Genomic DNA, 55,352 nt, shown 5'->3' with positions numbered 1-55,352 from the left:
GGCCGCCCAGCAGGCCAGCACGCCGAGGCTCGGGATCAGCGGCTCGTGGATGTGCAGCACGTCGAAGTCGCCCGTACGGACCCAGCGCCGCACCCGCGCGGCCGACAGGAACCCGAACGACATCCGGGCCACCGACCCGTTGTAGGGCACCGGCACCGCCCGGCCGGCGCCCGTCACGTACGGGGGCAGCTCGTCGTCGTCGGCGGCGGGCGCGATGACCGAGACCTCGTGCCCCTGCGCCATCAGCGCCTGGGCCAGGTCGTCGATGTGCTGCTTGACCCCGCCGGGCATGTCCCAGGAGTAGGGACAGACGATGCCGACCTTCATTTCGGCAGGTCCTCCAGCCAGAGCCGCTGCAACATGTGCCAGTCCTCCGGGTGCTCGGCGATGCCCTTCTCGAAGACGTCCGTCATGGCCTGGGCGACGGCCGCCACCTTCTCCTGCCGGGTGCCCTCGGCGGGCACCGGGATCTCCTCGTGGATGTGGATGCCCCAGTCGTCGCCCACGAAGTAGACGGTGGCCGGCAGCAGCGCGGCGCCGGTCTGGACGGCCAGCAGCGGCGGGCCGGCCGGCACCTTGGTGGTGGCGCCGAAGAAGCGCACCTCGATGCCGCTCTTGGTCAGGTCGCGCTCGGCGGGCAGGCACACCACGCCGCCCCTGCGCACGCGGCCGGCCAGGGTGCCGAAGTTGTGGCCGTCGCCGCCGGTGAGCGGCAGCACCTCCATGCCGAGCCCCTCGCGGAAGGCGACGTAGCGGCGGAACAGCGACTCGGGCCGCAGCCGCTCGGCGACCGTGGTGAACGGGTGGCCGACGCCGACCAGCCAGGCGCCCGCCGCGTCCCAGTTGCCCATGTGCGGCAGCGCCAGCACCACGCCCCGGCCCGTGGCCAGGGTGTCGTGGATGTGCTCGGCCCCGATGACGTGGGTGCGCCGGACGATCTCCGGCCGCGGGATCGAGGGCAGGCGGAAGACCTCGTGGAAGTAGCGGAAGTAGGAGCGCATGCCGGCCCTGCTCAGCTCGCGCAGCTCCGCGCTGCCGGCGTCCATGCCGGTGACCCTGGCCAGGTTGGACTCCAGGCGGCGCACGGACTTGCCGCGCTTGCGCCACACCCGGTCGGCCAGGAGGCGGAAGACCGCCGCCGTGGGCCGCTGGGGCAGCAGCGGGACCAGTTTCCAGCCCGCCGCGAAGCCTGCCGCCACGATGCGGTCGCCGATCGAGGTCTTCTCGCTCATCGCTCCCTCGTCTGCCGGTGGACGTGCACGACCCGCTGCACGACGGTGATGGTGGAGGCCGCCGCCAGCAGCCACATGCCGAGCGGCAGCACGTAGGGCACCCCGACCCCCGAGAAGAAGGTCGCGACCAGGGCCACGACCAGCCGCTCGGGACGCTCGGCCAGCCCCACGTCCGCCGTCAGCCCGAGGCCCTCGGCCCTGGCCTTGGCGTAGGAGACCAGGGACCCGGCGACGAGGCAGGCCAGCGTCACGCCGGCCATCAGCGTGTCGCCCGCGGCCACGAAGTACAGGATCAGGCCGGCGAAGATGGCGGCGTCGGCCACCCGGTCGAGCGTGGAGTCGAGGAAGGCGCCCCAGACGGTGCCCCCCTTGCCGCCCAGCCGGGCCACGACGCCGTCGAGCAGGTCGAACAGCACGAAGACGGTGATGAGCAGCGCCCCCCAGGCCAGCCGGCCCAGCGGGAACAGGGTCAGGGCGGAGATCACCGTGCCGAGGGTGCCGATCGCCGTGACGGCGTTCGGGCCGATCCCGCGGCCGACGAGAGCCCTGCCCAGCGGGGTGAGTATCCGGGTCATGGCCGGTCGCAGGAGTTTGAGCATCGCGGTCCGATCGTAGGCCATCACGTGAGCGGCCACTTTCTTTGCCCCGCACCCCTTGTGATATTCGCCACAGGGGTATTTGGTGAACACACCGCGTCCATGCGGTTCCTGACACCCTCCGCGCGGGCGCGGCGTTGGATGCACCGACGACGTGGGAGGCGAAGTGGCGGATAGGAACTCCGGCGGGGCCATGGGAGCCGCGGGCAGGGCACCCACGGCCGACAGGGCGGATGCGATACGCAATGTCGTGCTGGTCGGCCACTCGGGAGCGGGCAAGACCACCCTGGTCGAGCAGCTGCTCGCGGCGACGGGCACCGTCCAGCGGCCGGGCCGGGTGGAGGACGGCAACACGGTCAGCGACTTCGACGAGGTCGAGGTGCGCCAGCAGCGGTCGGTCAACCTGGCGCTGGCGCCGCTCGTGCACAACGGCATCAAGATCAACCTGCTCGACACCCCGGGTTACGCCGACTTCGTCGGCGACCTGCGCGCCGGGTTGCGCGCCGCCGACGCCGCCCTGTTCGTCGTGTCGGCCTCGGAGGGGATCGACGGGCTCACGCAGATGCTCTGGGAGGAGTGCGCCCAGGTCGCCATGCCCAGGGCGGTGGTGATCACCAAGATCGACCACCAGCGCGCCGACTTCGACGAGGTGCTGGCCACCTGCCAGGACGTCTTCGGCGACGGCGTCGCGCCGCTCTACCTGCCGGTGATCACCAACGGGCACGTCAACGGCCTGATCGGGCTGCTGTCGCAGAAGTTCTACAACTACGCGACCGGCGCCCGCACCGAGAAGGAGCCGGGCGCCGAGTACGAGGCGCAGATCGAGGAGCGGCGCGGCGAGCTGATCGAGGGCATCATCCAGGAGAGCGAGGACGAGTCGCTCATGGACCGCTACCTGGAGGGCGAGCCCATCGACACCAAGGTCCTGGTGGACGACCTGGAGAAGGCGGTCGCGCGCGGCAGCTTCTTCCCGGTGTTGTGCAGCGGGCTCGGCGACGGCCACGCCGTGGGCATGACGGAGCTGCTGGAGCTGGTGACCCAGGGCTTCCCCTCGCCGCTGGAACACCCGATGCCCGAGATCACCGACCTGTCCGGCAAGCCGGTCGGCGGCATCGCGTGCGACCCCGACGGCCCGCTCGTGGCCGAGGTCGTCAAGACCACCAGCGACCCGTACGTGGGCCGCATCAGCCTCGTCCGCGTCTTCTCCGGCACGCTGCGCCCCGACATGACCGTGCACGTCTCCGGCCACGGCCTGGCCGACCGCGGGCACGAGGACCACGACGTCGACGAGCGCATCGGCACGCTGACCAGCCCGCTCGGCAAGACCCAGCGCCCGGCGGCCAAGGGCTCGGCCGGGGACATCGTGGCCGTGGCCAAGCTGTCACGGGCCGAGACCGGGGACACGTTGTCGGAGGTCGACCGTCCGCTGCTGATGACGTCCTGGCAGATGCCCGAACCGCTGCTGCCGGTGGCGATCAGGGCGAAGTCGAAGGCCGACGAGGACAAACTGGCCCAGGCGCTCGGCCGGCTGGTGGCCGAGGACCCGACGCTGCGCCTGGAGAACAACGCCGAGACCAGGCAGCTCGTGTTGTGGTGCATGGGCGAGGCGCACACCGACGTGCTGCTCGACCGGCTGGCCAACCGGCACGGCGTCGAGGTCGAGCGGATCGAGCTGCGGGTGCCGCTGCGCGAGACGTTCGGCGGCCGGTGCCAGGCGATGGGCCGCAACGTCAAGCAGACCGGCGGCCACGGCCAGTACGCGATCTGCCACCTGGAGGTCGAGCCCCTGCCCTCGGGCGGCGGGTTCGAGTTCGTGGACAAGATCGTCGGCGGGGTCGTGCCCCGGCAGTTCATCCCGTCGGTGGAGAAGGGCGTGCGGGCCCAGATGGAGCGCGGCGTGGTGGCCGGCTACCCCATGGTGGACGTGCGCGTCACGCTCTACGACGGCAAGGCCCACTCGGTCGACTCCTCCGACATGGCCTTCCAGATCGCGGGCCAGCTCGCGCTGAAGGAGGCGGCCTCGAAGGTCCCGACCCTGCTGCTGGAGCCGGTGGACGAGCTGTCGGTGCTGGTGGCCGACGACTACGTGGGCTCGGTGATGTCCGACCTGTCCTCGCGGCGCGGGCGCGTGCTCGGCACCGAGCCGGTGGGCACCGGGCGCACGCTGGTCAAGGCAGAGGTGCCCGAGCTGGAGATCACCCGCTACGCCATCGACCTGCGCTCGATGTCCCACGGCACCGGGACGTTCACGCGCACGTTCCTGCGCTACGAGCCGCTGCCGCCGAACCTGGCGAGCAAGGTGGCGGCCACCGAGTAGGGGTACGGAGCGGTCGGCGCTGAGCCGGGAGGGCGGCACGTCCCTCCCGGCCCGCACGTTTGATCACCACATCTACCATTTCGTAACAGAAGCATCACGACTGCATTTCTTTTTTCGGGTCCGATCACACGGGAGCAACTGCCAGACTGGGTTGCACTATGCGAACTGGACGCCCACTCCTAGCCGCTGCAGCCCTCGCGGTCGTGACCACCAGCGCCGCCTACGTGTTCGGCCCCGGCGCGACCGAGAGCCCCGCAGCGACCAAGAAGACGACGACCACCGCCCCCGCCACCGCCGAGGCGACGGCGGCCTGCAAGCCCGACCCCCGCTACCCCAAGCGCCAGCTGCGCGGGGTGTGGATCGCGACGGTCAAGAACATCGACTGGCCCTCGCGCGCCGGCCTCGGCCAGGCCCGCCAGAAGGCCGAGTACGTCAAGATCCTCGACAGCGCGGTCAAGCGCAATCTCAACGCCGTCTTCGTCCAGGTCCGTCCCGCCTCCGACGCGCTCTACCGCTCCTCGCTGGAGCCCTGGTCGCAGTACCTGACGGGCACCGCGGGCAAGGACCCGGGCTGGGACCCGCTCCCGTTCCTCATCGACGAGGCGCACAAGCGCAACCTGGAGTTCCACGCCTGGTTCAACCCCTACCGCGCGGCCGAGACCGCCGACCTGTCCAAGCTCCCGGCGAACCACCCGGCCAGGCAGCACCGCGACTGGACGGTCACCTACGGCGGCGGCCTCTACTACAACCCCGGTCTGCCGCAGGTGCGCGAGCACGTCACCAAGGTCATCACCGACGTCGTCAGCCGCTACGACGTCGACGGCGTGCACTTCGACGACTACTTCTACCCCTATCCGGGCGGCGGCGGCACGTTCGACGACAAGGCGGCCTTCGCCAAGTACGGCAAGGGCCGCAAGCTGGCCGACTGGCGCCGCCACAACGTGAACAAGCTGGTGGCCAAGGTCGACGCGGCCGTCCACGACACGAAGAACCACGTGAAGTTCGGCATCAGCCCGTTCGGCATCTGGCGCAACAAGTCCAACGACCCCGAGGGTTCGGCCACGGCCGGCATGTCCGCCTACGACTCCATCTACGCCGACGCCCGTTCCTGGATCGAGGACGGCACGGTCGACTACGTCGCCCCGCAGCTCTACTGGCCGCGCGGCTTCAAGGCGGCCGACTACAAGACGCTGACGGCCTGGTGGGCGGGCGCGGTCAAGGGCACCGACGTCCAGCTCTACATCGGCCAGGCGCTCTACCAGGTGGGCACCAGGACCAACGCCGCCTGGGCCAACCCGGGCGAGCTGTCGGCGCACCTGACGGTGAACCGGCGCTACGAGCAGGTCGACGGCGACATCTACTTCAGCGCCAAGCAGCTCCTGACCAACCCGCTCGGCGCGATCGACCGGGTGGCCAAGGAGCACTACAGCCGTCCGGCGCTGCTGCCGATCATGGAGGACCGCGGCGGCGAGGCCCCCGGCAAGCCGGCCGGCGTCAAGGCGAGCGGCTCCACCGTGTCCTGGACGCCGTCCGAGGGGGCGCGGGCCTACGCGGTGTACCGGGTGCCGGAGTCGGGCAAGGACTGCCACACCACCGACGCCCGCAACCTGGCGGCCGTGGTGACGGCGGCGTCGTACTCGGCCAAGCCGGGCACGTACCTGATCACCTCGCTCGACCGGCAGCACCACGAGAGCAAGCCGGTGAAGGTCAAGGTGGGCTGAGCCTAGGCCCGTCCCGTCACCGCTCGTCCGGGTGGGAGCTCAGTGGCCGGTCTGCTCCCAGGCGCGGGCCAGGGCGGCGACCGCCTGGTCGAGCAGGGCGGGCGGCAGGGCGAAGCTGAGGCGCAGGCGGTCGCGGTGGCGGCCGTCCGGGGAGAACAGCGAGCCGGGCGCGACGGCCACGCCCTGCTCGCGGGCGACGGCGGCGAACCTGTCGGTGTCGGCGCCCGGCAGGCGCGCCCACACCGACAGTCCGCCCTGCGGGCGTGACCAGGTCCACGACGGCAGGCGCGCGGACAGCGCGGCGGTGAAGTGGTCGCGGCGGCGGGCCAGCTCGGCCAGCCAGGCCGGCACGGGGTCGCCGTCGAGCAGGTCGGAGGCCAGCCGCTGGGAGACGGCGCTGGTGGCCAGGTCGGCGTCGAGCTTGGCCTCCAGCAGCCGGGCCAGCAGCGGCTCGGGGGCGGTGAGCCAGCCCACCCGCAGGCCGCCCCACAACACCTTCGACAACGAGCCCACCGTCACCGTGCCGTGCGGATGGGCCAGGGCCAGCGGCGCGGGAGGCGTCCGGCCGTCGAACACCACGGGCGCGAGCGTCCGGTCCTCCACCAGCGGGACGTCCGCCGCCGCGGCCAGCTCGGCCACGTGCCGCAGGTCGGCCACGCGGCCGGTCGGGTTGTCCACCGGCAGCGCGTACACGGCGGCCGGGCGGTGGCGGGCCAGCGCGTCGCGCACGGCGTCCGGGTCGGCGAGGTCCACGGGCACGGCGTGGGCCCCGGCGCGCCGGAACACGCTGAGCGCCCCTCCGTAGGCCGGGTCGCCGGCCAGCACGCGGTCGCCGGGCCGCAGCAGCACCCGGGCCGCCAGGTCGATGCCCTGCTGGGCGCCCGAGGTCACCATGATCTCGCGGTGCGGCCCGGCGTCCAGGGCGGCCAGCACCGCGCGCAACCGCGAGTCGCCCATGGCGTCGTAGCCGTGGCCGCTCGGCGCGCGCATCAGGGCGGCGGCGTCCAGCGGGGGCACCGCCAGGTGGGAGGGGTCGGGGACGACCGAGGTCGACAGGTCGGCCAGCACCGCGCCGCCCTGGAGCAGGCCGCCGAACGTCGGGACGCCCAGCACGTACGTGCCGCTGCCGTGCCGGCGTTCGCACAGGCCCTCCTCGCACAGGGCGTTGAAGGCGGCGGCGACCGTCCCGCGGCTGAGGCCGACCGCCTGGGCCAGGTCGCGCTCGGAGGGCAGACGGGTGCCCGGGGCGATGGCGCCGGTCTGGGCCAGGTCGGTCAGCGCGCCCGCGAGCCGCCGGCTGGCCGTGCCCTGGTGGAGCCGGAGCCGGTCGCGGACCAGGGTGACAAGGTCTTCTTCTCTTCCCACGCCACTATTATCCGGTTACTGTGCCACTTATCAATGAATTGGCCTACATCTCGTGATTGTTGACGGCCATTTACGGAGAGGAGCGGCACGATGCGCGAAGCCGAGCACATCTGGATGGACGGCGAGCTGGTGCCCTGGGCCGAGGCCCGGGTGCACGTCCTGACGCACGCCCTGCACTACGGCACCGCCGTGCTGGAGGGCACCAGGGCCTTCGACACGCCCGACGGCCCGGCGGTGTTCCGGCTCGACGAGCATCTGCGGCGGCTGGCGCGCAGCGCGCGGATCATCGGGATGCCGCTGCCGTACACCTTGGAGGAGCTGCGCGCGGCCACGCTGGCCACGGTCGCGGCCAACGGCCAGTCCTCGTGCTACATCCGCCACCTGGCCCACCGCGGCTACGGCGAGATGGGCGTGGCGGCGCGCGGCTGCCCGACGGTGGTCTCGATCGCGTCCTGGGAGTGGGGCGCGCTGCTGGAGGCGGGCGTGCGGCTGATGACCAGCTCGTGGCAGCGCAACGACCACCGGGTGACGCCGACCGCGGCCAAGGCCACCGGCCCCTACTTGAACTCGGTGATGGCCAAGTCCGAGGCCATGCAGGCGGGCTTCGACGAGGCGGTGCTGCTGAACGCGGCCGGCAACGTCAGCGAGTGCACCGGCGCGAACGTCTTCGTCGTGCGCGACGGCGTGCTGACCACGCCTCCGCCGCACGCCGGCGCGCTGGAGGGCATCACGCAGGACACCGTCGCCCGGCTGGCGGCCGACCTGGGGCTGACGGTCACCAGGGAGGACCTGCTGCGCACCGACCTGTACACGGCCGACGAGATCTTCGTCTGCGGCACGGCGGCCGGGATCGTGCCCGTCAGCGCGGTCGACCACTGCGAGTTCGGCGGCCCCGGGCCGGTCACCGGCAAGCTGTCCGACGCCTACGAGGCCGCCGTGCACGGGCGCGACGACCGCTACCGCCACTGGCTCACCCCCGTGCACGGCTGACGGACCGGGCCCGCCGCCGCCCGTGAGAAGGTAGGGGAATCGGTGGCGCCGGATCGCGACGTGCTCTAGCGTGCCACGGACGTCATCGATCGCGGGAGGTCGTCGGGGTGAGGCGCGCGCTCGTGGTGCTGGCCGTTCTGGCCGGTTCCGTACTGCTCGGCCTGCAGGGCACGGCCACGGCCGGCGGCTCGGCTCCCGGCGCGGGCAGGGTGGCGCTCATCGGCGTCTCCGGTCTCAGCTGGGACGACGTCAACCAGGCCGACGCCCCCAACCTGTGGGAGCTGACGCGCGGCAGCGCGATCGGCTCGCTGTCGGTGCGCACGGTCAGCAACATCACCTGCCCCTACGACGGCTGGCTCACGGTGTCGGCCGGCACCAGGTCGGCCGCCGGATACGCCTGCGGCGCGCCTCCCGCCCCCGAGACCCGGGGCGCGGGCGCGGTCATCCCCGACTACCGCTACCTCATCGACGTGGCCGGGCAGCGCAACGCCGGCACGCTGGGCGAGGCGCTGAAGGCCGCGGGCCGGTGCTCGATCGCGATCGGCCCCGGCGCCGCGCTCGCGCTGGCCGACCGGCAGGGCGCGGTGCAGCGCTACCACGCCTCCCCGCTCCAGGTCCGCACCGCCGACCTGGAGCAGTGCCCGCTGACCGCCATGGACGTCGACGACCTCGTCCACCCCTACCTGGCAAGCGGCAAACTGCCCAAGGTGCCCGAGCAGCTCGGCCCGAAGGAGCGCCGCGACGCGCTGCGTCTGGCCGACGCCAAGGCCGGCGCGCTGCTGTCGATCCTGCCGCCCGGCACCACCGTGCTGCTGGCCGGCCTGTCCGACCACGGCTCCGTGCCGCACCTTCGGGTGGCCGCGCTGCGTGAGCCCGGGGCGCAGGGGCGGTTGCTGGGCGCGGCCTCCACCCGCCGCGCCGACATCTCGATCCTGCCCGACCTGACCGCGACCGTGCTGGCCCGGCTCGGCGTGCCGGCGCCGGCCACGGTCGTCGGGGTGCCGATGCAGCTCGGCGACGCCGGCGCGACGATCGACCGGCTGCGCCGGGCCGACGCGACCGCGCAGGCCATCCGGTCGGTCAAGGGCGTCTACTTCACCGTCGTGGCGGTGTTGCAGGTGCTGTTCTACGTGGTCGCGTTCCTGCTGCTGCGGCGGCGCAAGGGCCTGTCGCCGGTGCGTCTGGCCGCCGTCGCGCTGGCCGCCCTGCCGGTCTCCAGCTATCTGGTCAACCTGCTGCCCTGGTCGTCCCTGACGCAACTGGTCGCCGGGGTGCTGGGCTGGGTCGTCGTGGTCACCGCGCTGGCCTTCGGCGGGCCCTGGCGGCGGCGTCCGCTCGGCCCGCTCGCCGTGGTGGCCGGCGTCACCGCGCTCACACTCGCCGGCGACCTGCTGACGGGCACGACGTTGCAGCTCAACAGCGTCATGGGCTACAGCGCCGAGGTCGGGGCCCGCTACTACGGCCTGGGCAACATCCCGTTCGCGCTGCTGGCCACCGGCACGCTGCTGGCCACCACCGTGATCGCCCACCGCTGGCCGGGGCGGCCCGGGGTGGCCGCGATCGTGGTGCTCGGGGCGTTCGCGATGGTGCTGGGCGGCTCGGGCATGGGCAGCGACTTCGGCGGCGTGATCGCGTTCGTGCCGGGCATCGCGGTGACCGCGCTGCTGGTGGCCGGCAAGCGGGTCTCGATCGTGAAGCTGGGGGCGTTCTGCGTGGCCGGGGCGGTGATCGTGATGACGTTCGCCGTGCTCAACTACCTGCGTCCGCCCGACGAGCAGACGCACCTGGGCAGGTTCGTGGGCCAGGTGCTCAGCGGCGAGGCGTTCGAGGTGATCTTCCGCAAGCTCCAGGCCATGCTGGCCACGCTGCTCAGCCCCAACCTCATGCCCATCGTGATCGCGGCCGTGGCCTTCCTCGTCTACGCGATCCTGCGGCCCGAGCAGGCCAGCGCGGGCGTGGTGCCCGCGGCGTTCCGCCACTCCCCCGCCCTGCGCGCCGGCCTGATCGGCACGCTGGTCAGCGGAGTGATCGGGATGCTGGTCAACGACTCGGGCGCCGCGGTGTTGTCGATGGCCCTGGCGCTGGCCGTGCCGCTGCTGCTCGCGGCGGGCATCGGCGCGCTGGGCCGCGAACAGCCGGCCGAAGCCCCCGCCACCGCCCGCCTGGCCCACGCCGGCGACTAGTCCGCCCAGGCGTCGGCCAGCAGTTGCCGGGTGTCGTGCAGGAGCTGGGGCAGCACCTTCGTCTGCGCCACGACCGGCATGAAGTTCGTGTCGCCGCCCCACCTCGGCACGACGTGCTGGTGCAGGTGGGCGGCGATGCCGGCGCCCGCGACCTGGCCCAGGTTCATGCCCACGTTGAAGCCCTGCGCGCCGCTGGCCTTGCGCAGCGCGCGCAGCGACCGCTGGGTGAACTCGCCCAGCTCGGCGACCTCGGCCGGGGTCAGCTCGTCGTAGCCGGACACGTGCCGGAAGGGCACGACCATCAGGTGGCCGGAGTTGTACGGGTAGAGGTTGAGGACGGCGTAGACGACCTCTCCCCTGGCCACGATCAGGCCGTCCTCGTCGCTCATCCGGGGGATCTCGTCGAAGGGGCAGCCGTCGCCCGGCCCGGTGCCCGTCGGCTTGTTCTCGCCCTTGATGTAGGCCATGCGATGCGGGGTCCACAGCCGCTGGAAGTTGTCGGGCGCCCCGGCTCCTGCCTGATCGTGCATACCAAGCAGCATAGGACCCCGCGGCGAGGGCCGTTCTTCCGGCGTGATCCCCGCCCTTCGCGACGGGCCTAGGGTGAGGGCATGGCACAGCGACTCGAACCCATGCCCGCCGACTGGCAGCGCGCCCTGGCCGTCGTGGCCCACCCCGACGACCTGGAGTACGGCTGCGCGTCCGCCGTCGCCACCTGGACCGACGCCGGGCGCGAGGTCTCCTACCTGATCGCCACCCGCGGCGAGGCGGGCATCGACACGCTCGACCCCGCCGCCTGCGGGCCGGTGCGCGAGCGCGAGGAGCGGGCCAGCGCCGCCGTGGTCGGGGTGAGCACCGTGGAGTTCCTCGACCACGCCGACGGAGTCGTCGAGTACGGGACGGCGCTCAGGAGGGACATCGCCGCCGCCATCCGCAGGCACCGCCCGGAGCTGGTGATCACTCTCAATCCCGACGACACGTGGGGCGGCACGTACTGGAACACGCCCGACCACCGGGCCGTGGGCCGGGCCGTGCTGGATGCCGCCGGCGACGCCGGAAATCGCTGGATATTTCCTGACACCGACGCCGCGCCCTGGAACGGCGTGCGCTGGGTCGCCGTCGCCGGCTCCAACTCCCCCACCCACGCCGTGGACGTCACCGACGGGCTGGAGCGCGGCGTGCGGTCGCTGCTGGAGCACCGCGCCTACATCGAGGCCCTCACCGACCAGGCCCCGGAGGTCTACGCCCGCGAGCTGATCGAGGGCTCCGCGCGGCAGGCCGCCGAACGCTTCGACGGCCGCCCGGCGGTCGCCTTCCGCCTGTTCCCCCGCTGATTTCCGCGCTGAGTCCCCTCGCTGATTCCAGCGCTGACATCCGGCCCGGGCCTGAGCTGCTCGGAGAACGGCTCAGGCCCGGGCGGCCGCGAGCGGCGGGTCAGACCTGGACGCGGCGTTCCACAGCGTTGACGATCTCGGCGATGGCCTCTTCGACGGGCACGCCGTTCTTCTGCTCGCCGTTGCGGTAACGGAAGGACACCGCGCCGTTGGCGATGTCGTCGTCACCGGCCAGCAGCATGTACGGGACCTTCGCCTTCTGCGCGTTGCGGATCTTCTTCTGCATGCGGTCGTCGGCCGCGTCGACCTCGACCCTGATGCCCCGCTCGCGCAGCCGCTTGGCGACGTCCTGGAGGTAGGGCACGTGGGCGTCGGCGATCGGGATGCCGACCACCTGCACCGGCGCCAGCCAGGCGGGGAACGCCCCGGCGTAGTGCTCGACCAGGACGCCGAAGAACCGCTCGACCGAGCCGAACAGCGCCCGGTGGATCATGACCGGCTGCTGCCGGGAGCCGTCGGCCGCCTGGTACTGCAGGTCGAACAGCTCGGGCAGGTTGAAGTCGAGCTGGATGGTGGACATCTGCCAGGTGCGGCCGATCGCGTCGCGCACCTGGACGGAGATCTTCGGCCCGTAGAAGGCCGCGCCGCCCGGGTCCATCACCAGGTGGAGGTTCTCGGCCTCGGCCACCTCGCGCAGCGTGGTGGTGGCCTCCTCCCACACCTCGTCGGAGCCGACGAACTTCTCCGGGTCCTTGGTGGACAGCTCGAGGTAGAAGTCCTCCAGGCCGTAGTCGCGCAGCAGGTCGAGGACGAAGCGCAGCAGCGAGGTCAGCTCGTCGCGCATCTGCTCGCGGCTGCAGTAGATGTGGGCGTCGTCCTGGGTCAGGCCGCGCACCCGGGTCAGGCCGTGGACCACGCCGGACTTCTCGTAGCGGTAGACCGTGCCGAACTCGAACAGCCGCAGCGGCAGCTCGCGGTAGGACCGCCCGCGCGCCCTGAAGATCAGGTTGTGCATCGGGCAGTTCATCGGCTTGAGGTAGTAGCGGGCGCCCTCCAGCTCCATGGGCGGGAACATCCCGTCCTTGTACCAGTCGAGGTGGCCCGAGACCTGGTAGAGGTTCTCCTTGGTGATGTGCGGGGTGTTGACGAACTCGTAGCCGGCCTCCTCGTGCCTGCGCCGCGAGTAGTCCTCCATCACCTTGCGGATCACGCCGCCCTTGGGGTGGAAGACCGCCAGGCCCGAGCCCAGCTCGTCGGGGAAGGAGAACAGGTCGAGCTCGGCGCCGAGCCTGCGGTGGTCGCGCCGCTCGGCCTCCTCCAGCATCTTCAGGTATTCGTCCTGCTTGTCGCGGGACTCCCAGGCGGTGCCGTAGATGCGCTGGAGCTGCGGGTTCTTCTCGCTGCCGCGCCAGTAGGCGCCGCCGGAGCGCATGAGCTTGAACGCCGGGATCGACCGGGTGGAGGGCACGTGCGGCCCCCGGCACAGGTCCTTCCAGCACAGCTCGCCGCTCTTGGCGTCGAGGTTGTCGTAGATCGTCAGCTGGCCGGCCCCGACCTCGACGCTCTCCTCGTCGGCCGCGCCGCCCTTGAGCCCGATGAGCTCCAGCTTGTACGGCTCGCCGGCCAGCTCCTCGCGCGCCTCCTCGTCGGTGACGGCCCGGCGGGAGAACAGCTGCCCCTGCTTGACGATCTCCCGCATGCGCTTCTCGACGCGCTTGAGGTCGTCGGGGTTGAACGCCTGCTTGACGTCGAAGTCGTAGTAGAAGCCGTTCTCCACGGGCGGGCCGATGCCCAGCTTGGCCTCGGGGAACAGCTCCTGCACCGCCTGCGCCATGACGTGCGCGGTGGAGTGGCGGACGATGGCCCGGCCGTCTTCGCTGGAGACCTCGATCGGCTCGACCACGTCGTCCTGGGCCAGCGGGTGGGCAAGGTCGCGCGGCTCGCCGTTGACCCGGGCCGCGATGACCGTGCGGCCGTCGGCCTCCAGCGCCTCACCCGCCGTCGTGCCGGCCGCGACCACACGCTCGGCTCCGGCGAGGGTGATGCGTAGCTCGGCTGACACGGTGTCTCCCTTGGATCGCGCTCGATGCCCGGCACCGAGGCTGGTTCGATGGTGAACACCGATGCTATCGCGGGTGAAACCCCAGCCTTGTCAGGTCCTGGCGGGTGCCGTGGAAGACGTTCCGGTCGAGCGGGCTGCTGGCATATTGGTGGATTGTCCAGTCGCGCCACGGCGGCGGCACGAGGGGTTCGCCGCGCGGCCGCTCCGGGGAGGCGATCCACAGCGGGTAGTCGGCCAGGCCGGCGCAGTTCCCCGAACGGGCGAACCAGTGGAAGGTGTAGATGAAGGGCCGCAGACCGGCGTGCCGCTCGACGTGGTGACACCAGCGGCGCGCGTACCTGGCGACCTGCTCCGGGCGCTGCCCGTCGCCGGTCTCCAGGTCGAGCGCCACCAGGTCGCCCCTGCGCAGGCCGCCCGCCGACCTGAGCACCGCCAGGAAGTGCCGGGCGTGCTCGATCGGGTCGCCCTTGGGCCGGGCGAAGTGGTACGCGCCGCACACCAGCCAGCTCTCGCGCATTCCTGACCAGTTGCGGGCGAACCACCGGTCGGTCCAGTCGCCGCCCTCGGTGGCCTTGGCGAAGGCGAAGGAGACCCCGGCCTCGGCGTGACCGGCCCAGTCGACGGAGCCCTGCCAGTTCGACACGTCTATGCCATGCAGCAAGCGCTTCACCTTGCCGGAGTTTATTGAGATGTCCCCCTATGAACCCTTCGACGCGCCGATGAGCAGCTCACGGGTGCGTTCCCGCTCGGCGAACGTCGCGCCGACGAAGTCGGTCACCCCGGCCTGGCGCAGCCGTTCGAGCTGGGCGAGCACGGACTCCTCGTCGCCGACCACCGCGACGTTCCCCGGCCCGGCGGCGCCCTCGCGGTCGAGCATGGCCCGGTAGGAGGGCAGCGTGCCGTAGACGGCGAAGATCTCGTTGGCCCGCTCGACGGCGGCGGCGGGGTCGTCGGTGACGCAGACGGGCAGCGCGCAGACGATCCGCGGCGCCGGGCGGCCCGCCTCCGCGGCGGCGGCCGTGATGGTCGGGGCGACGTGCTCGGCCACCGTCTTCGGGCCGGTCATCCACAACACCGTGCCGTCGGCGACCGTGCCGGCCAGCTTCAGCATGCGCGGGCCGAGGGCGGCGATGAGCACCGGGAAGCCCGCGCCCGGCGTGGTGAGCCGCACGTCGGCCCTGATCGTCTCGCCCGCCGCCTTGACCTGCTCGCCCCGGCTGGCCGGGAGCAGCACGTCGAGGTACTCCTTCATGTGGCGGTAGGGGCGCTCGAAGCTGAGGCCGAACATGTGCTCGATGACGACCTGGTGCGACAGGCCGATGCCGAGCGCCAGCCGGCCGCCGAGCGCGGCGTTGGCCGTCATCGCCTGCTGGGCCAGGGCCGCCGGGTGGCGCGGGTAGGTGGGCACGACGGAGGTGCCGAGCTCGATGCCGGGCACCTGGGAGCCGGCCACGGCCAGCGCGGTGAGGGCGTCGAGGCCGAAGATGTGGGACAGCCAGGCGGAGGCGAAGCCGTCCTCGGCCGCCTGGGCGATCTCGTCGCGGAGCGCGCCGAGCGGGTCGGGCCCTTGCCGTTCATTCAGGAAATATCCGAAACGCATGGAAACAGAACTCCGTTCTGGAGGCAGACGCGCCTGTATCTTCCCACGCCGCGGGGCGCGCTCACCCGTCCGAAGGGGGCGGATTTGTAAAGTGGCCTCATGACGCACGATCGCGCAGGACAGCCCGCCCAGCCCGCCGACCTGGTCGACGTCGCCCGGCTGGTGACCTCCTACTACGCCCTGCACCCCGACCCCGCCGAGGTGGCGCAGCGGGTGGCGTTCGGCACGTCGGGCCATCGCGGGTCCTCGCTGCGGACGGCCTTCAACGAGGACCACATCCTGGCCACCAGCCAGGCCATCTGCGAATACCGCGCCTCCCAGGGCACCGACGGGCCGCTGTTCCTGGGCATCGACACGCACGCGCTGTCCGAGCCCGCCCGCGTGTCGGCGCTGGAGGTGTTCGCGGCCAACGGGGTCGAGGTGCTGATCGACTCCCGCGACGGCTACACGCCGACCCCCGCCGTCTCGCACGCCGTCCTGCGGCACAACCGGGGCCGCACGTCCGGGCTGGCCGACGGCGTGGTGGTGACGCCGTCGCACAACCCGCCCTCCGACGGCGGCTTCAAGTACAACCCGCCGCACGGCGGCCCCGCCGACACCGACGCCACCTCCTGGATCCAGGACCGCGCCAACCAGCTGCTGGCCGACGGCATGAAGGGCGTGTCCAGGGTCTCCTACGCCAAGGCCCTCGACGCGGCCGGCCGCTACGACTTCCTCGGCGCGTACGTCGACGACCTGCCGTCCGTGGTCGACCTCGACGCGATCAGGTCGGCCGGGGTGCGCATCGGGGCCGACCCGCTGGGCGGGGCGAGCGTGGCCTACTGGGGTGAGATCGCCGAGCGCCACCGCCTCGACCTGACCGTGGTCAACCCGCTGGTCGACCCCACCTGGCGGTTCATGACGCTCGACTGGGACGGCAAGATCCGCATGGACTGCTCGTCGCCGTACGCGATGGCGTCGCTGATCGCCCAGCGCGACAGGTACGACATCGCCACCGGCAACGACGCCGACGCCGACCGCCACGGCATCGTCACCCCCGACGGCCTGATGAACCCCAACCACTACCTGGCCGTCGCCATCTCCTACCTGTACGCCCACCGCGAAGGCTGGCCCGCCGCGGCCGGGGTCGGCAAGACGATGGTGAGCAGCGGCGTCATCGACCGGGTCGCCGCCTCGCTCGGGCGTCGCCTCTACGAGGTGCCGGTCGGTTTCAAGTGGTTCGTCCCCGGGCTGCTCGACGGCTCGCTCGGGTTCGGCGGCGAGGAGAGCGCCGGGGCCTCGTTCCTGCGGCGCGACGGCTCGCCCTGGTCCACCGACAAGGACGGTCTCATCCTCGCCCTGCTGGCCTCGGAGATCCTGGCGGTGACCGGCGAGTCGCCGAGCGCGCACTACCGCCGCCTGACCGAGCGGTTCGGCGAGCCCGCCTACGCCCGGGTCGACGCGCCCGCCACCCGCGAGGAGAAGGCGGTGCTGGCCAAGCTGTCGGCCGACCAGGTGACGGCGTCGTCGCTGGCCGGCGAGCCGATCACGGCGGTGCAGACCGCGGCCCCCGGCAACGGCGCGGCGCTCGGCGGCGTGAAGGTCTCGACGGAGAACGCCTGGTTCGCCGCCCGCCCGTCGGGCACCGAGGACGTCTACAAGATCTACGCCGAGTCCTTCAAGGGCCCCGACCACCTGGCCAAGGTGCAGGAGGAGGCCCGTTCGCTGGTCTCGGCCGCGCTGGGCTGAGCGACCGGCCGCCAGAGCCGGGCGCCACAGCGGGCCGCCTCAGTGAGGCGCCTCAGTGGGGCGGCTCAGCGGGCCGCCTCAGTGGGGCGGCTCAGCGGGGCGGCTCAGCGGGGCAGCTCGCGGGCGGTGGCGGCGGGCATGCCGGTGCGTCCGAGGTCGGCGTGCCGGCCCGCCAGCACGCCCGCGCGGTAGCCCGTGCCGCTGGTCGTCGGGACCGACATGCGGATGCGCGGATAGTGGGCGGCCACCGCCAGGTCGACCTCGGCCCGGCGGTCGGCCAGCACCAGCGCGGTGCCGGCCCCGGCGGCCTCGGCCTCCGTCGCGGCGCGCGTCTCGGCCTCGCGCAGCAGCCGGTACACCTCGTCGGTGAACCCCAGCAGCCACGAGCGCCGGTAGGCCCGCGCCGCGGCGAGCTCGCCCGGCGGCCGTACGCGGGCCAGGCCCGAGGCCATCTGCAGCAGCAGCGACGTGGCCAGCACGTCGGCGCGTTCGAGGTCGGCGGCGAAGCCGAACACGTGCACCCGCTGGCCGCCGTCGCCGCGGCCGATCAGCAGCGGACGGCAGCGGACGGCCTGGGCCACCAGGCTGACCAGACGGGCCTTCTCCCTGGCCCACGGGGCGGGCAGGGTGACGATGCGGTCGCCGGGGGTCTGGCGGGTGCCGGGCGGCGGGAGGGTGTCGATGCCGTACTTGGCCATCAGGACGGAGGCGGCCGCCAGGAAGGTGGCCCGCTCGTGCTCGTTGTCCGTGCGTTCGGCCTTGGCCAGGAGTTTCCTGACGCGTTCGAGCGTGCGCTCCCGCAACCGAGCTCCCCCTACTTGGCCAGCACCCGCCCGTCGTCGGCGATGGCCGGGAAGGCGCCGGTGTCGACGATGCCGTGCTGCTGGTACAGAGCCTCGATCAGGGCGTGCGCCTGCGGCTCCAGCTTCCACAGGGCACGATACTCGCGCGCGGTGGCCAGCGGGACGCCGATCTCCTGGGCGATGTCCACCGACCTCGGCACGATGCGCTTGGCGATCTGCCGGTCCCAGAACTCGCGGGCGGCCCTGATCTGGGCGGCGCGCTGGGCGGTGTCGACGACCTGGGGGGTGGCGTCGAACACCTCGGCGTCCTCGTCCTCGTCCTCGACGAGCTCGGCCAGCGCGGGCGGCAGCGCCGGGCGGGCGGGCACGGGACGGTGGTCGGCCTCGGGCTCCCACGGCACGCGCGGGTCGGCGTCTATGAGCGCGGTGGTGTTGTACAGGGCGGCGATCTGGGCCAGCAGCGCCTCCTGACGCTGCTGGTCGACGGCCAGCCCGGTGTGCTCGACGGCCTGGTCCATGGCCTTGTCGAGCCTGGCCAGCGCGCCGCGCATCTTGCGCTCGGAGGCGCCGCTGTCGCGCAGCGCCTTGGCGCGCTTGGCGGCCAGGGCGACGCGGGTGAGCCGGCGGTGGGCGTCGACCTCGGAGGCGGTGCGGTCGCTGACCTCGGCCAGGCCCATGCGGACGAGCAGGCGTTCGGGGGTCAGGCGCCAGTTGATGCGGCCGGTGCCGCGGATGCGGTGGCGTTCGATGGCCATGCCGCGTTCCCAGAGCCAGGCGGCGACCAGCGGGGCGGCCAGGCGGAAGACGGCCTCGGGGAGGCTGCGGGCGTCCATGCTGGACAGGACGGCGGTCAGGCAGGTCAGCGCCCAGACCGCGATGCCGTCGATGCCGGCGGAGAAGTTCTCCCGCATGTTGCGGCGGGCGCGGACGGCCGAGGTGATGATGGCGACCTCGATGAAGGCGAACAGCAGCAGGCGGAGCGGTCCGTCCAGGCCGAGCACGTCTCCGGAGAAGCGCCACATGCCCTGGGCGGACACGCCGGTGGCGATGGAGGCGGCGACGACGGTGAGCACGTCCTCGACGGGACGGGGGGCGACGTAGCGGGCGAACAACCAGCTTCCCGCGCGCCAGGCCATCCGGAGCACCAGGAACGCCAGCACGAGCCCGGCCAGGCCCAGCAGGGCGATGACGGCGGTGGCGAACGGCTTCTCGGCGACGAAGGCTGCTATTTCCTCAAATGTCGGCATCAGTCACTATCCGCGAGGCTCAACTCCAGCTTGTCTTGCGACGAGATCATCGCAGACTGTCGCCCCCTTGTACGCCAAACGCCACCGATTTCCCCTGTCTCCCACCGGTTCCTGTGACACACGCCGTACCAGAAGGGGGTTGTGGCTAGTCGGCGGCCCGCGACCCGGCGCACAATGAGGCGCACCCCGGCCTCCCGCGCGGGATCACGCGAGGGGCGGCGCGGGCGGCGCGAGACGGGCGGCCAGATGGACGATCGGGCGGGTGGCCAGGTGGGACGTGAGGGTGAGCGGCAATTTCGTCCTTTCGGAGGGCAACAGCCGCCTGTCCGGATGGGACCATCTACCGAGGGATTTATCCCAACATAGTGCGATGTATCCCAGCAGGACGGATATCCATGTCTGACTCAGAGTTCCCCTTCGTCCAGTTCATGCGCGAGGACTTCGACCCGGTCGCCGAGCTCGGCCGCATCCGGGCCGAGCACGCCGTCTTCCCCATGAAGATCCCCGGCGACCAGACCGTGCACCTGGTCACGCGCTGGGAGGACGTACGCGGTGTCCTCGGCGACCACGAACGGTTCAGCAACGACTTCGCCGGCATCTCCGGCCTGGGCTCCAACCAGGAGGACCCCGGCGGCCTCGGCTTCCGCGACCCGCCCGAGCACACGCGGCTGCGCAAGTACCTGACCCCCGAGTTCACCATGCGCCGCCTGCGCCGCCTGGAGCCGCGCATCGAGGCGATGGTCGAGGAGCACCTGGACCGCATCGAGGCCAAGGGCCCGCCCGCGGACCTGGTCGAGGACTTCGCCCTGCCGATCCCGTCGCTGGTGGTGTGCGAGCTGCTCGGCGTCCCGTACGAGGAGCGCGCCGACTTCGTCAGGATCAGCAAGGACCGGTTCGACCTGTCGGCCGGCCCCGAGGCGTCCCTGCAGGCGATCAACGACGCGATGGCGTACCTGGTGGACCTGGTGGCCCGCGAGCGGCGCGACCCCGGCGAGGGCCTGCTCGGCCAGCTCCTGCGCGAGCACGGCGACGACCTCGACGACCGCACGCTGGCCAGCATGTCCGACGGCCTGCTCACCGGCGGGCACGACACCAGCACCAGCATGCTCGCGCTCGGCGCGCTCTGGCTCATGCGCCACCCCGAGCAGGCCGCCAAGGTGCGCGAGGTGGACGGCTACGTCAACGACGTCGTCGAGGAGCTGCTGCGCTACATGACGGTCGTGCAGGTGGCCTTCCCGCGCTTCGCCCGCGAGGACCTGGAGCTGCACGGCGTGCCGATCAAGAAGGGTGAGATGGTGCTGTGCTCGCTGACCGGCGCCAACCGCGACCCCTCGCTGGGCCCGGACATGGACGAGGTGCGCCCCGGCCGCGAGACCGCCCGCTCGCACCTGGCCTTCGGCCACGGCATCCACCGCTGCATCGGCGCGCCGCTCGCCCAGATGGAGATGCGCATCGCCTTCCCCGCCCTGCTGCGCCGCTTTCCGGACCTGCACGTCTCGGGCGAGGTGCCGTTCAGGGAGCTGGCCATCGTGTACGGGGTCAAGGAGCTACCCGTCGCCTGGTAGAGCGGTTACGTTCACAGTGTGGACGAGCCCGTCATCGATCTGGCCTCGATCAGCGCCGTGGTGTTCGACATCGACGGCGTGGTCACCGACACCGCCCGGGTGCACGCGGCCGCCTGGAAACACGTCTTCGACGCCTTCCTGCGCGGCCGCTGCGATCCGTTCGACATCCGTGACGACTACCTCCGGCACGTCGACGGCCGGCCGCGGCTCGACGGCGTGCGCACCTTCCTCGCCGCGCGCGGCCTCACCGTGCCCGACGGCGGTCCCGACGACGAGCCGGGCGCGCCCACCGTGCACGGGCTCGGCCTGGCCAAGGACCAGATCTTCGTCGCGCAGGTGGACAAGTACGGCGTGGCCGCCTTCCCCGCCACCGTGGCCCTGCTGCACGAGCTGCGCCACCGGGGCGCCCGCACGGCGGCCGTCTCGGCCAGCCTGCACGGCCGCCGGCTGGTCACCGCCGCGGGCGTGGCGCACCTGTTCGACGTGGTCGTGGACGGCGGCGACGCGGCCCTGATGAACCTGCCGGGCAAGCCGGACCCCGCCCTGTTCCTGGAGGCCGTGCGCCGCCTGGCGCTGCCCGCCGGACGGGCCGCCGTGGTGGACGCGGCGCTGCCGGGCGTCCAGGCGGGCGGCAGGGGCGGCTTCGGGCTGGTCGTGGCGGTCACCCGGGACGGTCCGGGCGACGCCGCCGCGCCGGCCGGGCACGGCGCGCACGTCGTGGCGCCCGACCTGGCCGGGCACGGCGCGCACGTCGTGGTGTCCGATCTGGGCGAGCTCGGCGTGCGCGGCAGGGTCCTACCCTTGAGGGCGTGACGGTGCTGATCGATCCCCCCGACTGGCCGGGGCCGCGCGGCCTGATGTGGTCGCACCTGGTGAGCGACAGCTCGCTGGAGGAGCTCCACGCGTTCGCGGCCCGGCTCGGGGTGCCGGGCCGGGCCTTCGACCGGGACCACTACGACGTCCCCGAGACCGTGCACGCGCGGGCGGTGTCGCTGGGCGCCGAGCCGGTCAGCTCGCGCGAGCTGCTGCGCCGCCTGATCGCCGCCGGTCTGCGCCGCCGCAAACGCCACGACCCCGGCGCGACCTAGCCTCCCGCCAGGCGGGCCAGCTCGGCGGTCATGTTGGCGCGCGCGGGTTCCTCCCACAACTCGCGGGCCCGGTCCGTACGGTAGAGCCGCGGCGCGGCCAGCAGCCTGCGCAGCACCTGCGCGCGGCCCTGCCGGAACAGGTCGTCGGGCACGTGCGCGTACTCGCGGCGGATGTCGGCGGCGTAGGCGTCGTAGCCGGGGCGGCCCAGCACGGCCAGGTCAGCGTCGCACAGCACGGCCCCGTCGCGGTCGCCGGCGGCCACCGTGTCGTGGGCGGCGGTCAGGCGGACCAGCCGGGCGGTCGCGGCGACCCGGCCGGGCGGCACCCCGCAGCGCGGCAGGCGCGCCTGGGCGAGCTGGGCGCTGCGCTCCTCGTCCCAGCCGGGCCTGCCGTCGTAGACGGCGTCGTGGAACCAGGCGGCCAGGCGCACGGCGGCGGGGTCGGCGGCCTCCCCGGCCAGGTCGTCGACGGCGGCCAGCACGGCGGCGAGGTGGGCGAGGGTGTGGTAGCGGCGGTGGGGCTCGGCCCAGCGGGCGATCAGCTCGGCGCCTGTGGCCAGCGCGGCCGGGGAGCCGCCCGCCAGAGCCAGCCACCCGGCGGCGAGCCGGGCCCTCGGCGCGGGGTCCGGGCGGTCGTCGATCACGCCTCCACCGTAGTGGCCGGGCGGTACGTCCCGGCGTTGTGTCCTTGAATACACCCGGTATTTACCCGGCTGTCCCTCCGCTCTGCCTGTCCGTACGGGGACCTGGTTCCCCCCGGAAAGGAGACAGCGACATGGCGACCGGTGAGTTCCAGGTGATGAAGGTTCCGGCCGAGCAGCTGACCGGCGTGCTGCACGGTCAGGTTGTCGACCCGGGCGCCCAGCCCACGAACGTCGTGAGATGCGGCGAGGGCTGGACCGTCGACGTGAGCTGGGAGGTCGCCGGCGAGCTGGTCGACTGGCTGGCGGGACGGTGGCATGTGGAGATCATCGCCGACCTGCTGGGAGGTGGTGAGACCCGTCATCCCTCGCCGCCTGTGGAGTTGACGTTCACCCCTGGCTCGGGACGGTACACCGCGTCGGTCCCGATGCGCGGTCAGCTCGGCCCCGGCACCTATGACCTGGTGGTCAACCTCACCACGACGACGGCCGCCGGCTCCGCGGGGGCGCTCGGCGGCTTCGTCGTGATCAGCAAGATATCGGTGAAGGAGTAGCCGCCCGCCGCCCCGGGCCCCTCCCGGGGCGGCGGGCGCCCCGGGCCGGGCTCGGATCGCCCTGCAACCGCACCGCAAGTCACCCGCCCTACGCTCCGGGCGGCGGTCACGGGGAAAGCGGGACCGCCGCCCTGTATCTGCCGCCCTGTATCTCACGTCACCGGACGCGCTCTGACCCGGTGAGGATCGACGGTCCCAGGGGGGACCACTGACGGGAGACCTCATGTCCGAAGTGGAACAAGCGCTTGCGCCAGGCGCTGCGATGACGGCGGACGACGTGCTGCGCATCGCCGCCTGCAAGGACAGGAACCCTGCGCTCGAGGCCATGGTCATCGCCCATGGCTACCACCGCGTCGCCGGGGACCTCGCCCAGCACCTGGGCCAGGACGCGACCAACTGGTACTGCTACGCCAAATGGACCTCCAAGGCGGTCGCCGAGAGCCTGGACCTGACGGCCGGCTCGCCCTTCCTGACCGGTTTCGGCGACCGGCTGCACGTGCCCGCGCGCCTGCGCCGCCTGTTCCGCGCCCTGTTGCTGACCCTGCTCGGCCCCAGCTACCAGCTCGGGCTGGCGCTGGCCAACCGGGCGATCTTCCTGGAGACCGCGAGCCTGGCGGCCAACCTGTGGAACGGCACGCCCGACTGCTACGTCAAGGTGAGCCCGGAGTCGGAGAACACGCCGATGCCGCCGGAGTTCCTGTCCGGGCTGCTGGAGGAGGCCGACGAGCGCTACCTGCGGGACGCCGCCCTGCTGCTACGACAGGCGCGCGCGGCCACCGACCCCGACGAGCGGGCCGAGCTGATGTTCGGGGCGAGCGTGGCGCTGTCGGCCTACGAGCAGAAGCGCGCGCAGAAGGCTCTGGAGCTGGTGCTGTACCGGCCGGTGCGGTGGCTGACCCGGATGTCGTGGCGGTCGCTGCGCTCGCTGGTGACCCGGCGGCCCTACCCCCGCTTCCCGCTGTTCAGCGCCCGGCACGAGGACCAGCCTTGGCTGACGCGCGTGCTGGAGGCCAAATGGTCCTCGCTCTACACCCGTCACCTGTTCGCCGTGCGCACGCCGCTCAGCGACGTCAGGGTCGGCCGGCCGCTCGTCCCGCCGCCGGGCGTGGACATGGCGCTCGCCTGGCGGCCGATCAGGAACGAGAAGGTGCGCAAGCTCGTCGAGGAGTTCATCCCGGACGACGTCGAGCAGGCCACGGCCGGGGTGGCCGACTGGGTGTCCTACCCCGACCGCATGCGCTTCATCGTCGGCTACTTCCGCACCTACCAGCGGGTGGGCGCGCTCTACGACCCGCCGTTCGGGCCGGAGCTGACCGCGGCCCTGGAGGCGGAGACGGCCCGCGGCACGCTGCCGGAGCCGGTCCCCGAGGCTCCGCGGGCCGACCGGCTGCTCCCCGGGATGCGGCGCAAGGTCTACGCCTTCCCCGAGGAGACCGATCCCGACGCCTACGAGATGGCGCGCTTCGACTTCGAGCCCTTCCTGGAGGCGATCCCTCTTGACCGGTCAGGAAACTAGGACTCAGTCCAGGAAGTCCCTGGTGATCTCGCGGTCCTGCAGGAGCCCGCGCAGCCTGGCGAAGCAGCGGGCGCGGGTGGGGCCGATGCTGCCGACCGGCCGGCCCAGCCGGCGGGCGACGTCCACGTAGTGCGGCTCGGAGGTTTCCGTGAGTGCTCGAAACAGCACGCGCTGGGCCGCGGGCAGCTCCTCGACCAGCTCCTCCAGCGTGCCGGCCAGCCAGATCCTGGCCAGTTCCCTGTCCACGTCGTCCGTGCTGCCGAGCGTGTCGAGGTCGGGCGTGCAGATCTCCCGGGTGCGCCTGGTCAGCTTCAGGCACTCGCGGAAGGCGATCGTGGCCAGCCAGCCGGGCATGCGCTGGGGGTCCTCGACGCTCTTGAGGTTCTGCCAGGCCAGCAACCAGGTGGTCTGGAGCACGTCCTGGGCGTCCTCGTGGCCGAGCCGGAAGCGCCGGATCCTCGACCGCAGCATCGGCGTGAACTCCTCGACCAGCCGCTCCCACGCCTGGGCGTCGCCCTCCTGGGCGTCCGACACGAGGGTGGCGGTGTCGCGGCGCTCCAACGTATCCAACTGCATCATCGTCTCCCCGCCGGCCGGGGTCCTCGGGGGTCAACCTCCTGCGACCGGCCCCCCAACGGTGCTCCCGGCGGCCTTCGCGCACTGTCGCGGACGACACAGTGCGAGTGTGGCGCTCGTCACATTCGGGAGATCGCTTACCACTTACTGCCCGATCGGCGTTCGCGTCCTAAAGTTCTTCCATGAGCGCCAGCAGCGGGGCGGTTCCACACGACGTCCAGGCGGTCGCCGCCGTGCTGGCGGAGGTTCCGCTGTTCCGTGTGCTCGGACCGGCCGGGATCACGGGCACCGTGCGCGCCGGGGTGGCGCGCAGATACCGCAACGGGCAGATCATCCTGCACCAGGGCGATCCGGGCGAGTCCCTGTACGTGCTGCTCGACGGCCTGGTGAAGGTCGTCTTCACCACCGAGCACGGCGACGAGATCGTGCTCAACATGCTGGGCCGGGCGGAGACCTTCGGCGAGATGGCGCTGCTGGACGACTCGCCGCGGTCGGCGTCGATCATCGCCGTGCGCCCCTGCTGGGTGTTCGCGCTGCCCAGGGCGCGGCTGCTGGAGCTGATGCGGGAGCATCCCGGCCTCGCCGACGAGTTCCTGCGCATGCTCGGGCAGATGGTCCGCAGGCTCACCGGGCAGGCCGCCGACCTGGCCTTCCTCGATCTGGGCGGACGCCTGGCCAAGCTGCTGCTGCAACTGTCGGTCAAGCGCGGCCAGACCCAGGGCCCGGTCGTGGACATGCCGGGGCTGACCCAGTCGGACCTCGCCGCGCTGATCGGCGCGTCCCGTCCGGCGGTCAACCGGGCCCTGCAGTCGCTCGCCGCCCGCGGCCTCATCGCCATGAAGGGGCGGACCATCACGTTGCTGGACGTCGAGGCGCTGCGCAAACGCGGAGGCCTCTGACCGGACCTGGAGTACGCGGAACATGAACGAGCACGACAACGCCCCCGCCGAGCGCTGGCCGGCGGAACGGTTCCGGCAGTTACGGCAGCAGGCCGACCCGGACATCGACAAGATCGTGGCCGGCTACCTGGAGACCAGGCCCGAGGGGGAGAACGCGCTGTCCCTGCTGCGCGCGGTCGTGGTGGAGCTCGGCCGCGCCAAGCAGGAGGCGCGGGCGCCCTCGGGCGAGACCGGCCCCTCGGCCATCTTCGACGCCATCGACTTCGCCAGGGACCTGCCCGAGTGGGGCGAGGACGCCGAGCTGCTGGCCCGCGGCCAGGCCGTCTTCTCCGACTACGGGCTGTACCAGTCGGTCGCGCTGTTCTGCAAGTGCCTGCCCATGGCCTACGTCGAGATCTCCAGCGCCAAGGTGCTGGCCGGCGTGTCCGACCTGGCCACCCACAGCCTCACCCGCCGGGTCGCCGAGACCGGCCAGATGCTGGTGGACGTCATGGGCCTGAAGGCCACCGACAGCCTGGCTCCGGGCCGTCCGGGGCACACGACGGCGATCGGGCTGCGCATCCTGCACTCGTTCGTGCGCGCGCTGGCCACCGAGCACTTCGGCGACGACTGGGACACCGCCAGGTTCGGCCCGCCGGTCAACCAGGAACTGCTGCTGGCCACCATCTTCGACTTCTCGGTCGTCACGTGGGAGGCTCTGGAGAGCATGGGGGTGCGCCTCAGCGACGCCGACAAGGCCGCCCATCTGTACACGTGGAGCGTCTTCGGCCACCTCATGGGCGTCGAGGCGTGCCGCGACCGGCCGCTCACCCTCGACGACGTGCCGCCGGTCAGCGAACGGCTCGGCCGCCTGTACGAGTCGAGCGAGGAGGGCCGCAGGCTGATGGCCGTGCTGCTGGCGGAGATGGAGGAGTTCATGCACCTGGGCTGGCGCAAGCTGCCGCGCAGCCTGGTGCACTGGGTCTTCCGCGACGCCCGCTACAACGCCGCCCAGGTTCCGGCGCTGCTCGACGTGCCGCCGCCGGCGTGGTGGTTCAACGCGCTGTTCGCCGCGGCCAGGGCCGGCAACCGGTACGGCCGCCTGATGGGCCCGGTCGACGCGGTGGTGCGCTGGCTGGTGCGCCGGGCGGGCAGGCACATCGTCATCGCCATGATCGACCGCTACTCGGGCGGCCACGCCGCCTTCCAGATCCCCGAGGAGCTGGCCGCCCAGTGGCGCGTCCGGCAGTCGAAGGCCGCGCGCCGCACGCGCCGGCTGCGGCACAGCGTGCGCAAGGGCGTACGGAAGGGCGTGGGCAAGGCCGCCAGGGCGCCCGTGCGGAAGGAGGGACCACCCGCGTGAGCATCCCGCACGAGCCGGGCACGCTGACCACGGCCACCATCCTGTTCACCGACGTGGTCAGCTCCACAGCCCTGCGGATCAGGCTGGGCGAGGAACGCGCCAACGTCGTCTTCCGCCGGCTCTACCAGCTCCTGCACTCGGTGGTGACGGCCAGCGGCTCGACGTTCACCAAGAGCCTGGGCGACGGGCTGATGGCGGTGTTCGGCTCGGCCACGGCCGGGCTCGACGCGGTCATCGCCGTCGAGCAGGCCGTCGCGGCCGAGAACGAGCGGGCGCTGGAGAAGATCTCGATCAGGGCCGCGCTGGCGGCGGGCGACGTGTGCTGGGGCGCCGACGACGTCAGCGGGCTGCCCACGGTGGAGGCGGCCCGCCTGGTCGCGGTGGCCGAGGGCGGCCAGGTGCTCTGCACCGACCTGGTGCGCCGCCTGGCCCAGGGCCGCAGCCGGCACGAGTTCAAGGACCTGGGCCGGCTGCCGGGCAAGGGCCTGCGGGAGCCGATGCACACCTACGAGCTCCACTGGCAGAGCGCCGACAACCAGCATGCCGGCGGGCTGGCGCCCTGGCTGGACAGCGGGCACGTGCTGCCGTTCGTCGGCCGGGACGAGGAGCTGCGGGCGCTGGAGGAGGAGCTGGCGGCGGCCGAGGTCGGCAGCGGGCTGGTGATCCTGCAGGGCGATCCGGGGGTCGGCAAGACCCGGCTGGCCTCGGTCGTGGCGCGGCGGGCGCTCAAGCGGCAGTTCACCGTGCTGGCGGGGCGGTGCACCGATCCGGCGCGGCAGGCCTACGAGCCGATCGCCGGGGCCGTCGAGCGGCTGGCCCGCACCTCGCCGGCGCTGCTGTTGCGGGCCGGGGTCGACCAGCAGTGCGGGCAGCTCGTCCGGCTGGCGCCCTCGCTGGCCGCTCCCCCGCTGTCGCTGGCCGTGCCGCCCGCCACCGAGCCGGTCTCCGAGCGTTACCACCTGATGGCCGCGGCCCGTACGCTCATCGAGCGCCTGGCCACCGTGCGGCCGGTGCTGCTGGTGATCGACGACCTGCAGTGGGCGACGCTGGAGTCGCTGCAGATGTTGCACTCCCTGATGTGGGACGCCGACTCGCTGCCGCTGCTGATCCTGGCCACCTCGCGCCCGGTGCCCGTCGAGTCGGCGATGCCCGAGCTGCACAAACTGACCGCCGACGGCCGCCTGGTGCAGGTCTCCTCCTTCGGCATGGACGAGGTCAGCCGGGCCCTGTCGGAGGTGCGCAGCGACGGCGACCCCGAGCTGCTGTACCGGATCACCGGCGGGAACGCGTTCCTGGTCACCGAGGTGGCCAGGGAGCTGGCCGCGGGCGCCGACCTCGACGCGCTGACCGTCCCCGACTCGGTCACCCGCATGGTCCGGGCGCGTCTGGCGCAGCTCCACCCCGACGCCCGCGACCTGGTCAGCCTGCTGGCCGTGGGCGAGCGCATGGAGTCGGCCGCGCTGCGCCTGGGCCTCGGCCTGGACGAGGCGCGCTTCGTGGCGGCCGTCGAGGAGGCCATGGGCGCGGGCCTGGTGACCATGGCCGACGGCGGCCAGTGCCAGTTCTCCCACGAGCTGACCCGTACCGCCCTGTACGCCACGCTGTCGGCCCCCCGCGCCGGGCTGCTGCACGGCCGGGTCGCCGACGCCCTGTGCCAGGCCGACCCGCAGGCCATGGAGTCGCGCCCGTACGTCGTGGCCACCCACCTGCTGGCCGCCGCCGAGCACGGCCGCGACCCGCGCCGGACGGCCGAGGCCGCCGAGGCGGGCGTGCAGGCGGCCCGCCACGCGCTGGCCGGGCTGGCCCACCGGGAGGCGGTCACCTGGTACCAGCGGGTGCTCGGCCTGCTGGCGGACTTCCCGGGCGCCTCCCCCGAACGGCGCGCCGAGCTGCTGATGGACTGCGGCCGGGCGATGTGGCTGGCCGGGCACCCGGAGGCGCGGGAGACCCTGCACCAGGCCGCCGAGCTGGCCAGGGAGTGCGGGCGCGACGACCTGATCGTGGTGGCCGCGCTCGGCGGCGACCGCGGCTTCTCCAGCATCTCCGCCGCGCCCGACCAGCGCCGCATCGCGCTGCTGACCGAGGCGCGCAAGCTGGTCGACTCGACCGACCTCAGCACCCGGGCGCTGCTGGCCGCCCTGCTGGCCTCCGAGCTGATCTGGGCGCCCGACGGCGAGCGGCGCTTCGCGCTGAGCGACGAGGCGGTCGCGCTGGCCCGCAAGTCGGGCGACCCGCGCACGCTGGCCAGCGTGCTCGGCATGCGCAGCCTGACGATCATCCCGGCCGACCCGCTGCACCAGCGCCACCGCGACGGCGACGAGATGCTGGAGGCGGCCCGCCGCACGGGCGACGACCTGGCGCTGTTCCACGCCTACGTGCAGCGCACCCCGCCGGTGCTGGACAGCGGCGACACCGCGCGTGCCGCGACGCTGCTCGACCAGGCCGACGAGCTGGCCCGCCGGCTGGCCCAGCCGCAGCTCAACTGGCTGATCGGCTACTCCAGGGCGGGCCTGACGCTCATGCAGGGCGACCTGGCCCAGGCCGAGACCGAGGCGCTGTCGGCCATGCGGCTCGGCACCGAGATCGGCCGCCGCCTGGAGGCCGTGGCCATCTACTCCGAGCAGATCTCCGAGATCCGCCGGCTGCAGGGGCGGCTGTGGGAGCTGGGCGACCGGCTGCGCCGCGCCGCCCAGGCGCCCCGGGTCGACCCGGTGCACGCCGTGCTGCGCTACCTGTGCGAGATGGGCGCCGAGGAGGCCGGGCCGCTGCTCGACCGCATCCTGGCCGACCGCGGCGGCGTGCCGCCGCGCAACATGGCCCACCGGCCGGCCCTGGACAACCTGGCCGTGGCCGCGGCGCATCTGCGCCGTCCCGAGCTGGCCGAACGGCTGTACGCGTCGCTGGCCGCCGACGGCGAGACGTTCGGCCACGGCACGGTCGCCCACCACTGCGGCCACCACTACCTGGCCCACCTGTGCGTGACGATGGGCGACCCGGCGCGGGCGAGCGAGCACTTCGAGGCCGCCGCCGAGGTGCACGAACGCAGCGGGGTGCCGCTCATGCTGGCCGAGTCGCTGCTCGACTGGGCCGACCTGCTCGACACCGCCGACGTCGGCGGCCCGCGGCCGGCCGCGCTGCGCGAGTGGTGCGCCTCCCTGCTGCCGGGCCGCGGCGCGCTCCTGCTCGACCGCCGGCTGTCCGCGCACCCCGTTTAACCTGCGGCGACATCGGGCAACCCGGCACGGGGGGCGCGACGAAGGGGTACGGGGTGCACGGATGGCCGGGGGATTTCCACCGATCGGGGCGTACGCGTTCCTGTCGGACTGTCACACGGCGGCGCTGGTCGCGCCCGGCGGGGCCGTGGAGTGGATGTGCGCGCCGCGCTTCGACGGCCCGAGCGTGTTCGCGCGCATCCTCGACCGGGGGCTCGGCGGGGCATGGGAGTTCGACGTGGCCGGCGCGCGGGTCGAGGAGCGCGGCTACGTCGAGGAGACGCTGGTGCTGCGCACCCGCTGGGTCGGCCGCGACTGCGAGGTCGTGGTGCACGACTTCTTCGCCACGTCGCCGCCGGGGACGGGCGGCAGCGGCGTGGTGCCCGTCCGGCTGCTGGTGCGGTGGGCCAGGTGCGAGCGGGGGCGGGCGGTGGTGCGCTCGCGGGTGCTGGCCAGGCCCGACTACGCCACCCGCGAGGCCCGCTGGACGCCGCGCGACGGCGTGCTGGCCGAGGAGTCGGGCCTGCTGCTGACCGGCATGGCAGGGGTGACGGAAGAGGTGACCGAGGGGCCGACGGCACGGCCCATGGCCGAGGCCACGCTCGGCGAGGGCGAGTCGTGGGCGGTCGCGCTCGACTACGCGGGGCAGGGGCACGCGCCCGTCCGCGATCCGGAGCGGCTGCTGGCGGAGACCGTGCGGTCGTGGCGGTCCTGGTCGTCGCGGTCGGCCTACGACGGGGTGGGGGCGCGGCAGGTGCGGCACAGCGCGGTCGTGCTGCGCGGGCTGCTGTTCGACGAGAGCGGCGGGCTGCTCGCGGCGCCCACGACGTCGCTGCCGGAGTGGCTGGGCGGGCAGCGCAACTGGGACTACCGCTACGTGTGGCACCGCGACGCCGCGCTCATGGTGCTGGCGCTGCTGCGGCTCGGCCATCGCGAGGAGGCGGGCCGCTACCTGACGTTCCTGCTCGGGCAGTGCGCGATCCACGAGGGCGACCTGCCGCCGGTGTTCGGCATCGGCGGCGGGCCGGTCGCCGGCGAGACCGTCCTCGGCCATCTGGAGGGGTACGCGGGCTCGCGTCCGGTGCGGATCGGCAACGGCGCCGCCGGTCAGCACCAGCTCGACGGCTACGGCCACGTCCTGGACGCGGCCATGGCCTACCACGGCGTGACCGGCGAGCTGCACGGCGGCCCGGTGTTGTGGCGGCTGGTGGAGCGGGCCCGCGAGCGGTGGCGGGAGCCGGACGCCGGCATCTGGGAGGTGCGCGGCGGCGAACGCCACTGGACCTACTCCAAGCTGTACGCCTGGGTCTGCTTCGACCGTGCGGTCCGGCTGGCGGAGGCGACCGGCGAGCCCGGCCTGCCGCTGGCGCAGTGGCGGGCCGAGCGCGAGGCCGTCCGCGCCGAGCTGCTCGAACGCGGCTACAACGCCTCCGTCGGCGCCTTCACCCAGTCCTACGGGTCCGACCAGGCCGACGGCTCGCTGCTGCGGCTGCCGCTGCTCGGCTTCCTGGACGGCGACGACCCCCGCGTGCTCGGCACCCTCGACCACATCCAGGCCCGCCTGGGCGAGGGCGGCGCGCTCGTGCACCGCTACGACCCCGAGACCACCCGCGACGGCGTGGACGGGCCGGAGGGCGCGTTCCTGATGTGCTCGTTCGAGATGGTCTCGGCGCTGGTGCTGGCCGGGCGGACGGCCGAGGCCCGCGACCGGTTCGAGACGCTGTGCGCGCGGGCCGAGCCGCTCGGGCTGTTCGCCGAGGAGATGACCGGCGACGGGCACATGACGGGCAACTATCCGCAGGCGTTCACGCATCTGGCGCTGATCGAGGCGGCGCTCAACCTCGACGCCTCCGGCACCGTCGAGGCCCTGCACGACTGGGCCGAACGCGGCGGCTGACCCGGGGCCTGCCGGGGCTCCCGGGAGCCTTCGTGAGGGCGGCTGCTAGGGTGCGGCGGGTGAGCGGTCGCGCGGTACTCGTCACGGGAGCGTCCAGAGGCATCGGCAGGGCGGTGGCGATGGCGTTCGCCGCCCAGGGTGACCGGGTCGCGGTCCACCATCGCGACTCGGCGCGGGCGGCCGGTGACGTGCTCGGCGAGCTGCCGGGCACGGGGCACGTCGTCGTCCAGGCCGATCTGGCCGACCCCGAGGGCGTGCGGCGCATGGCCGACGAGGCGGCGGGGGCGCTAAGCGGGCTCGACGTCCTGGTCAACAACGCGGGCGTCTACCAGCTCCACCCCATCACCACGACGTCGTACGAGGAGTGGCAGGCCGCCTGGCGCCAGGCGTTCGAGGTGAACCTGATGGGCCCGGCCAACCTGGCCTGGTGCGCCCTGCGCCACATGCGCGCCGGCGGCCGCATCGTGAACGTCAGCTCCCGGGGCGCCTTCCGCGGCGAGCCCGACGCCCCCGGCTACGGGGCCAGCAAGGCCGGCCTGAACGCGATGAGCCAGTCGCTGGCCGTGGCCCTCGCCCCGCACGGCATCGCGGTCGCCGCCGTGGCCCCCGGTTTCGTGGCGACGGACATGACCACCGAGCACCTCAAGCCGCCCGCGGGGGACGCGATCCGCGCGCAGAGCCCGTTCGGCCGGGTCGGGGAGGCCGACGAGATCGCCGCCGCCGTGCTCTACCTGGCCTCGCCGGCGGCCGAATGGGCCAGCGGCACCGTCCTCGACCTCAACGGCGCCTCCTACCTTCGTTAACGCCCGGAAATATCGGAAACCCCCCATTTTTCGGCCTGGCCGGGTAGCTTGCCGCACGGAGATTCCCGAGGACCGAGAGGACGACCGGTTTCGATGAAAACGCGCAAGCACATCGCACGGCTCATCGTCGGCGCGGGCACGCTGGCGGCGGTGCTCACCGTGAACAGCGGGGTGGCCCAGGCCGCCGGACCGTACCCGTACGCGGGGGCGGACGACGTCGGCCGCCGGCTGACGGTGTGCGCGGACGATCTGATGGTCCGCGACTTCGTCGGCACCCTGCACCGGGGCCAGACCTTCACCGTCAAGGGCTTCGACGGCGCTTACAAGGAATGGGTGTACGGCTTCGCCTACGGCAACGTCAACGCCAACGGCGTGGTCGAGAACGGCTGGTTCTGCGACGCCTGACGGCACCCCGTACACCCCGGCCCGTGACCAGGAACGCCCTGGTCACGGGCCTTTTCGCGGCGCCGGTCCGTACGGCGCGGTAGCGCGGCACTACATCCGTCGTCGTAGAGGCGGCCGGCATTTGATCCCTCTGGGGTAGCGGCAGATGAGTCCGCCGGTGGGACGCCACGGAGCCCCGGCCGGACGACGATTACCAGACATGAGAACCCGAGTCAGGTACCTCCAGGGCGCCGCGCTGCCGGCGACCGGGCTGCTCGCGGGCGCGTTCGGACACGGCGCGGCCGACGTGGTGCCCACGTTCGCAGCCGTGCCGCCGGACGTGCGCCTGACCTTCCACACCACGATGACGAAGGTCGACGAGCCGGTCATGCGGAGCGCGATGGCCCTGGCCGTCCTGACCACGGCCGCCTTCGTGCTGGTCGTCGTCGCCGCGGTCGCCGCCCGTCCCTCGACCTCGTCCCGTTAGGAGAACCGTCATGTTCCTGCGTATCGCGCTCGCCGCGCAGACCGTCGCCCTGCTGCTGCAGGCCGTCACCGCCGGGCTGCTGCTGAGCACGCCGGGCGGCCGGGCCGCCCACAGCGCCACGGCGCTGGCCGTCGCGGCCGCCGTGCTGCTGTACCTGGTCGCCGCGGTGATGACCAAGCAGCGGGCGGCCATCCTGCCCGCCGTCGGCATGCTGGTGGCGACGCTCGTGCAGATGGCGCTGGGCATGGCGCACGTGAAGGGCGTGCACGTGCCGCTCGGCGTGCTGATGTTCGGCGGCAGCATGGTGCAGACCACGCGGGTCTGGTCCGCCGGCCGTCTCCGGACGACGTCGGCATGAACCGCATGACCGGCGGGACGGGCATGACGGGCATGACCAGGCGGCAGGCGCTGCGGCTGCTCGGCGTGGGCGCGGCGCTGGGCGTCTCGGGCTGCTCGCTGCTGACCCGCACCCCGCTGCCCCAGCTGATGACCAGCGACGCGCCGCTGCCCGCGCCGTACGCCGTGCCGCTTCCGCGGCCCACGGTGGCCAGACCGGCCAGGACGGACGCGGGCGCCGACTACTACGAACTCCTCCAGCGCCCGGCCGAGGTGGAGATCCTGCCCGGCCTGCGCACCCCGGTCTGGGGGTACGACGGGCAGTTCCCCGGCCCCACCATCCGGGCGCGCTCGGGCCGCCGGACCGTCGTGCGCGTCGGCAACCGCCTGCCCGCTCCGACGGTCACCCACCTGCACGGCGGGCACACCCCGCCCGAGTCCGACGGCTTCCCCACCGACCTGGTGCAGCCGGGCGCGCACCGCGACTACGTCTTCCCGCTGGAGCAGCGCGCGGCCACGCTGTGGTACCACGACCACCGCATGGACTACACCGGCCCGCAGGTCTGGCGCGGCCTGGCCGGCTTCTTCATCGTCGACGACGACGAGCAGGACAGGCTGCCGCTCCCGTCGGGCGAGCGGGACGTGCCGCTGCTGATCTGCGACCGCGCCTTCCAGGCCGACGGGACGATGCCCTACCCCGGCAGGCAGGACGGCCCCGGCGCCCGCGAGGCGTTCATGGGCGGCGTGCTGGGGGACGTCATCCTGGTCAACGGCGCGCCCTGGCCCCGGCTCGGCGTGGACCGCGCCCGTCACCGGCTGCGGCTGCTCAACGCCTCCAACGCCCGCACGTACGAGCTGGCCCTGTCGCCCGGCGGCGCCCTGACCCAGATCGGCAGCGACGGCGGCCTGCTGGCGGCGCCGCGCCCGCTCCAGCGCGTACGGCTGGCGCCCGGGGAACGCGCGGACGTGATCGTGGACTTCGCCGCCTACCGGGTCGGCGACCACGTCGAGCTGCGCAACCTGCTCGGGGAAGGGCCGCAGGCCCGGGTGATGCGGTTCACCGTCGAGCGCGACGCCCGCGACGACTCGGCGATCCCCAAGGTCCTGTCCACCGTCGAACGCCTCGACCCAGCCGCGGCCGCGGTGACCCGCGACTTCGACTTCAGCAGCGGCGACCTGCGCGGCCACACCGGCTGGCTGATCAACGGCAAGCCCTTCGACGTGCGCCGCGTCGATGCCCGGCCCAAGCTCGGCCAGGTCGAGATCTGGCGGGTGACCAGCGACGTCGCCCACCCCGTGCACCTGCATCTGGCGCCCTTCCAGGTGCTCTCGGTCGGCGGTGAACGGCCGGACGGCCCGCCGGAGTGGAAGGACACCGTCGAGCTGCGGGAGGCGCAGACCGTGGAGATCATCACCCGGTTCACCGGCTACCGGGGCCGGTACGTCCTGCACTGCCACAACCTCGAACACGAGGACATGGCCATGATGAGCACCTTCGAGGTGGTCTGACCCCGGGCCGCGATGGAACGCCGTCACTCCCCCGCCAGCACCTCCGCGCCGAACTTCACGAAATAGGCGGCGGTCTCGGCGTCGGCCGGGTAGTACGACTCGATCGAGATCTCGTCCAGCGTGATGTCCATCGGGGTGCCGAACGTGGTGGTGGTCGAGAACAGCCGCAGTTCGGCCGTACCGAACCGGAAGATCATCGGGACGGTGACCTCCGGCTCGACCGGCCGGCCCGCCTCCTCCAGGCCCGGCGTGGAACCCGGGGCGAGCAGTTCCTCGTAGATCGCGTGCAGCTCGGCGTCGGGGGCGACGGCGAGCTGGCGCGAGATCCGGGCCCGCAGGACCGCCCGCACCTCGGCCAGGTTGACGATCCGGGGAGCGAGCCCGCGGCGCTCCAGCCCCAGCCGGACGATGTTGACCGGCGGCCGCAGCAGGTCGGGCGCGACGTCCACGAGGAACGCGTCGACGGCCCGGTTGCTCATCACGATGTTCCACCGGCGGTCGAGGACCACCGCCGGGTACGGCTCGTGGGCGCGCAGCACCCGCGCGACCGCCTCCCCGGCCGTCCCCAGCGCGTCCCCGGTGAGCGGGTGCTCGGCGTACCGGGGGGCGAATCCGGCGGCGAGCAGCAGCCGGTTGCGCTCCCGCAGCGGCACGTCGAGCTGGTCGGCCAGCCGCAGGATCATCTCGGCGCTCGGGTTGGACTTACCGGTCTCCACCAGGCTCACGTGCCGGGCGGAGACGTCGGCGGCGATCGCCAGATCGAGCTGGCTGAGCCGCCGGCGATGCCGCCATTGCCGCAACATGTCCCCGACAGTCCGCATGGCCGCCGAGACTACTGGACGTCCGCCATGAAATCCCTTTTCATCGACATCCTCGGCGGAGCCGACCAGGGTGTTCCCATGACGAACGACAACAAGGCCATCGTGCGGCGCGCGCTGACGGAACTGATCGGGACGGGCGACGTCGACGCGCTCGCGCCCCTGCTGAGCGACGACTTCCGCCATCACCGGCCCGGTTCGGCGGCCTCGACCAAGACCGAATGGCTCGGCGCCGTGCGCGCCGCGCTCGTCCCGCTGGCCGGCATGCGCGTGGAGATCGACCACGTGCTGGCCGACGGCGACCACGTCGTGATGCACTCGCGCCGTCAGGCGCCGGACGGCGGCCCGGAGATCGTGGTCGTGGACATCTGGCGCCTGGACGGCGGCCGCATCGCCGAGGCCTGGGAGATCATCGAACCGCTGTCCCAGGCCGCCGCCAACCTGACCTGGTGGGATCCGCCCGTCCGCTGACGTGCGCCGCGCACCGGCCGGTACGGCGAACAACGCCCGCCGTGAGGCACCCAGCCGGAACGTGTCCATGGGGGCATTGCACGTGCTCAGAGCGGTCGACATCGACCCCGCCCAGGTCCAGCGCGACCTGGACCGGCAGCCGTCCGGCGCGGAAGGCGGGGCCGGCGGGGAACGGGGGGAAGGCGGGGCCGGCGGGGACTCGGTGGTGCACTTCAGCGACGGCGCCGCCGGCCAGGTCCTGCGGGCGCTGGGCGCCGAGTCCCGCCTGGTCCGCCGGGCCGTGACGGCGGCCCTGGCCGGCTACGTGCACCTGCGCGCCCAGACGTCGGCCGCCGGCGATCCGGCGCAGGCGCTGGCCGAGGCGGTGCGGCCGCAGTTGCAGCCGCTCATCGAGCGCATCGAACGGCTGGAGCAGAACCTGGGCTCCACGTCCGGGCCCCGGTGACCAGGGCCGTGGACACGCCGATCCGCCGCCGCCGACCCCCGGCACGCCTGGCCCGCGTCCTGATCAGCTCCGTGGCCGTCGCCGTCATCTGGCTGCTGATCCTGCTGCCGCTGCTAGCCGACGGCCGGTGAGGCGGGCGCGCTAGCCCTGGAGCCGCATGAGCTGCCACTGCGCGAACGAACTGACCTCCTCGTCCTTCACCCTGGCGGCGAGGCGCAGCAGCGCCGCGTCGTCCTCGGCCATGCGCGTCGCGGTCGCCGCGGCGAACAGCCGGGCCACCGGGTCGGCCCCCTCCAGCGCGGCGACGACCTCGCCCGGGTCGGGGTCCTCGGTGTCGGCGGCGACCAGCCCGGCCGCGAGCCGTCCGACCTCGGGATCGGCCAGCCGGGACAGCCCCGCCATGAGCTGTTCGGTCGAGGCCATCGCCAGGAAGTGCAGGACCTTCCACCGGATGGCGGTGTCGGAGGTCCGGCTCAGGGCGAGGGTCTGGGCGATGACGCCGGCGTGCCGCTCGTCGGCGGCGAGCAGCACGAACTCGACGGCGAAGAACCGCACCTGGGTCCGCGGATGGGCCAGCAGGGCGGGGACCTCGTCCAGCAGCGGCTCGGCCGGCTCGCCCAGCTCCGACAGCAGCCAGGCGCCGGTCTGCACGGCGTCGTCGTCGCCGCTGCGCAGCAGGATGCGCAGGTTCTCGACGGGATAGCCGTCGAACAGCTCGTTGAGCAGGTCGTTGGCGACCTGGCCGCGGACCTCGTCGTCGGCGGGGCGGGCGAGGATGCGCGCCATCAGGTCGTCGCCCGTCTGTGTCTGCATGTGGTGCTATTTCCCCTCGTTGGCCTTGCGCTCAAGGTCGCGCAGGAGCTGCTGCTCCTGTTCCAGCCGGGCGGCGTGCCCGGAGTCCCTGCCGAGCCGGGCCTCGTTCATCTTCCGCGTCAGGATGCTGTTCTTGACGTCGGCCGCCGCCTGCTTCGCCTGCTCCGGTGTCATCTTGCTGACGTCGTTGCTGCTGGGCAACCTGCCGTGCATGCGCTGCGCGGCGTTGTCGAAGCTCGCCGAGGCGTTCGGGTCGTAGCCGCCGCCCTTCCCGCCCTTGCCGCCCTTCCCGCCGCCCCTGCGCCGCATCTGGAGCATGCCGTCGCGGGCGTGCGGCCGCTTCTCCATCTCCTTCATGATGCGGCGCATGGTCTCGGTCACCCGGCCGCTCAGCACCGGGGCCAGGCCCCTGGCGGTGCCCTCGGCGCCTTCGAGCGCCACCTTGCCCACGGCGTGGCGGGTCATCTGCATGCGCGCGAGAGCGATCATGCCGCCCGCGGCGCCGCCGAACAGCAGCGCCTGGGTGGCGGCGGTCAGTCCGTACGCGGCCTGCGTGCCCACGGCCAGCTTGACCGCGCTGACCACGTTCGCGGTGCCGTCGAGGACGGCCGGCGCGACCCTCGCCGCCGAGGCGGCCTGGGAGATGTGGCCGCCGCCGTCGCCGACCTGGTTCCAGTGGCCGGCCAGGTGCGTGGCCGAGTCGCCCTGGTAGGACTGCGACGCGTTGCGTACCGACTCATCGGCCGCGGCGCCCTGGGCCGACGACGCGGCGAGGACGACCCGCCAGTCGTCGGCCTCAAGCCGCCACTCGTCCTCGTTGTCGTTCGGCCAGGGGAAACCGATGAGGTTGAGGAAACCCGCCACGTGCGGGTCGAGGGTCACCGCCACCCGGGGCTCTCGAAGCTCTCGACGGTGGCGCTCTCCGCCGCCCGGGTGTTCCTCGCGACCATGCGCAGCCCCTCGCCGGTCTCGGCGATCTGCCCGCCGATGCCCGTCAGCGCGTCGAGCGAGGTCTGCAGGCATTCGTTGTAGGTGGCGATGATGGTGGCGAACAGCCCCTCGCCGCCGAAGGTCCGGGCGCCGCTCCCCCGCTGCCGCAGCCGCGTGACCGCGGCCTCGTAGTTCGCCCCATGGCCGGTGACGTATGCGCCGTCACGGCTCACCGCCCCCGCGGCGATCTCAAATCCCGTCATGCCCAGAAAGCATATCCAGTCAAATCCGGCACAGACGTTTACCTCTACACTGAACGTTCACGTGACTGACTGTCGGAGGTTCGACATGCGTTCACCCGCGCCTGAGGACGACGCCGAGTACCTGCACCAGTACGTCGCCCGGAGCCGCCGCGCCATCCGGGCGCTGCACGACGCGCGGGCGTCCATCGGCCGGGTGGAGGGCCGCGCGGAGAGCGACGACGGGCTGGTCGAGGCGGTCGCCGACGGCAACGGCGTCCCCACCCGCCTGCGCATCGACCCGCGGGCGCTGCGCCTGGACGAGGCCGCGCTCGGCAGGAAGACCGCCGAGGTGCTGCGGGCCGCGCAGGACGACGCCGCGCGCCAAGCGCGGGAGATCGCCGACGGGGTGCGGGACGCCACCGCCGCCGTGCCCGCGCCACTGGACGAGACCTTCGTGCGCGCGCGGGTCGAGCAGGCACTCAACGACCTTTACTAGGAGGCCGAGCGTGTTCGGGCCGGAGATCGACCCCGCCAACATCAGCGAACGCGAGCTGGACGAGGCCGCCCGCCGGGGCGAGCGCATGCTGGCCTGGCTGGAGTCGGCGCAGGAGGAGTTGCGGGCCGTCATCGGCGCCGGCGAGGGCCCGTCGGGCCACGTGCGGGTGACCGTCGACGCCGACGGGCGCGTCCTCGACGTCCGCTACGACCAGCGCGCCCTGCGGCTGGGCGCCCAGGACCTGGCCGAGGAGACGCTGGCGGCGGTACGGGCGGCGGCCGCGGACGTGCAGCGGCGCACGTATGACCTCATGCGCGAGGCCGTCCCCGGCTACGACCCCGACCGGACGCAGGCCGAGCTGGAACGGCTGCTCGGCGCCGAGTGGGCGTGACCTTCCCAGGCGCGCCCGGGAAGGTCACTGAGCGGCCGCCCGGCCTCCGGCGCGCGAGCGCCAGAGCAGCCACACGAAGTACGGCGTGCCGAGCAACGCGGTGACCAGCCCGGCCGGCACCTGGGCGGGCGCGATCACCGTACGGCCCAGCGTGTCGGCCAGGCTGACCAGCACCGCACCGAGCACCGCGGCGGCGGGCAGGAGCCGCACGTGCCGGCCGCCGACGAGCGCGCGGGCGGCGTGCGGGGCGACGAGCCCGACGAACCCCACCACGCCCACGGCCGAGACCGCCGTGGAGGTGACGAGCACGGCGCCGCCCAGCGCGAGCAGCCGCACGGGTTCCAGCGGCACCCCGAGCACCCGGGGCGTGTCCTCGTCGAGCGCGAGCAGGTCGAGGTCGCGCCGCAGCCACGCAGCGAGCGGCAGGAAGAGCGCGAGCGTCACGGCGACCGGCAGCAGCTGGGCCGGAACCCGCCCGTAGGTGGAGCCGGAGAGCCAGGTGAGCGCCTTGGCGGTGTTCCACGGGTCGGACCTGACGATGATCAGCACGGTGACCGCGTTGAACAGCGCGTGCGCGCCGACGCCCATGAGCACGAGCCGGTCCGAGCTGAGCCCGCCGCGCCAGGCCAGCAGGTGGACCAGGGCGAAGGCGGCGAGCGCGCCGAGCCCGGCCGCGCCGGACACCGCGGCGATCCCGGCCGCGGGTACGAGGGTGAGCGTCGCGACGGCCGCCGCGCCCGCCCCCGCGGTGACGCCCAGCACACCCGGCTCGGCCAGCGGGTTGCGGGAGACGGCCTGGAAGGCCGCGCCGGAGACAGCCAGCGCGGCGCCGGCCAGGACCGCCGCGGCGACGCGCGGCCAGCGCTGGTCGAGCACGTACGTCAGCGCCCTGCCGGTGCTGCCCCGCAGCCAGTTGGCGACGTCGCCGAGCAGCAACCAGGTGTCGCCGCCGAGCAGGCCCAGCACGACGGACACGATCAGCAGCGCCGTCCCGGACAGCAGGATCACCGCGAAGGCGGCGCGGCCGGGGCCGGCGGTGCGGACGGTCGGCGGCCGCCGGGCCGGCCCGGCGTCACGGTGCCGGCGGGCCAGCCACATGAGCACGCCCGCGCCCAGCATCGCGGTCACCACGCCCGGCGGCACGTCCACGCCCGCCTGCGCGCCGAGCACGAAGCGCAGCGCGATGTCGGCGGCCAGCAGGACGACCACGCCGGCCAGCGCCGAGAGCGGCACCAGCACGCGGTGCCGGCCCAGCTCGGGCAGCCGCCGGGCCAGCAGCCGGACGACGACCGGCGCGCACAGGCCGACGAACCCGACGGGCCCGGCCACGGTGACCGCGGCGGCCGAGAGCATGACCGCGAGCACGACGACGGTCAGCCGCAGCCGCCGGACGTCCACGCCCAGCACCGAGGCGGTGTCGTCGCCCAGGCCGAGGATGTCGAGGCGGGAGCCGAGCGCGACGGCCGCCCCGATCGCGACCACGATGACCGGGGCCATCTGGGTGACGCCGCCGAGGTCGCTCTGCACGAGCGAGCCGCTGCCCCAGGCGAACAGGCCGGTGTTCTCCTCCTGGAAGAGGATCATGAGCAGGGTGGTCACCGACTGCAGGGCCAGCGCGGTCGCGGAGCCGGCCAGGATCAGCCGCGTCGTGCCGGTCCTGCCGCCCGCCGACAGGGCGAGCACCAGGGCGGCGGCGGCCAGGCCGCCGAGGAAGGACAGGCCGCCGGACAGGAAGGCCGGCAGGCTCAGGCCGAAGGTGGCGGCCAGCACGACCGCCAGGTACGCGCCGTTGCTGACGGCGAGGGTGTCGGGCGAGGCCAGCGGGTTGCGTGCGACCGACTGCAGCAGCGCGCCCGCCGCGCCGAGCGCGACGCCGACGCTGACCGCCGCCAGCAGCCGCGGCAGCCGGGAGGCGACCAGCACGTTCATCGCCTGCTCGTCGAGGGCGAACAGGTCGGTGTCGGAGGTGCCCTGGGTCAGGTGGAGCGCGGCGAGGGCCGCGACGGCGGCCAAGGTCACGAGGAAGGCCCCCGCGACGCCGAGCCTGCGCAGCGGCGTCGCGGGGGCCTCGACTGCGGTGATCACCCGGCGTACGCCTTCACCAGGGCGTCGGCGAACTGCCGGCACGACAGGGGGCCGCCGAAGGTCCAGATGCCGTCGGGCAGTTTGGTGATCTGGTTCCGCTTGACGAAGCTCAGCGACTTCCACAGGGAGTTGCCCGCCAGGCCGGCGAAGACGTCCACGCCGTCGGAGGCGTTGTAGAACAAGCGCAGGTTCTCGTCCTTGACCGCGGTCATGCCCTCGACGTCGGTGCTGCCGAGGCCCCACTGCGCGTCGACCTGGCCGGTCCAGGCGTTGGTGAGGCCGAGCCGCTCGGCCACGTCGGAGACCAAGGCGCCCTTGCCGAACGGGCGGATGGAGATCTTGCTGCCGTCCTTCCAGCCGTCGGCCATCATGAACTTCTGCCCGGCCGAGCCGGAGGCGGCGATCTTGGCCCTGCCGGCGGCCATGGCGGCGTCGAAGTCGGCCATCACCCTGGCCGCCTGCTCCGTCCTGCCGACGGCGGTGGCGAGCAGGGTGAGGTCGTCGCGCATGCGGGTGAGGTTCGCGGCGGCGTCGCTGCCCTTGGCGACGATGACCGGGGCGATCTTCTCCAGCTGGCCGATGAGGGCGGAGTCGTCGGACTCCATGACGACGAGGTCCGGCTGGAGGGCGGCGACGGAGTCGACGCTGGGCTCCTGGCGGGTGCCGACGTCCTTGACGGAGGCGTCGAGCGGGGCCGCGGTGACCCACGTGCCGTAACCCTTGACGTCGGCCGCGCCGACCGGCTGGACCCCGAGGGCGACCAGCATCTCGACCTCCCCCCATTCCAGGCCGACGACGCGGGTCGCGGGCCTGTCGAGGGTGACCTGCTTGCCGCGGGCGTCGGTCACCGTGATCGGGGCCGCGGCGCCCGCCGACGGCTCCTGGGGCGTCGGGGCGGCGGGAGGCTCCGTTGTGCCGCAGGCGGTCAGCAGCAGCATGGCGGCCATGACCGCCAGGAGGGAACGCATGGGGATCTTTCAGCCTTTCATCGCCAGGTGGCGGCCCAGCGGCCTGGTGCGGACCAGTCCGGTGCGGGAATCGATCGTGGCCTCGACGCGGATGCCGTAGGCCTCGGTGAGCAGGTCCTCAGTGAGCACCTCGGGCGGCGCGCCGTCGGCGCGGACCCGGCCGCCCTGGAGCAGCACGATTCGGTCGGCGATCTCGGCGGCCTGGTTGAGGTCGTGCAGGACGACGCCGACGGCCACACCGTGCCGGTCGGCCAGGTCGCGCACGAGTTCCAGCAGCTCGACCTGGTAGCGCAGGTCGAGGAAGGTGGTGGGCTCGTCGAGCAGGAGCACGCCGGCGTCCTGGGCCAGGCAGGTGGCCAGCCACACGCGCTGCATCTCGCCGCCGGACAGCTCGTCGACGGCGCGTGCGGCCATGGCGCGCACGCCGGTCAGCTCCATGGCGTGCTCGATCGCCGCCTCGCCGCCGGGGTCGCCCGCGCGCCAGCGGCCGCGGTGGGGGTGGCGGCCGTAGCCGACCACGTCCTTGACGCGTACGCCGGTCGGGGTGGGACGGCTCTGCGCCAGCAGCGTCACCCGGCGGGCGAAGTCGCGGGCGGACAGGGCCAGGGCGTCGGCGCCGCCGGCCAGCCGGACCTCGCCGGAGTCGGGGCGGTGCAGCCGGGCGAGGGCGCGCAGCAGGGTGGACTTGCCGCTGCCGTTCGGGCCGACCAGGGTGGTGACGGCGCCGGCGGCCAGGCTGATGCAGGCGCCGTCGATGACCGGGCGGCCCGCGTAACCGAGACACAGGTCGGTGCCGGCGAGCGCGGGATCGGTGAGCGCCGAGCCGGTGAGCGCGGGGCCGGAGGGGTCCGGGAGCAAGGGGGCGGTCGTCATGGCGGGCTCACGCGTCCTCGGAGCGGCCCTGACGCCAGTAGCCCATGAAGGCCACGGCCTTGCGGTCCATGCCGCGCTCGGAGACCAGGTGGCGGCGCAGCCGCTTGATCACGGCCGCCTCGCCGGCCAGCCAGGCGTAACAGGGGCCGTCGCCGGTCTCGGGGATCTCCCAGAGGATCTCGGCGTCGACGTCGATCTCCTCCGGTTCGGCGCCCGCCGCGCCCGCGGGCAGGAGCCTGGCGGCGGCCTCCGCGACGGCGGGCTCCAGGCGGGCGCCCCACGGGGCGTCGCCGCGGGCGAGCCAGGTGACCCGCACGCCCGGCGCGCCGGCGACCGGAAGGACGTCCTCCTCGTGCGGCACCTCCAGCAGGGCCTCGCCGGTGACATGGGCGGGCAGCCGCTCCAGGATGCCGACGATCGCCGGGACGGCGGTCTCGTCACCGGCGAGCAGCACGGTGCCGAAGCCGGCGGGCGGACGGAACTCCAGGCCGCCGTGGAAGCCGTCGTAGAGGCCGTTCGGGCCGAAGATCGCCGCCTGCGAGCCCGGCTCGGCGGCGGCGATCCAGCGTCCGGCCGGTCCGGCGGGCCCGGCGCAGTCGTCGTGCAGGACGACGTCGATGTCGACCTCGGCGGACTCGGGGCGGACCGCGCGGACGGTGTAGGTGCGCAGCGGGTTGCGCTCGTCGCCCTGGGCGTACCACTGCTTGAACCAGTCGGCGCCGCGCGGGAAGCGCGTCACGCCCGCGCCGGGGGTCGGCAGGACCAGTTTGACGCGCTGGTCGTACCCGTTGTCCGCGAACTCGTGCAGGTCATCCCCGGTGAAGGTCACGCGGAGGAACGACGGGCTCAGCCGCCGTAGGCCCCGAACCTGGACGTCGAAGGCACGAAAAGGATCAACCACCACAGAGCTCCTTAGTTAGGTAAGGCTAACCTACATTGGATCTCCTGACGGGCAAACCCCGCATCCCCCGACCGAGCGGACCGAACGCCTTTACAACGTAGATCACAAACTGGCCGGAAAATTCTCGGCCGGAGTTGTCGGATCCCGGCCGCGTCGTTCGTAGCCAGGGTGAACAGTCGTCCAGAGGGACTGTCACGACCAGCCGCTCACGACCAGGGAGACGCCGACCGATGCAGCACCACCACCCGCAGGCCAGGATCCACCGCATGTTCGAGCTCACCGAGCCGATCGCCACCGCCACCTTCTCCGAGGTGGCCAACGAGGCGTTCCTCGCCGTCGGCATGCGCAACTACTGGGACGGCTACTTCGCCGGCCGCGCCGCACCGCTGGGCCTGGCGCCGGCCGAGGTGGTCCACGCGGTCTTCTACAACTTCGCCGACGGCGAGGTGGCCCGCCACATCCCCTGGGTGTGGGGCAAGATCACCCCGCAGGAGGCGATCGCCGTGCGCGAACAGGGCAGCACCGCCGCCCTGCGGCAGCTGATCGGAGAGCTCGCCGGCTCGCCCGGTCTGGCGCGGGCCGCCGACCTCGCCACCCGGGCGGGGCTCAGCGCGCCGACCGCGGGCCGGCCCCTGTACGCCGGGCTGCGGGCGCTCGACGTGCCCGAGGAGCCGGTGGCCAGGCTCTGGCACGCGGCGACGCTGCTGCGGGAGCACCGGGGCGACGGCCACAACGCCGCCCTTGTCGCCCATGGCATCGGCGGCACCGAGGCCCACGTCCTCGTGGCCCTCTCCCTCGGGATGCAGGCGGAGGAGTTCGGCCGGATCCACCACCTGCCCAAGGCCCGGCTGACCGCCGTGGTCGACGGGCTGCGCGACCGCGGCCTCGTGGACGCCGCCGGCGGGTTCACCGACGCCGGCCGGGAGACCAAGCAGCGGATCGAGGCGCTCACCGACGAGCTGGCCGCCCCGGCGTACGACGTGCTCAGCGCGGACGAGCTGGACGAACTGGCCGCGGAGCTCGAACCGATCGCCGCCGCGGCATCGGCGTCCGGCAACTGAAAGAACCGGCCACGACAGACCTCGCGGTCCACCGGACGGGTGAAAGCCTTCCCCGACGCCCTCTTCGGCGCGCTCACCACCGTCACGGGCCACGCGGCATGGTGGAACCCGGCGTCCGGTCCGTCAGGCATCCGGCCTCACGGGTTCTGGAAGGTGACTTCCGGGTTGGCGGCGGACGGGCCGTCCAGCAGGGGCTGCTGCTCGCCGCGGAGGTGCCGGCCGAAGAAGGCGCCGACGTACGACGTGGTGATCTCGCCCGACCGCTTGCCCGACAGGGGCGCGGCCGGATCGACGATCCCGACCTGGGCCCCCAGGATGGGCAGGTCGATGAAGGTGAAGTGGCCGGAGTCGGCCACGGTGAGCCAGCGCTTCCAGCCGTCCAGGCGGGGCCAGTCCCGCGTCCAGGTGGTGTCGGCGGCGCCGGGTGAGTGCTGGACCTTGGTGCCGAGCATGAGGAACGGCCGCCCGCCGAGGCCGGAGGCCGCGACCGGGGCGAAGAACGAGCCGTCCAGGTTCACCCCGGCGCGGACCCGCCGGTCGGCGGCCATGACGCCGGCCGCGGCGTTGCCGCCGAGCGAGTGGCCCGCCGCGCCGATCCGGCGCGGGTCGATCATCTGCCGGTGCCGCCAGGCGGGCGCGGACCGTGCGGGACGGGTCAGCCGGTCGATCACGAAGGACAGGTCGGCCGCCCGGTTGACCGCGGCCTTGGCCATCAGCGCCTTCTCCGCCTCGTCGGAGGGGGCGCTCTCCACCGTCTCGCACGCGACGCAGGTCAGGGTACGGCCGCCGGGGAAGGACGTGCCGAACGACTCGTAGGCGTGATCCACGAGGGCCACGACGTACCCCTTGGAGGCGAGGTCCTCGGCGAGCGTGGTCAGGGTGGCCCGGTTGAGGGTGAACCCCGGGGAGAGCACCACCAAGGGGTGCCGGCCGCCGACGGGACGGGCGTCCAGGTGCGCGTTGGTGCTGACGCCGGCGAGTTGCTCGGGCTTGAAGACGGCGTCGAGCCGCTGCCCCTTGAGCAGCAGCCGCGCCTCCTCGACGGTCATGTACGGCGCGGCGCTCCCGCCGGTGCGCGCCGGGAAGTACACCGAGACCATCAGCTCGCGCGCGGCCGCGGGCATCCACGGGTCGCGGCGGCCGGCGTCGACGAGGTGCAGGGTGTCGCGCCCCACTTCGTACCGGCCCGTGGGCTTCGGGATCGCGACGCGTACGTCGGAGGCGCCCGCGGTGGAGACAGCGGCGGCGGCGGGCGCCGCCGCCGCCGCGGCCGGGAGGGCCAGCGTCAGGGCGAGAAGGAGGGGTGCAGGGTTACGGCGGGTTCTGATCATGCACAGAACTGTAGAAATGACGCCACCACCCCTCACATGCCCGAAAGACAGGCTCGGACCCTTACTTTTGTCAGGGGTCAGGACACATTTGTCAGGCGTCAGGACCGAGCAGGCCGGTCAGCCGGCTTGCAGCGGGCCGTGCGCCTCGATCGAGAGGTCCTGCCAGTCGGCCCAGGTCTGGAGCCGGTCGGCGTAGGCCTGCTGGATCAGCGGATGGAAGCCCTTGCCGAACAGCACCCGCACCGGCGGGTTGGCGGAGTCGACGAGTTTCAGGAGCGCCTGCGCCGCGGCGGCCGGGTCTCCCGCGGGCATCTTCCCCGCCATCGCGCCGAGACGCTCGCGGAGACCGTCGTAGGCCGGGTCGGTCGTGGCCATGTGGCCGTTGGCGAGCGGGTCGGGGTTGTTGCCGTTCCGGGTGGCGAAGCCGCCGGGCTCGACGATGGTCACCTTGACGCCGAACTCGGCGACCTCGCCGGCGAGCGCCTCGTTCAGGCCCTCCAGGGCCCACTTGGAGGCGTGGTAGGCGCCGCCGAGCGGCATGGCGATGACTCCGGCGGCCGAGGACAGCTGGACGATGTGCCCCGAGCGCTGCTCGCGCAGGTACGGCAGCGCGGCCTGGACCACCCACACCGCGCCGAACAGGTTGGTCTCCAGCTGGTCGCGCAGCTCCTGCTCGGTCAGCTCCTCGACCGCGCCGACCTGGGCGTAGCCCGCGTTGTTCACGATGACGTCGAGCCGGCCGAAGTGCTCCTTCGCCCGCCGCACGCTCTCGAAGACCGCTGCCCTGTCGGTCACGTCCATCTCCAGCGGGAGCACCGCGTCGCCATGGGCGTCCACCAGGTCCTTCAGGCTCGCGGTGCTCCGGGCGGTGGCGGCGACCCGGTCACCGCGCGACAGGGCGGCCGCCACGAAGTTGCGGCCCAGGCCGCGGGACGAGCCGGTGACGAACCAGACCTTCTGCATGCTGTGCTCCTTTCAGCTGTTACACCCCCTGGACGAGACAGCCCGGCACGGATGTGAGCTCGGCCGAGTGTGACGTGCGACACTTTGTCGCCTTTGTCCGGCCACGGTGATACCAATGGTCGCCGTGACCCGCACCGAGGAGTTCCAGGAGCTACGGCCGCTGCTGTTCGCGATCGCCTACCGGATCCTGGGCAGCGTGAGCGAAGCCGAGGACGCCGTCCAGGAGACCTGGCTGCGCTACGAGGGCGCCGCGGCCCGGCCCGACTCGCCCAAGGCGTTCCTGTCGGCGACGGTCACCCGGATCTCGATCGACGTGCTGCGCTCGGCCCGCGTCCGGCGCGAGACCTACGTCGGGCCGTGGTTCCCCGAACCGCTGCTGACCGACCCCTACCAGGACCCGGAGCGGTCGGCGGAGCTGGCCGACTCGGTGTCGATGGCGGCGCTGATCCTGCTGGAGCGGCTGAGCCCGCTGGAGCGTGCGGTCTTCGTGCTGCGCGAGGTGTTCGCCTTCAGCTACCGGGAGATCGCCGCCGCCGTGGAGCGGTCGGAGGCGGCCTGCCGCCAGCTCGCGGTGCAGGCGCGCCGCCACATGGACGCGGGCCGCCCCCGCTTCCAGGCCGATCGCCGGTCGCGGGACCAGCTCGCCGGGCGCTTCTTCGGCGCGCTCAGGGAGGGGGACCTCGAAGGGCTGCGGGAACTGCTGGCCGCCGACGTCCGGCTGGCCAACGACGGCGGCGGCAAGATCGGCAGTACGCTGCCCGTCCTCGGCCTGGCGAAGGTGGCCCGGGTGCTGTCCGTCGCCGTCGCGCCGTTCGCCCGGATCGGCGCGGTGCTGGAGGCGCACGAGGTGAACGGCCAGCCGGGCGCGATCATCCGCGACCGCGCCGGCCGGATCGTCAGCATCTGGACGCTCGACATCCTGGACGCACGCATCCAGACCATCCGCTCGATCGTCAACCCCGACAAGCTCCGGCATCTCGGCCCCATCGCCGACGCCCACGCGGTCATCCGCGAGAAGAAGCAGCAGGCACGCGCGGCGGCGCGGGGCGGTGTGCCGGTCACCGGCGTGCCGGACGAGCCCCGGTGACCGGCGGCCTGCCGGCGCAGCGGTCCGCCGGACCGCTGCGCCCGGTGTTCTAGTCGGTGAGCAGGATGTCGTCCAGGCACAGCGTGTACGGCGCGTCCGCGCCACCCACCTGGAACAACACCTGAGCCTCCGCGTCCGACGCCTTGGCCGTGGCCGCATAGGTGAACTTCTTCGGGCTGCCGCCGACCTCGGGGTAGCCGTCCACGATCGCGGCGGGCTTCGTGCCGCCGCCCTGGACCAGCGACCTGATCCTCGTCGTCTTCGTGGCGGTCGCCTCGAAGCTCAACTGGTAGGTCTGGCCGGCCCGGACCTCGATGCCGCTCTGCCCGACCATCGCGGCCCACACGTTGTCACCGCCCGCCGGGACCTGGGCGCACAGCCGCCCGCCCGTCACCTTGATCGGGGTGTTCTTGGACGCCCACCACCCCTTGACCCCGTTGTCCAGGGAGCCGTTCACCACGACGTCGCCGGCGGGCGCAGCGGCGTACGCGGGTGTGGCCGCCGCGGCCATCGCCACGAAGGCGCCCACGGCGATGAGACGCATCGGAAGAGAATTCATGATCGTGGGTCTTAGGGGGGCGACATCAGCGTCCACCTAGAGCCAATTCCCGGTCATTTGGTTGGGCCAAGTCGCCCCGGACGGCCGTCCCGTCCTGGCGCTCGGGCGGACCCCACCGGCAGGTCAGCGCCGCCAGGCGCAGCGTGAATCATCGGGTGCTCCGGAAGCTCCGGGCCCAGCGGCGCAGCTCGGTGACGGCCTCGTCGCGGGTGAGGGGACCGCGTTCCAGGTGAACCTCTTGGAGGTGCCGGATCGCGGCCCCCACCATCGGGGAGGGCGGGAGGCCGAGCAGCCGCATCACGGTCCTGCCGTCGAGCACGACGGGGACGTCGTCACGCCTGGCGTACCGCTCACGGTCGGCGGCGGCGCGGGCGTCGGCCTCCTCCCTGGCGCGGCAGGCGGCCTCCCACGCGTCGTAGCCGGGGGCGCCCAGGGCGTCCAGGCCGGCCCGGCGCCACCCCTCCAGGTCGCGTTCCCGCCCGAGGCCGACCGCGTCGAAGAGGTCGGCCGCGCCGGCTCCGACCGCTCCGAGGCGCGCGAGCACGGCGTTGATCGGCCAGTCGTCGCGCGGCGGTCCGACCCGGATCGAGGTGTGCTCGGGCCCCCAGCTCCGCCGGCCGTTCTCCCACAGGGCGGCAGCCTGGCTGCCGTCGCCACCCCAGAAGTCCGCCTCCACGTAGGCGCGGCGGCCGCCGCGGGACCATTCCTCCAGTCTCCCGGCGAACCCCGGGGACATGAGCGTGAACGGCCCGCTCTCCCGCCGCGCGCCGGTCAGCTCGTCGCAGATCTCGTCGGTCACCGGCAGCAGCCCCAGGTGCTGCCCGAGAGGCGCCACCACAGCCTGCGGCACTTCGCCCGCCAGGCAGCGGAGACGGTCGAACTCACCGACGACACCGTGGAGCACGTACGACATGCCCGCACCCTAGATCACCGCCTTCGTGATCCACGTCGCGCATGCCGCCGTGGCCGGCCCGTCTAGGGTGGGCGCATGGCCGAACGGCGTCCCTTGATCGCGCGCAGGCTGCGGCCGGGACACTGGCTCGCCGTCGACGCGTTCGCCGCCGTCGCCCTGACGATCGGGTTCTCGGTGCCGCCGGTGCTGGTGCCGGAGTCCGCCCGGGTGCCGCTCTTCGTGACCGTGCCGGGGTCCGCCCAGGTGCCACTCTTCGTGGCCGTGCCGGTGATCGCGCTGGCCTGCCTGCCGACGGCGGTGCGGCGCCGGTGGCCGGTACCGGTGTGCGCGGTGGTCCTGGTGGCGGCGGTGTGCGCGCCGTTCGCCGGATGGCACGAGGCGTTCGTGCCCTTGGCCGTCGCGCTGCACGCGGTGGCGCTGCTGCAGGCGCGCCGGACCGCGGTGACGGCGCTGGCCGCCGCGCTGGCGGTGACCGCCGCGGGCGCCGCGATCGGCGCCCCCTCCTGGACGGAGGCCGCCTCGGCGTGCGGGCGGCCACGGGCTGGCCGGGCTGGAAGAGCGGGTGATCCTGCACGGCGGCACGTTCTCGGCGGGACCGGAGCCCGGCGGCGGCTTCGCCGTCCGCGCGAGACTGCCCTTGCCGACCGGTTCCGGAAAGGACGAGAGGTGAGCACGTTCACGGTACTGGTCGCCGACGACCAGGCGTTGCTGCGCGCGGGCCTGCGCAGGCTGATCGACACCGCCCCCGGCCTGACCACCGCCGGCGAGGCCGGCACCGGGCAGCAGGCCGTGGAACTGGCCCGCGACCTGCGCCCCGACCTGGTGCTCATGGACGTCCGCATGCCCGGCCTCGACGGGATCAGGGCCACCGAGCTGATCCGGGCCGACCCGGCGACCGCCGGGACACGGGTGCTGATGCTGACCACGTTCGATCTCGACGAGTACGTCTACGGGGCGTTGCGCGCCGGAGCCAGCGGATTCCTGCTCAAGGACACCGGCCCCGGCGACCTGCTGGAGGCGCTGCGCATCGTCGGGGAAGGGCAGGCGCTGCTGGCCCCGTCGGTCACCACGCGGCTGATCGCGGAGTTCGCCCGGCGCGAGCCCGCCGCGATCCCGGCCGGGCTGGGGGCGGGGCTGGCGGCGGGGCTGGCCCAGGTGTCCGGACGGGAGCGGGAGGTGCTGGTGCTGGTGGCCCGGGGGCTGACCAACCCGCAGATCGCCGAGCGGCTCGGCATCGGGCAGGCGACGGTCAAGACCCATGTCCGCAGCCTGCTGGCCAAGCTCGCCGCGCACGACCGGGCGCAGCTCGTCATCGCCGCCTACGAGGGCGGCGTGGTCACGGCCGGTGGGCGGGCGCCGTCAGCGGCGGTAGGAGACCTCGGGGAAGGCGGCTGACGGGCCGCGCAGCAACGCCTGCGGACGGCCGCGCAGCGTCTGCTCGAAGAAGGCCAGCGGATAGGCGCGCTGGAAGGCCAGCGCCCGCTCGGCCGGGATCGTCCCCACGACCTCCTCCAGTTGCTCCTTCCCCAGCCCCAGCGGCCCGGCCGACAGGGGGATGAGCAGGACGTCGTCGCCGAAGGAGTTGTGCGCCGCCCCCTTGAGCGTCACGTTGAGCCGCCAGCCCCGCAACCCGTCCCAGAAGGCACGCAGGGTCGGATTGGTGGCCATGCCGCCCTTCCCGTCGGTGTCGACCACCATGTAGGGCCGGTCGAGGCCGGACTTCGCCACCTTGCCGAAGACGGCGCCGTCCAGGCCGAGGCCGGCCTTGATCCGCGCGTCGGCGTACATGGCGGAGGAGGTGGCCGCGCCGCCGAGCGAATGCCCGAACATGCCGATCCGCGCCCGGTCGAAGAGCGGTTTCCCGGCACGGCCGGGCACCTTCTCCTCCAGGGCGGGCAGGCTGTCCAGGACGAAACGCACGTCGGCCACCCGGACGTCCACCGCCTTGGCGAAGTCGGTCACCTCGGGCCCCGCCTCCACCCGTCCGCCGGGGAACTCCACCACCGCCGCGTCATAGGGATGATCGACGGTGACCACCGCGTATCCCCGGCTGGCCAGCTCCTCGGCGACGCCGGTCCCGTACGCGCGCGAGGCGTTGGCGCCCGGCGAGTACAGGACGACCGGCAGCTCGCCCAGGCTCGTGTCGGCGGGCGCGCCCTCGCGGCCGTCGGTCCTGTCCAGCAGCACCGAGCCCGGCTCCAGGTCGTTCATCTTCAGGTACCGGTCCGCCGCCGCCCGCGGCATCCAGGGGGCGACCGGGTGGGACTGCACGTCCCGGGCCGGGTACCACAGGCTGACCATCAGCTCCCGCCTCCTGCCCGAGCCGCTCCAGGGATCCGCGCGTGACTGATCCACCAGGTGGACCGAGACGGTGCCCACCGGATGCGGGCCCGTCGGCTTCGGAATCGTCAGGCGCTGCGGCGGGGTGGAGCCGCAGCCGGCCAGCGCGACAGTGAGGGCGGTGATGATGAGTGCACGTTTCACCCTTCCACGCTGCCAAGCGCGCACGGCCACCACCTCTGGCCTGAGAAGGACCTCCCGCTCAACCCAGAAGGGTAGAGCTCGACGGAGCTCGTCTTCGGGGATGACCGCCCCGCCAGCTGCCGGTGGAGCAGCAGCCACCTCATGGGACTCGTACCCGTCACCGCCCGCAGGTCGCGGTGAAAGGCTGCGGACGCTCATACCGACATGGACCCCCGGCTCCTCGACGGCGAGCGGACGGTCGTGGCGCTCCAGGGCCCAGTGCAGCCGGACGCGATCCCGTCGTCGCTCACCTCGACGGCGTGTTCCATGACCTGAGCCTGGCCGCCAAGCAGCTCAAGGGCCGGATCACCATCTCCGGCGAGAAGCCGACGGGTTGAGATCCAAGTGGGATGGCCCCCGCATTGGCCCTCAAAATGAGAGAAGGGGCTTCGGATGATCTCCGAAACCCCTCCACCTGCACCTTACGAGTGGGCGATACTGGGATCGAACCAGTGACCTCTTCGGTGTGAACGAAGCGCTCTCCCGCTGAGCTAATCGCCCGCCCTGTCGGCGCCTTGCGGTGCTGACGGGGAAAACCATACCGCACTCTCGGGGTGGTGGCGAAACGGAGCGACCGTGGGGCGATCTTCGGGAGCGCCCGGCGCGAGGGATTCGAGCGAAAGGCGGCGGTTGCCCATCGGCGTGGTGGGTCGGTGTCATACCATCGACGTGTCCCGGAAGACACCGATCGCGATCTTTTCGGTAGAAACGTTCTTGGTCGAGCCCGTCGGGGCAGGCTCTACAACAGCAAAACCCTTGCAAATACGACCCGATTGATGCCGTTTAGCCAGGTAGATGCCTAAATGTCCAGCTGTGATGTGCGTTACAGAAGGCCCTTGAGGCGGAATCTTTCCTACAGGTTTCTTCGTTCCGCGTCATAGCTCAGGACGAAGTCCGTCAGAGCAGTGAAAGCCCCGAAGAGGGGACCTACGACGAAAAGGTTTGGCTGACGATGAACAGCACCACCGTCTCCGCCGAGCTTGGCCTTCGGCTAGTGGTCCCCGACCGTACTACCGTCCCCCTGCTCGCCGGACTGAGCTACACAGCCGACGATCCGTATGCCATCCGCATGGCCTTCCACGTAGGGAACGACGAGCCGGTCGAGTGGATCTTTGCTCGTGAACTGCTGACCGTAGGCATCGTGCGGCGGGTCGGCGACGGCGACGTGCAGGTATGGCCCGCACGCGCCGATGGCGAGCGCACCCTGCACATCAGCCTCACCTCGCCGTTCGGGCAGGCGCTGTTCGAAGTGCCGCTGGCCCCCCTCACGGAGTTCCTCCACCGCACGTACGAGAAGGTGCCCGCGGGGCGCGAGACCGACTTCATGGACCTGGACGCCGAGCTCACCAACATGCTCTGGCCGTCCTGAACCGTCGCACCCGAGGCCCCGGCGTCCACCCCTTGGGTTCTAGGGTTCGTTGCAACACCCCACTTCAGGGGATGCGATGGACTTCGAGATCCGCAAGGTGCGCAAGGCGCAGGGGGCGAAGAAGCT

54 protein-coding genes and 1 tRNA gene (1 of these 55 running past the window's edge) are annotated in these 55,352 nt (G+C 72.9%); 29 read left to right on the top strand and 26 right to left on the bottom strand.

Going from position 1 to position 55,352, the window contains the following annotated elements:
• The 3 genes in view from AB0J71_RS28070 to pgsA are tightly spaced (each overlapping or abutting the next) and all read right to left on the bottom strand, a layout consistent with a single transcriptional unit that may run on beyond the window.
• Positions 1-327, bottom strand: the beginning of a protein-coding gene (locus tag AB0J71_RS28070) for a glycosyltransferase family 4 protein (RefSeq protein WP_352322558.1). It extends 804 nt beyond the left edge of the window; only the first 327 of its 1,131 coding nucleotides appear in the window; it begins with the start codon at positions 325-327; its stop codon lies beyond the left edge, outside the window.
• A complete protein-coding gene (locus AB0J71_RS28065; RefSeq protein ID WP_352322559.1) occupies positions 324-1,232 on the bottom strand; it encodes a phosphatidylinositol mannoside acyltransferase in 909 nt (302 codons plus the stop codon). The genes AB0J71_RS28070 and AB0J71_RS28065 overlap by 4 nt, the downstream gene beginning before the upstream one ends.
• A complete protein-coding gene (gene pgsA / locus AB0J71_RS28060; protein ID WP_352322560.1) occupies positions 1,229-1,831 on the bottom strand; it encodes a phosphatidylinositol phosphate synthase in 603 nt (200 codons plus the stop codon). The genes AB0J71_RS28065 and pgsA overlap by 4 nt, the downstream gene beginning before the upstream one ends.
• 163 nt (positions 1,832-1,994) lie before the next feature.
• Between pgsA and AB0J71_RS28055 the strand changes: the two genes are divergently transcribed.
• Together AB0J71_RS28055 and AB0J71_RS28050 are read left to right on the top strand one after the other, a co-directional pair.
• The gene (locus tag AB0J71_RS28055) at positions 1,995-4,145 is read left to right on the top strand and encodes an elongation factor G-like protein EF-G2 (protein ID WP_352322561.1); all 2,151 of its coding nucleotides are present in this window, start codon (positions 1,995-1,997) and stop codon (positions 4,143-4,145) included.
• Positions 4,146-4,348: 203 nt separating this feature from the next.
• Complete coding sequence (locus AB0J71_RS28050) at positions 4,349-5,866, top strand: family 10 glycosylhydrolase (RefSeq protein ID WP_364416793.1); 1,518 nt, start codon at positions 4,349-4,351, stop codon at positions 5,864-5,866.
• Positions 5,867-5,905: 39 nt separating this feature from the next.
• Here the strand turns inward: AB0J71_RS28050 and AB0J71_RS28045 are convergent, their stop codons facing one another.
• Entirely contained in the window at positions 5,906-7,231 is a 1,326-nt protein-coding gene (locus AB0J71_RS28045) for a PLP-dependent aminotransferase family protein (RefSeq protein ID WP_364416791.1), read from the bottom strand.
• A gap of 90 nt (positions 7,232-7,321) precedes the next feature.
• Between AB0J71_RS28045 and AB0J71_RS28040 the strand changes: the two genes are divergently transcribed.
• Both AB0J71_RS28040 and AB0J71_RS28035 read left to right on the top strand, forming a co-directional pair.
• A complete protein-coding gene (locus AB0J71_RS28040; RefSeq protein WP_352322564.1) occupies positions 7,322-8,221 on the top strand; it encodes a branched-chain amino acid transaminase in 900 nt (299 codons plus the stop codon).
• A 107-nt stretch (positions 8,222-8,328) separates the two neighbouring features.
• The gene (locus AB0J71_RS28035; protein ID WP_364416789.1) at positions 8,329-10,404 is read left to right on the top strand and encodes a hypothetical protein; all 2,076 of its coding nucleotides are present in this window, start codon (positions 8,329-8,331) and stop codon (positions 10,402-10,404) included.
• On the opposite strand, the gene AB0J71_RS28030 is transcribed toward AB0J71_RS28035, so the two are convergent.
• Positions 10,401-10,934, bottom strand: a complete 534-nt coding sequence (locus AB0J71_RS28030; RefSeq protein ID WP_352322566.1) for an HIT domain-containing protein — start codon at positions 10,932-10,934, stop codon at positions 10,401-10,403. The genes AB0J71_RS28035 and AB0J71_RS28030 overlap by 4 nt on opposite strands.
• Positions 10,935-11,015: 81 nt before the next feature.
• On the opposite strand from AB0J71_RS28030, the gene AB0J71_RS28025 reads away from it, so the two are divergent.
• Positions 11,016-11,738: a PIG-L deacetylase family protein gene (locus AB0J71_RS28025; RefSeq protein ID WP_352322567.1), complete on the top strand. Its 723-nt coding sequence runs from the start codon at positions 11,016-11,018 to the stop codon at positions 11,736-11,738.
• Between the two features lie 100 nt (positions 11,739-11,838).
• Here AB0J71_RS28025 and thrS read toward each other — a convergent pair whose 3' ends face one another.
• The 3 genes from thrS to AB0J71_RS28010 form a co-directional block, all read right to left on the bottom strand.
• Complete coding sequence (gene thrS / locus AB0J71_RS28020; protein ID WP_352322568.1) at positions 11,839-13,800, bottom strand: threonine--tRNA ligase; 1,962 nt, start codon at positions 13,798-13,800, stop codon at positions 11,839-11,841.
• A 64-nt stretch (positions 13,801-13,864) separates the two neighbouring features.
• Positions 13,865-14,461 (bottom strand): glycoside hydrolase family 25 protein, encoded by a 597-nt coding sequence (locus AB0J71_RS28015; RefSeq protein ID WP_352322569.1) that lies wholly within the window; start codon positions 14,459-14,461, stop codon positions 13,865-13,867.
• 36 nt (positions 14,462-14,497) lie between these two features.
• Positions 14,498-15,400 carry an LLM class F420-dependent oxidoreductase gene (locus AB0J71_RS28010; protein WP_352361378.1) on the bottom strand — a complete coding sequence of 301 codons (903 nt, stop codon included), beginning with the start codon at positions 15,398-15,400 and terminating at the stop codon, positions 14,498-14,500.
• A gap of 99 nt (positions 15,401-15,499) precedes the next feature.
• Here AB0J71_RS28010 and pgm point away from each other — a divergent pair, with 99 nt between their 5' ends.
• Positions 15,500-17,128 (top strand): phosphoglucomutase (alpha-D-glucose-1,6-bisphosphate-dependent), encoded by a 1,629-nt coding sequence (pgm, locus tag AB0J71_RS28005; RefSeq protein ID WP_364416787.1) that lies wholly within the window; start codon positions 15,500-15,502, stop codon positions 17,126-17,128.
• 104 nt (positions 17,129-17,232) lie between these two features.
• Here pgm and AB0J71_RS28000 read toward each other — a convergent pair whose 3' ends face one another.
• Positions 17,233-17,931 (bottom strand): DUF2786 domain-containing protein, encoded by a 699-nt coding sequence (locus tag AB0J71_RS28000; RefSeq protein ID WP_364416784.1) that lies wholly within the window; start codon positions 17,929-17,931, stop codon positions 17,233-17,235.
• Positions 17,932-17,942: 11 nt separating this feature from the next.
• Positions 17,943-19,178, bottom strand: a complete 1,236-nt coding sequence (locus tag AB0J71_RS27995) for a hypothetical protein (protein WP_352322573.1) — start codon at positions 19,176-19,178, stop codon at positions 17,943-17,945.
• A 395-nt stretch (positions 19,179-19,573) separates the two neighbouring features.
• Between AB0J71_RS27995 and AB0J71_RS27990 the strand changes: the two genes are divergently transcribed.
• From AB0J71_RS27990 to AB0J71_RS27980, 3 genes are read left to right on the top strand one after another with little or no spacing between them, the layout of a single operon-like run.
• Positions 19,574-20,743, top strand: a complete 1,170-nt coding sequence (locus AB0J71_RS27990) for a cytochrome P450 (protein WP_352322574.1) — start codon at positions 19,574-19,576, stop codon at positions 20,741-20,743.
• 18 nt (positions 20,744-20,761) lie between these two features.
• Positions 20,762-21,556, top strand: a complete 795-nt coding sequence (locus tag AB0J71_RS27985) for an HAD family hydrolase (protein ID WP_352322575.1) — start codon at positions 20,762-20,764, stop codon at positions 21,554-21,556.
• Positions 21,553-21,831, top strand: coding sequence for a DUF4031 domain-containing protein (locus AB0J71_RS27980; protein WP_364416782.1), 279 nt, complete (start codon positions 21,553-21,555; stop codon positions 21,829-21,831). The genes AB0J71_RS27985 and AB0J71_RS27980 overlap by 4 nt, the downstream gene beginning before the upstream one ends.
• Here the strand turns inward: AB0J71_RS27980 and AB0J71_RS27975 are convergent.
• Positions 21,828-22,475: a metal-dependent phosphohydrolase gene (locus AB0J71_RS27975; RefSeq protein WP_364416780.1), complete on the bottom strand. Its 648-nt coding sequence runs from the start codon at positions 22,473-22,475 to the stop codon at positions 21,828-21,830. The two genes, AB0J71_RS27980 and AB0J71_RS27975, sit on opposite strands and share 4 nt — an antisense overlap.
• A 131-nt stretch (positions 22,476-22,606) precedes the next feature.
• Between AB0J71_RS27975 and AB0J71_RS27970 the strand changes: the two genes are divergently transcribed.
• Entirely contained in the window at positions 22,607-23,026 is a 420-nt protein-coding gene (locus tag AB0J71_RS27970; protein ID WP_352322578.1) for a hypothetical protein, read from the top strand.
• Positions 23,027-23,288: 262 nt separating this feature from the next.
• Positions 23,289-24,542 (top strand): hypothetical protein, encoded by a 1,254-nt coding sequence (locus tag AB0J71_RS27965; protein ID WP_352327785.1) that lies wholly within the window; start codon positions 23,289-23,291, stop codon positions 24,540-24,542.
• Between the two features lie 3 nt (positions 24,543-24,545).
• Here AB0J71_RS27965 and AB0J71_RS27960 read toward each other — a convergent pair whose 3' ends face one another.
• Positions 24,546-25,112 (bottom strand): sigma-70 family RNA polymerase sigma factor, encoded by a 567-nt coding sequence (locus AB0J71_RS27960; RefSeq protein ID WP_352327786.1) that lies wholly within the window; start codon positions 25,110-25,112, stop codon positions 24,546-24,548.
• A 188-nt stretch (positions 25,113-25,300) separates the two neighbouring features.
• Between AB0J71_RS27960 and AB0J71_RS27955 the strand changes: the two genes are divergently transcribed.
• The 9 genes from AB0J71_RS27955 to AB0J71_RS27915 all read left to right on the top strand — a co-directional run bounded on the left by AB0J71_RS27955 (position 25,301) and on the right by AB0J71_RS27915 (position 35,987).
• Complete coding sequence (locus AB0J71_RS27955; protein WP_352327787.1) at positions 25,301-26,017, top strand: Crp/Fnr family transcriptional regulator; 717 nt, start codon at positions 25,301-25,303, stop codon at positions 26,015-26,017.
• A 22-nt stretch (positions 26,018-26,039) separates the two neighbouring features.
• The gene (locus tag AB0J71_RS27950; RefSeq protein WP_364416778.1) at positions 26,040-27,359 is read left to right on the top strand and encodes an oxygenase MpaB family protein; all 1,320 of its coding nucleotides are present in this window, start codon (positions 26,040-26,042) and stop codon (positions 27,357-27,359) included.
• A complete protein-coding gene (locus tag AB0J71_RS27945; protein ID WP_364416776.1) occupies positions 27,356-30,574 on the top strand; it encodes an AAA family ATPase in 3,219 nt (1,072 codons plus the stop codon). The genes AB0J71_RS27950 and AB0J71_RS27945 overlap by 4 nt, the downstream gene beginning before the upstream one ends.
• Positions 30,575-30,635: 61 nt before the next feature.
• The gene (locus tag AB0J71_RS27940; protein WP_352327790.1) at positions 30,636-32,468 is read left to right on the top strand and encodes a glycoside hydrolase family 15 protein; all 1,833 of its coding nucleotides are present in this window, start codon (positions 30,636-30,638) and stop codon (positions 32,466-32,468) included.
• 59 nt (positions 32,469-32,527) lie between these two features.
• Positions 32,528-33,271 (top strand): SDR family oxidoreductase, encoded by a 744-nt coding sequence (locus tag AB0J71_RS27935; RefSeq protein WP_364416774.1) that lies wholly within the window; start codon positions 32,528-32,530, stop codon positions 33,269-33,271.
• Positions 33,272-33,364: 93 nt separating this feature from the next.
• Positions 33,365-33,676, top strand: a complete 312-nt coding sequence (locus AB0J71_RS27930) for a hypothetical protein (RefSeq protein ID WP_352327792.1) — start codon at positions 33,365-33,367, stop codon at positions 33,674-33,676.
• A gap of 199 nt (positions 33,677-33,875) precedes the next feature.
• Positions 33,876-34,142 (top strand): hypothetical protein, encoded by a 267-nt coding sequence (locus AB0J71_RS27925; RefSeq protein ID WP_364416772.1) that lies wholly within the window; start codon positions 33,876-33,878, stop codon positions 34,140-34,142.
• Between the two features lie 10 nt (positions 34,143-34,152).
• The gene (locus AB0J71_RS27920) at positions 34,153-34,500 is read left to right on the top strand and encodes a hypothetical protein (RefSeq protein WP_352329311.1); all 348 of its coding nucleotides are present in this window, start codon (positions 34,153-34,155) and stop codon (positions 34,498-34,500) included.
• Complete coding sequence (locus AB0J71_RS27915) at positions 34,497-35,987, top strand: multicopper oxidase family protein (RefSeq protein ID WP_364416770.1); 1,491 nt, start codon at positions 34,497-34,499, stop codon at positions 35,985-35,987. The genes AB0J71_RS27920 and AB0J71_RS27915 overlap by 4 nt, the downstream gene beginning before the upstream one ends.
• 23 nt (positions 35,988-36,010) lie before the next feature.
• Here the strand turns inward: AB0J71_RS27915 and AB0J71_RS27910 are convergent, their stop codons facing one another.
• The gene (locus tag AB0J71_RS27910) at positions 36,011-36,808 is read right to left on the bottom strand and encodes a helix-turn-helix transcriptional regulator (RefSeq protein ID WP_352329308.1); all 798 of its coding nucleotides are present in this window, start codon (positions 36,806-36,808) and stop codon (positions 36,011-36,013) included.
• 78 nt (positions 36,809-36,886) lie between these two features.
• Between AB0J71_RS27910 and AB0J71_RS27905 the strand changes: the two genes are divergently transcribed.
• The 3 genes from AB0J71_RS27905 (at position 36,887) to AB0J71_RS27895 (ending at position 37,852) form a co-directional block, all read left to right on the top strand.
• Entirely contained in the window at positions 36,887-37,276 is a 390-nt protein-coding gene (locus tag AB0J71_RS27905) for a nuclear transport factor 2 family protein (protein WP_352329306.1), read from the top strand.
• 67 nt (positions 37,277-37,343) lie between these two features.
• A complete protein-coding gene (locus AB0J71_RS27900) occupies positions 37,344-37,721 on the top strand; it encodes a hypothetical protein (RefSeq protein ID WP_364416768.1) in 378 nt (125 codons plus the stop codon).
• A gap of 8 nt (positions 37,722-37,729) precedes the next feature.
• Positions 37,730-37,852, top strand: coding sequence for a hypothetical protein (locus AB0J71_RS27895; protein ID WP_364416766.1), 123 nt, complete (start codon positions 37,730-37,732; stop codon positions 37,850-37,852).
• A 10-nt stretch (positions 37,853-37,862) separates the two neighbouring features.
• Here the strand turns inward: AB0J71_RS27895 and AB0J71_RS27890 are convergent, their stop codons facing one another.
• The 3 genes from AB0J71_RS27890 to AB0J71_RS27880 are packed head-to-tail and all read right to left on the bottom strand — an operon-like array spanning position 37,863 to position 39,727.
• Positions 37,863-38,534, bottom strand: coding sequence for a hypothetical protein (locus tag AB0J71_RS27890; protein ID WP_352329301.1), 672 nt, complete (start codon positions 38,532-38,534; stop codon positions 37,863-37,865).
• A gap of 6 nt (positions 38,535-38,540) precedes the next feature.
• Complete coding sequence (locus tag AB0J71_RS27885; protein WP_364416764.1) at positions 38,541-39,422, bottom strand: hypothetical protein; 882 nt, start codon at positions 39,420-39,422, stop codon at positions 38,541-38,543.
• On the bottom strand, positions 39,413-39,727 hold the full coding sequence (locus AB0J71_RS27880) for a hypothetical protein (protein ID WP_352329297.1): 315 nt from the start codon (positions 39,725-39,727) through the stop codon (positions 39,413-39,415). Before AB0J71_RS27880 ends, AB0J71_RS27885 begins: the two co-directional genes overlap by 10 nt.
• Positions 39,728-39,812: 85 nt before the next feature.
• Between AB0J71_RS27880 and AB0J71_RS27875 the strand changes: the two genes are divergently transcribed.
• Together AB0J71_RS27875 and AB0J71_RS27870 are read left to right on the top strand one after the other, a co-directional pair.
• A complete protein-coding gene (locus AB0J71_RS27875; protein ID WP_364416762.1) occupies positions 39,813-40,202 on the top strand; it encodes a YbaB/EbfC family nucleoid-associated protein in 390 nt (129 codons plus the stop codon).
• Positions 40,203-40,212: 10 nt separating this feature from the next.
• A complete protein-coding gene (locus AB0J71_RS27870; protein WP_352329293.1) occupies positions 40,213-40,593 on the top strand; it encodes a YbaB/EbfC family nucleoid-associated protein in 381 nt (126 codons plus the stop codon).
• 24 nt (positions 40,594-40,617) lie between these two features.
• On the opposite strand, the gene AB0J71_RS27865 is transcribed toward AB0J71_RS27870, so the two are convergent.
• The 4 genes from AB0J71_RS27865 to AB0J71_RS27850 are packed head-to-tail and all read right to left on the bottom strand — an operon-like array spanning position 40,618 to position 45,420.
• Positions 40,618-42,678, bottom strand: coding sequence for an iron ABC transporter permease (locus AB0J71_RS27865; protein WP_364416759.1), 2,061 nt, complete (start codon positions 42,676-42,678; stop codon positions 40,618-40,620).
• On the bottom strand, positions 42,675-43,646 hold the full coding sequence (locus AB0J71_RS27860; RefSeq protein WP_364416757.1) for an iron-siderophore ABC transporter substrate-binding protein: 972 nt from the start codon (positions 43,644-43,646) through the stop codon (positions 42,675-42,677). Before AB0J71_RS27860 ends, AB0J71_RS27865 begins: the two co-directional genes overlap by 4 nt.
• 9 nt (positions 43,647-43,655) lie before the next feature.
• Positions 43,656-44,519: an ABC transporter ATP-binding protein gene (locus tag AB0J71_RS27855; RefSeq protein ID WP_364416755.1), complete on the bottom strand. Its 864-nt coding sequence runs from the start codon at positions 44,517-44,519 to the stop codon at positions 43,656-43,658.
• Between the two features lie 7 nt (positions 44,520-44,526).
• Positions 44,527-45,420: a siderophore-interacting protein gene (locus AB0J71_RS27850; RefSeq protein ID WP_364416753.1), complete on the bottom strand. Its 894-nt coding sequence runs from the start codon at positions 45,418-45,420 to the stop codon at positions 44,527-44,529.
• A 230-nt stretch (positions 45,421-45,650) separates the two neighbouring features.
• Between AB0J71_RS27850 and AB0J71_RS27845 the strand changes: the two genes are divergently transcribed.
• Positions 45,651-46,481, top strand: coding sequence for a hypothetical protein (locus tag AB0J71_RS27845; RefSeq protein WP_364416751.1), 831 nt, complete (start codon positions 45,651-45,653; stop codon positions 46,479-46,481).
• 137 nt (positions 46,482-46,618) lie between these two features.
• On the opposite strand, the gene AB0J71_RS27840 is transcribed toward AB0J71_RS27845, so the two are convergent.
• Positions 46,619-47,812, bottom strand: coding sequence for an alpha/beta hydrolase (locus AB0J71_RS27840; protein WP_364416749.1), 1,194 nt, complete (start codon positions 47,810-47,812; stop codon positions 46,619-46,621).
• 117 nt (positions 47,813-47,929) lie between these two features.
• A complete protein-coding gene (locus AB0J71_RS27835) occupies positions 47,930-48,775 on the bottom strand; it encodes an SDR family NAD(P)-dependent oxidoreductase (protein ID WP_352327853.1) in 846 nt (281 codons plus the stop codon).
• A 124-nt stretch (positions 48,776-48,899) separates the two neighbouring features.
• Here AB0J71_RS27835 and AB0J71_RS27830 point away from each other — a divergent pair, with 124 nt between their 5' ends.
• Positions 48,900-49,862: an RNA polymerase sigma-70 factor gene (locus AB0J71_RS27830; RefSeq protein ID WP_364416862.1), complete on the top strand. Its 963-nt coding sequence runs from the start codon at positions 48,900-48,902 to the stop codon at positions 49,860-49,862.
• Between the two features lie 49 nt (positions 49,863-49,911).
• Here AB0J71_RS27830 and AB0J71_RS27825 read toward each other — a convergent pair whose 3' ends face one another.
• Together AB0J71_RS27825 and AB0J71_RS27820 are read right to left on the bottom strand one after the other, a co-directional pair.
• The gene (locus AB0J71_RS27825) at positions 49,912-50,406 is read right to left on the bottom strand and encodes a carbohydrate binding domain-containing protein (RefSeq protein WP_364416747.1); all 495 of its coding nucleotides are present in this window, start codon (positions 50,404-50,406) and stop codon (positions 49,912-49,914) included.
• 163 nt (positions 50,407-50,569) lie between these two features.
• A complete protein-coding gene (locus AB0J71_RS27820) occupies positions 50,570-51,334 on the bottom strand; it encodes a hypothetical protein (protein WP_364416745.1) in 765 nt (254 codons plus the stop codon).
• A gap of 75 nt (positions 51,335-51,409) precedes the next feature.
• Between AB0J71_RS27820 and AB0J71_RS27815 the strand changes: the two genes are divergently transcribed.
• Positions 51,410-52,729, top strand: coding sequence for a response regulator transcription factor (locus tag AB0J71_RS27815; protein ID WP_364416743.1), 1,320 nt, complete (start codon positions 51,410-51,412; stop codon positions 52,727-52,729).
• Here AB0J71_RS27815 and AB0J71_RS27810 read toward each other — a convergent pair.
• Together AB0J71_RS27810 and AB0J71_RS27805 are read right to left on the bottom strand one after the other, a co-directional pair.
• The gene (locus tag AB0J71_RS27810; RefSeq protein WP_364416741.1) at positions 52,694-53,818 is read right to left on the bottom strand and encodes a lipase; all 1,125 of its coding nucleotides are present in this window, start codon (positions 53,816-53,818) and stop codon (positions 52,694-52,696) included. The genes AB0J71_RS27815 and AB0J71_RS27810 overlap by 36 nt on opposite strands.
• 468 nt (positions 53,819-54,286) lie before the next feature.
• Positions 54,287-54,358: transfer RNA gene (locus AB0J71_RS27805), tRNA-Val, on the bottom strand.
• Positions 54,359-54,809: 451 nt separating this feature from the next.
• On the opposite strand from AB0J71_RS27805, the gene AB0J71_RS27800 reads away from it, so the two are divergent.
• Positions 54,810-55,226, top strand: coding sequence for an SsgA family sporulation/cell division regulator (locus tag AB0J71_RS27800; protein ID WP_020547189.1), 417 nt, complete (start codon positions 54,810-54,812; stop codon positions 55,224-55,226).
• Positions 55,227-55,352 lie beyond the last annotated feature (126 nt).

It is taken from the genome of Nonomuraea sp. NPDC049637 (genome assembly GCF_040675235.1).
Classification (GTDB): domain Bacteria; phylum Actinomycetota; class Actinomycetes; order Streptosporangiales; family Streptosporangiaceae; genus Nonomuraea.
This window is presented reverse-complemented; position numbering and strand designations above follow the sequence as displayed.

What these genes read in the sequence shown, in the direction of transcription:
- AB0J71_RS28065 (WP_352322559.1), bottom strand. Translation starts at nt 1,232, where the DNA reads ATGAGCGAGAAGACCTCGATCGGCGACCGCATCGTGGCGGCAGGCTTC.
- pgsA (WP_352322560.1), bottom strand. Translation starts at nt 1,831, where the DNA reads ATGCTCAAACTCCTGCGACCGGCCATGACCCGGATACTCACCCCGCTG.
- AB0J71_RS28040 (WP_352322564.1), top strand. Translation starts at nt 7,322, where the DNA reads ATGCGCGAAGCCGAGCACATCTGGATGGACGGCGAGCTGGTGCCCTGG.
- AB0J71_RS28030 (WP_352322566.1), bottom strand. Translation starts at nt 10,934, where the DNA reads ATGCACGATCAGGCAGGAGCCGGGGCGCCCGACAACTTCCAGCGGCTG.
- AB0J71_RS28025 (WP_352322567.1), top strand. Translation starts at nt 11,016, where the DNA reads ATGGCACAGCGACTCGAACCCATGCCCGCCGACTGGCAGCGCGCCCTG.
- AB0J71_RS28010 (WP_352361378.1), bottom strand. Translation starts at nt 15,400, where the DNA reads ATGCGTTTCGGATATTTCCTGAATGAACGGCAAGGGCCCGACCCGCTC.
- pgm (WP_364416787.1), top strand. Translation starts at nt 15,500, where the DNA reads ATGACGCACGATCGCGCAGGACAGCCCGCCCAGCCCGCCGACCTGGTC.
- AB0J71_RS27995 (WP_352322573.1), bottom strand. Translation starts at nt 19,178, where the DNA reads ATGCCGACATTTGAGGAAATAGCAGCCTTCGTCGCCGAGAAGCCGTTC.
- AB0J71_RS27990 (WP_352322574.1), top strand. Translation starts at nt 19,574, where the DNA reads ATGTCTGACTCAGAGTTCCCCTTCGTCCAGTTCATGCGCGAGGACTTC.
- AB0J71_RS27970 (WP_352322578.1), top strand. Translation starts at nt 22,607, where the DNA reads ATGGCGACCGGTGAGTTCCAGGTGATGAAGGTTCCGGCCGAGCAGCTG.
- AB0J71_RS27965 (WP_352327785.1), top strand. Translation starts at nt 23,289, where the DNA reads ATGACGGCGGACGACGTGCTGCGCATCGCCGCCTGCAAGGACAGGAAC.
- AB0J71_RS27955 (WP_352327787.1), top strand. Translation starts at nt 25,301, where the DNA reads ATGAGCGCCAGCAGCGGGGCGGTTCCACACGACGTCCAGGCGGTCGCC.
- AB0J71_RS27950 (WP_364416778.1), top strand. Translation starts at nt 26,040, where the DNA reads ATGAACGAGCACGACAACGCCCCCGCCGAGCGCTGGCCGGCGGAACGG.
- AB0J71_RS27940 (WP_352327790.1), top strand. Translation starts at nt 30,636, where the DNA reads ATGGCCGGGGGATTTCCACCGATCGGGGCGTACGCGTTCCTGTCGGAC.
- AB0J71_RS27930 (WP_352327792.1), top strand. Translation starts at nt 33,365, where the DNA reads ATGAAAACGCGCAAGCACATCGCACGGCTCATCGTCGGCGCGGGCACG.
- AB0J71_RS27925 (WP_364416772.1), top strand. Translation starts at nt 33,876, where the DNA reads ATGAGAACCCGAGTCAGGTACCTCCAGGGCGCCGCGCTGCCGGCGACC.
- AB0J71_RS27920 (WP_352329311.1), top strand. Translation starts at nt 34,153, where the DNA reads ATGTTCCTGCGTATCGCGCTCGCCGCGCAGACCGTCGCCCTGCTGCTG.
- AB0J71_RS27915 (WP_364416770.1), top strand. Translation starts at nt 34,497, where the DNA reads ATGAACCGCATGACCGGCGGGACGGGCATGACGGGCATGACCAGGCGG.
- AB0J71_RS27910 (WP_352329308.1), bottom strand. Translation starts at nt 36,808, where the DNA reads ATGCGGACTGTCGGGGACATGTTGCGGCAATGGCGGCATCGCCGGCGG.
- AB0J71_RS27905 (WP_352329306.1), top strand. Translation starts at nt 36,887, where the DNA reads ATGACGAACGACAACAAGGCCATCGTGCGGCGCGCGCTGACGGAACTG.
- AB0J71_RS27900 (WP_364416768.1), top strand. Translation starts at nt 37,344, where the DNA reads ATGGGGGCATTGCACGTGCTCAGAGCGGTCGACATCGACCCCGCCCAG.
- AB0J71_RS27890 (WP_352329301.1), bottom strand. Translation starts at nt 38,534, where the DNA reads ATGCAGACACAGACGGGCGACGACCTGATGGCGCGCATCCTCGCCCGC.
- AB0J71_RS27880 (WP_352329297.1), bottom strand. Translation starts at nt 39,727, where the DNA reads ATGACGGGATTTGAGATCGCCGCGGGGGCGGTGAGCCGTGACGGCGCA.
- AB0J71_RS27875 (WP_364416762.1), top strand. Translation starts at nt 39,813, where the DNA reads ATGCGTTCACCCGCGCCTGAGGACGACGCCGAGTACCTGCACCAGTAC.
- AB0J71_RS27860 (WP_364416757.1), bottom strand. Translation starts at nt 43,646, where the DNA reads ATGCGTTCCCTCCTGGCGGTCATGGCCGCCATGCTGCTGCTGACCGCC.
- AB0J71_RS27855 (WP_364416755.1), bottom strand. Translation starts at nt 44,519, where the DNA reads ATGACGACCGCCCCCTTGCTCCCGGACCCCTCCGGCCCCGCGCTCACC.
- AB0J71_RS27845 (WP_364416751.1), top strand. Translation starts at nt 45,651, where the DNA reads ATGCAGCACCACCACCCGCAGGCCAGGATCCACCGCATGTTCGAGCTC.
- AB0J71_RS27840 (WP_364416749.1), bottom strand. Translation starts at nt 47,812, where the DNA reads ATGATCAGAACCCGCCGTAACCCTGCACCCCTCCTTCTCGCCCTGACG.
- AB0J71_RS27835 (WP_352327853.1), bottom strand. Translation starts at nt 48,775, where the DNA reads ATGCAGAAGGTCTGGTTCGTCACCGGCTCGTCCCGCGGCCTGGGCCGC.
- AB0J71_RS27825 (WP_364416747.1), bottom strand. Translation starts at nt 50,406, where the DNA reads ATGCGTCTCATCGCCGTGGGCGCCTTCGTGGCGATGGCCGCGGCGGCC.
- AB0J71_RS27820 (WP_364416745.1), bottom strand. Translation starts at nt 51,334, where the DNA reads ATGTCGTACGTGCTCCACGGTGTCGTCGGTGAGTTCGACCGTCTCCGC.
- AB0J71_RS27815 (WP_364416743.1), top strand. Translation starts at nt 51,410, where the DNA reads ATGGCCGAACGGCGTCCCTTGATCGCGCGCAGGCTGCGGCCGGGACAC.
- AB0J71_RS27800 (WP_020547189.1), top strand. Translation starts at nt 54,810, where the DNA reads ATGAACAGCACCACCGTCTCCGCCGAGCTTGGCCTTCGGCTAGTGGTC.